Origin of the sequence: Pseudomonas sp. SDI, from assembly GCF_003105155.1 — a bacterium.
Classification (GTDB): domain Bacteria; phylum Pseudomonadota; class Gammaproteobacteria; order Pseudomonadales; family Pseudomonadaceae; genus Aquipseudomonas.
The window spans coordinates 1-41882 of the sequence record NZ_QETK01000040.1 but is presented as its reverse complement, the minus strand read 5'-3'; the positions used below and the strand labels follow the sequence as shown (position 1 = coordinate 41882).

Sequence of the window (41882 nt, the reverse complement as noted above, 5' to 3'; positions counted from 1 at the left end):
TTCAATCTGTACGGTGTAGTACTTCTCATGCGGCCCCTCGTCGGAGACGCGGTAGAAGTTAATGATGCAGTTGACCTTTTCGCGATTGGCCATGGCCATCGCCAGCAGGGGCGAGGCCTTGTCGATGTTCTTGGTGATCTGGATCGGTTCGTGCGTGGCATGTCTGATGTTGCCGATGTTCAACATGCGATGGTTGAACGCCAGCACCATGATTTCGTCGGTGTGGCCGCTCTGGCATTTGTTGCCGATGGAGCTTGGGGTGGAACAGCCTTTACTGATCAGCCCTTGTTCCTTGCCGGTGAGGGTCATGTAGCCGTGACTGGCCATGTGCGTGACTCCTTGTCGAGGGAGTGGGCAGGCTAGTGGCTTACGGTGTGTGGGTATGTAGGGCGGTTCTGAAATTGCGTTTAACGGTGAAGGTGGAAAAGCGAAAGGTCTGACACGCCGCAGCGGCTGGACTTGCTGGCGTTTTGCGCCAGATCGCCGGCAAACCAGCTCCTGCAGTGAGCCGCCGTCCTGCCGGTTTTCAGGCTTTACTCGCCCGTTGACGCTTTCGGCGATTCCCCTGTCGTTTTTGCATCATGGCGACCACGCAGCGAGGCATATGCTGGCCCCAAAGCGCCGGCAGACGATTCGGTGCAGCAAAAGCAAAACAGGGGACAGCCTGATGAGCCCAGCCGAATTACACGCAGACAGCATCGTTATCGACGGGCTGATCATCGCCAAATGGAACCGCGAGCTGTTCGAAGACATGCGCAAAGGCGGCCTCACCGCCGCCAACTGCACCGTGTCGGTCTGGGAAGGCTTCCAGGCCACCGTCAACAATATCGTCGCCAGCCAGAAACTGATCCGCGACAACAGCGACCTGGTGATCCCGGTGAAAACCACCGCCGACATCCGCCGCGCCAAGGAACAAGGCAAAACCGGGATCATCTTCGGCTTCCAGAACGCCCACGCCTTCGAAGACCAGCTCGGCTACGTCGAGGTCTTCAAGCAGCTCGGCGTCGGTGTGGTGCAGATGTGCTACAACACCCAGAACCTGGTCGGTACCGGCTGCTACGAACGCGACGGCGGCCTCTCCGGTTTCGGCCGCGAAGTGGTCGCGGAAATGAACCGCGTCGGCATCATGTGCGACCTGTCCCACGTGGGCTCGAAAACCAGCGAAGAAGTCATCCTCGAATCGAAAAAGCCGGTCTGCTACTCGCACTGCCTGCCGTCCGGCCTCAAGGCACACCCACGCAACAAGTCCGACGAAGAACTGAAGTTCATCGCCGACCACGGCGGTTTCGTCGGCGTGACCATGTTCGCCCCGTTCCTCGCCAAAGGCATCGATTCGACCATCGACGACTACGCCGAAGCCATCGAATACACCATGAACCTGGTCGGCGAAGACGCCATCGGCATCGGCACCGATTTCACCCAGGGCCACGGCCAGGACTTCTTCGAGTGGCTGACCCACGACAAGGGCTACGCCCGTCGCCTCACCAGCTTCGGCAAGATCGTCAACCCGCTGGGCATCCGCACCGTCGGCGAATTCCCCAACCTCACCGAAACGCTGCTCAAGCGCGGCCACCCCGAACGGGTGGTGCGCAAGATCATGGGTGAAAACTGGGTCAACGTCCTGCGCGACGTCTGGGGCGAATAAGCCGCCCGCGCCACGCCTGTTCACCCCTGCAAACGCGCAGGGGTCGCCAACCAAATTCTTCTGGAGTTCAGTTTCCATGGCCAAGATCGCCCCGCAATTGCCTATCGAAGTCGACAGCGAAACCGGTGTCTGGACCAGCGACGCCCTGCCCATGCTCTACGTGCCACGGCATTTCTTCGTCAACAACCACATGGGCATCGAGGAGGTGCTGGGCGCCGACGCTTACGCCGAGATCCTCTATAAGGCCGGCTACAAGTCCGCCTGGCACTGGTGCGAGAAGGAAGCCGAATGCCACGGCCTGGACGGCGTGGCGGTGTTCGAGCACTACATGAAGCGGCTGTCGCAGCGCGGCTGGGGCCTGTTCAAGATCCAGGACATCGACCTCGATAAAGGCACCGCCAGCGTCAAGCTCGAGCATTCGGCGTTCGTCTACGTCTACGGCAAGGTCGGGCGCAAGGTCGACTACATGTTCACCGGCTGGTTCGCCGGGGCCATGGACCAGATCCTGGCCGCCCGCGGCAGCTCCATTCGTACGGTCGCCGAGCAGCTCTACGGCGGTTCGGAAGAAGGCCACGACGACGGCCTGTTCATCGTCAAGCCGTTGTAAGTCGAGGATTGCGCCATGGCATTCGAAGCTATGTTTCAGCCGATCCAGATCGGCAAACTGACCATTCGTAACCGGGTACTGAGCACCGCGCACGCCGAGGTCTACGCCACCGACGGCGGCATGACCACCGAGCGCTACGTGAAGTACTACGAAGAGAAAGCCAAGGGCGGGATCGGCCTGGCGATCTGCGGTGGCTCCTCGGTGGTGGCCATCGACAGCCCGCAGGGCTGGTGGAAATCGGTCAACCTGGCCACCGACCGGATCATCCCGCACTTCCAGAACCTCGCCGACGCCATGCACAAGCACGGCGCCAAGATCATGATCCAGATTACCCACATGGGCCGCCGCTCGCGTTGGGACGGCGAACACTGGCCGACCCTGATGTCGCCCTCGGGCATCCGCGAGCCGGTGCACCGGGCCACCTGCAAAACCATCGAGCCGGAAGAGATCTGGCGGGTGATCGGCAACTACGCCCAGGCCGCGCGCCGGGCCAAAGCCGGCGGCCTGGACGGCGTCGAGCTGTCGGCCGTGCACCAGCACATGATCGACCAGTTCTGGAGCCCCCGGGTCAACAAGCGTACCGACGAGTGGGGCGGCAGCTTCGAAAACCGCATGCGCTTTGGTCTCGAAGTGCTCAAGGCCGTGCGCGCCGAAGTGGGCCCGGATTTCTGCGTGGGCATGCGTATCTGCGGCGACGAATTCCACCCCGATGGCCTCAGCCACGAGGACATGAAGGCGATTGCCCAGTATTACGACGCCACCGGCATGCTCGATTTCTTTGGGGTGATCGGCTCGGGGTGCGACACCCACAACACCCTGGCCAACGTGATCCCGAACATGAGTTATCCACCGGAGCCGTTCCTGCACCTGGCCGCCGGGATCAAGGAAGTGGTCAAGGTGCCGGTGATGCACGCGCAGAATATCAAGGACCCGAACCAGGCCACGCGCATTCTCGAAGGCGGCTACGTAGACATGGTCGGCATGACCCGCGCGCACATCGCCGACCCGCACCTGATCGCCAAGATCAAGATGGGCCAGATCGACCAGATCAAGCAGTGCGTCGGTGCCAACTACTGCATCGACCGCCAATACCAGGGCCTGGATGTACTGTGCATCCAGAACGCCGCGACCTCCCGCGAATACATGGGCGTGCCGCACATCATCGAGAAAACCACTGGGGTCAAGCGCAAGGTGGTGATCGTCGGTGCCGGCCCAGCCGGTATGGAAGCGGCGCGGGTGGCGGCCGAGCGTGGCCACGACGTGACCGTGTTCGAGAAGAAGGCGGCCATCGGCGGGCAGATCAGCATCGCCGCCAAGGCGCCACAGCGCGACCAGATCGCCGGCATCACCCGTTGGTATCAGCTGGAGCTGGCGCGGCTGAAAGTCGATCTGCGCCTGGGCACCGCTGCGGACGCCGAAACCATCATGGACCTGCGCCCGGACATCGTCGTGCTGGCGGTGGGTGGGCACCCGTTCCTGGAGCAGAACGAGCACTGGGGCGCGGCCGAAGGGCTGGTGGTCAGCAGCTGGGACGTGCTCGACGGCAAGGTTGCGCCGGGCAAGACCGCGCTGGTCTACGACACCATTTGCGAGTTCACCGGGATGTCGGTCGCCGACTTCCTTGCCGACAAGGGCAGCCAGGTGGAAATCGTCACCGACGACATCAAGCCAGGCGTGGCGATTGGCGGTACGTCGTTCCCCACCTACTACCGCAGCATGTACCCCAAGGAAGTGATCATGACCGGCGACCTGATGCTGGAAAAGGTCTACCGCGAGGGCGACAAGCTGGTGGCGGTGCTGGAGAACGAATACACCGGGGCCAAGGAGGAGCGGGTGGTCGACCAGGTGGTGATCGAGAACGGCGTGCGCCCAGACGAAGCGTTGTATTACGCGTTGAAGGAAGGTTCGCGGAACAAGGGCCAGATGGACATCGAGGCACTGTTCGCGATCCAGCCGCAGCCGATGCTCGGCGAGCCGGGCGACGGCTACTTGCTGTACCGGATCGGCGACTGCGTGGCGCAGCGCAACACCCACGCGGCGATCTATGACGCCTTGCGCTTGTGCAAGGACTTTTAAGGGTCGGCACTTACTCCAGCTTTACTGTGGGAGCGGGCTTGTCCGGCGATGAAGTCAACGCGGTGTGCCAGATACGCCGCCATCGCGGGACTAGCCCGCTCCCACAGAGGGCAAAGCCCTTCCCCACAGGGGGGCTGCGAGCCGTTGAATCGCCTTTTGGGAGCTTCCCATGCTGAACACCCTGCTTCCCGTCCTCCTGTTCACCGCCCTCGGCCTGGCCGTGCTCGGCGCGGTGCGCCGGCTGCGGATGTGGCGCCAAGGCCGGCCGGCCAAGGTCGACCTGCTCGGCGGCCTGCTGGCCATGCCGCGCCGCTACATGGTCGACCTGCACCATGTGGTGGCCCGCGACAAATACATGGCCAACACCCACGTCGCCACCGCCGGCGGCTTCGTCCTCGCCGCCGTGTTGGCGCTGCTGGTGCATGGCTTCGGCCTGCATAACCGCATCCTCGGCTACGCGCTGCTCGGCGCCACGCTGCTGATGTTCGTTGGCGCGTTGTTCGTCTTCAAACGTCGGCTCAAGCCGCCTGCGCGGCTGTCCAAAGGCCCGTGGATGCGCCTGCCGAAAAGCCTGCTGGTGTTCGCCACTACCTTCTTCATTGCCACCTTGCCGGTGGCCGGGATACTTCCCGCTGGTTTCGGCGGCTGGCTGCTGGTGGGCCTGCTCGGCCTGGGTGTGCTCTGGGGCGTGTCCGAGCTGTTCTTCGGCATGACCTGGGGCGGGCCGATGAAGCACGCCTTTGCCGGCGCCTTGCACCTGGCCTGGCACCGTCGCGCCGAGCGCTTCGGCGGCGGCCGTTCGACCGGCCTCAAGCCGCTCGACCTGGAGGACCCGCGTGCCCCGCTGGGGGTGGAAAAACCCAAGGATTTTACCTGGAACCAATTGCTCGGTTTCGACGCCTGCGTGCAGTGCGGCAAGTGCGAAGCGGCCTGCCCGGCGTTCGCCGCCGGGCAACCACTGAACCCGAAAAAACTGATTCAGGACATGGTCGTCGGCCTGGCCGGCGGCACCGACGCCACCTTCGCCGGCAGCCCGTACCCCGGCAAAGCCATCGGCGAACATGGCGGCAACCCGCACCAGCCGATCGTCAACGGCCTGGTCGATGCCGACACCCTGTGGTCGTGCACTACCTGCCGGGCCTGCGTCGAGGAATGCCCGATGATGATCGAGCACGTCGACGCCATCGTCGACATGCGTCGCCACCTGACCCTGGAAAAAGGTGCCACGCCGAACAAGGGTGCAGAAGTGCTCGACAACCTGATCGCCACCGACAACCCCGGCGGCTTTGCCCCCGGCGGGCGGATGAACTGGGCGGCCGATCTGAACCTCGCCGTCCTCGCCGACAAGCAGAGCACCGAGGTGCTGTTCTGGGTCGGCGACGGTGCCTTCGACATGCGCAACCAGCGCACCCTGCGCGCCTTCGTCAACGTGCTGAAAGCCGCCGCGGTCGACTTTGCCGTGCTTGGCCTGGAAGAGTGCGACAGCGGCGACGTGGCCCGGCGCCTGGGCGACGAGGCGACCTTTCAGCAACTGGCCCGGCGCAATATCCAGACCCTGGGCAAATACCGTTTCCAGCGCATCGTCACCTGCGACCCGCACAGCTTCCATGTGCTGAAGAACGAATACGCCGCGTTCGGTGGCGAGTACCAGGTGCAGCACCACAGCACCTACATCGCCGAACTGATCGCTGCCGGCCGCCTCAACCTCGGCGTGCACAAAGGCAGCAGCGTCACCTACCACGACCCGTGCTACCTCGGCCGCTACAACGGCGAGTACGAGGCGCCGCGGCAGGTGTTGCGCGCCCTCGGGATCGAGGTGAAGGAGATGCAACGTTTCGGTTTCCGCTCGCGCTGCTGTGGCGGTGGCGGCGGCGCGCCGATCACCGACATCCCTGGCAAGCAACGGATCCCCGACATGCGCATGGACGACATCCGCGAAACCGGCGCCGAGCTGGTGGCCGTGGGTTGTCCGCAATGCACGGCGATGCTCGAAGGCGTGGTCGAACCCCGCCCGCTGATCAAGGACCTGGCCGAACTGGTGGCCGACGCCCTGCTGGAAGCCCCGGCGGCGAACAAGCCTTTGCCCGAACGTGAACCTGCGGAGGTGCACTGATGAGCGACATTATCCGCCGCGACCCGCGTGCCGAGTGGATCGCACGTAACCGCCTGCACCCGCTGCATGCGGCGATGCAGGTGCAGCAGAGCAGCTGGATGGGGCCGAACGGGGTTATCCGCAAGAACCCGCATGCAGTCGGTTTCATCGGCCCCAACGGGGTCAAGCGCATCGACCGCAGCGGTGCCCAGCAGGGCGGTGGCAGCAAGCGCAGTGCGGCGGCCGAGGTGGTCTTGCCGTTGCACCAGGTGCCGGCGCCGGCGTTCTACATCGCGGTGGTCCCGGACATGGTCGGCGGCCGCCTCAGCAGCCACGACCGCGACCTGCTCGGCCTCGCCCACAGCCTGGCCGGCAGCGACGGTGCGGTACTCGCCGTAGTGTTCGGCGAGCACAAGGAAAGCAACTTTGCCGGCAACGGTGTCGACCGCCTGTTACTGATCGACGGCGAGGAATACGCCGGTTATGCACCGGAGCAGCTGGTGCAGGGCTTGCGCGCTGTGGATAACCAGTTCAAGCCGCGCCACTGGCTGCTACCGGACAGCCGCAGCGGCGGTGGCGAGCTGGGCCGGCGCTTTGCCGCCGCGTTGGGCGAGCGCCCGGCGACGCGGGTCTGGCAGATCAAGGACGGGCTTTGCTGCGGTCGTGCCGGTGCCGGTCAGCAGGACCTGATTCGCCGTGTGCCGCGGCTGATCCTCGGCGCGGCGGAATGTGCCGAACCGGTCAGCGAAACCCGCCACGAAGCCTTGCCAGTGGTGTTGTCCACAGGCGTGGCGCGCAGCCTGGCGCGTATCGAAGACCTCGGCCCGGTGGCCGTCGACCCGGCGGCGATCGCCATGGCCGAAGCGGAATTCATCATGTCCGGCGGCAACGGGGTCAAGGACTGGGCACTTTTCCACAGGGCCACGGCGGCGCTCGGCGCCACCGAGGGCGCGTCGCGGGTGGCGGTGGACGACGGCTTCATGCCGCGCAACCGCCAGGTCGGCGCGACCGGTACCTGGGTGACTGCGCGGGTGTACGTGGCGGTGGGGATTTCCGGGGCGATCCAGCACCTGCAGGGCATCGGTGCCTGCGACAAGGTGGTGGCGATCAATCTGGATGCCGGCTGCGACATGATCAAGCGCGCCGACCTGTCGGTGATTGGCGACAGTGCGGCGATTCTGCAGGCACTGATCGAGGCTGTGGAAAACTATCGCGGCGACGCCAAGCGCGACGCCGCCTGAGGGCAGGGGACAGACATGAACACGAAGGTCATCAGCCTGGTTTCGATTGGTGCCCACCCCACTTCGGGGCGTACTCGGCGGGCCGAGCAGGACGCCCGTGCGGTGGAACTGGGCTTGCAGCTGGCTGGGGATAACTTGCAGGTGCTGCATGCCGGCGACCCGCAGGAGCCGGCGTTGCGGGCCTACCTGGGCATGGGCCTGGAGCAGCTCGATGTGCTTGAACAGCCGGCTGGCGCCGACGCGCTGGGCGTGCTCGGCGACTACTTGCGTGACGCCGGCGCCCAACTGGTGCTGACTGGCAGTCAGGCGGAAACCGGCGAGGGCTCGGGGATGCTGCCGTTTCTGCTGGCCGAGCGCCTGGGCTGGCCGCTGGTGGTCGGGCTGGCCGAAGTGGAATCTATCCACAACGGTGTGGCCCAGGTGCTGCAAGCCTTGCCGCGTGGCCAGCGGCGGCGGCTGAAGGTGCGCCTGCCGTTGCTGGCGACTGTGGATAACGCCGCAGCGAAGCCGCGCCAGAGTGCTTTCGGCCCGGCGCGACGCGGGGTGTTGGCGGCGCGCCAGGTGCAGGTGCTGGAAGACGCGTTACTCACAGGCGCCGAACTGCAGCCGGCCAAGCCGCGACCCAAGCGCTTGAAGGTGATCAAGGCGAAGAGCGGCGCCGACCGGATGAAGGCGGCGACGGCCAAGGCCAGCGGGGGGGGCGGGCAGGTGTTGAAAGAGCTGTCGCCGGAAGCGGGTGCGCAGGCGATTTTGAAGTTGTTGGTGGAAGAAGGCGTGTTGCGCTAGTTGCACACAAAGTCTGTTAGGCAGTCTGTGGATAACGTGTTTGCCTATGGCTACAGGCCACGTCGTTAGAGGCTTTCAGAAGTATGATCGATTATTGATCAATTGCAGCCACGGATTTTCCGTGGCTTTTTCATGGGCGCGAGGACGGTTTTGTCGGGCTTTGCCCACATTCTCTGTTGGCGTGTCTGTGGATAATCTGTTTGGCTATGGCTGTGAGCCACGGTTTATAAGGGCTGGAGAGAGTTGTTCAATAATTGATCAAATGTGCGGGTAAGCGTCTCCGCGGACCCTGAAAACCTTTGTAATTCGGAGGTTTGGAGGTTTATCCACAATGGTTTTATACGGCTCGGTGAGTTGCACACAAAGTCTGTTGGCCGCTTTGTGGATAAGGTGTTTGCGTAACGCTGTAGGCCACGCCATCAGAGGCTTACAGGGTTTTGGTTGTTTTTTGATCAATGGTTTTCCACATGCCAGAGAGGGGGTTGCCCACAATTGCTGTGGGCCGGGCTGTGGATAAAGTGTTTGCGGAATGCCTGGGGCCAGTGGGGGCGGGGTGTTGCTGGGTTTGATCAAATATTGATCAGTTCCAGTGAGGGCCCCATCGCGGGACGAGCCCGCTCCCACAGGGTGAGATCACACCGACCACTGTGGGAGCGGCCCTACTGCGCCGCCACGCCCTTCAGATACGGCGCTGGCGCCGCGCCAAGGTTGCTCAACATCCGCTCGCTGTACCAATCGACAAAATTCACCACGCCAAACTCATAGGTCTTCGAGTAAGGCCCCGGCTGATACGCCGTCGAGTTGATCCCGCGCTGGTTTTCTTCGGCCAGCCGGCGATCCTGGTCGTTGGTTGCATCCCACACCTCACGCATGCGCTGCGGGTCGTAATCGACACCTTCCACCGCATCCTTGTGCACCAGCCATTTGGTGGTCACCATCGTTTCCTGCGCGCTGATCGGCCACACGGTGAACACGATCATGTGATCGCCCATGCAGTGGTTCCACGAGTGCGGCAGGTGCAGGATGCGCATCGAGCCCAGGTCCGGGTTCTTGATCCGCCCCATCAGCTTCTGGCAGCCCTGCTTGCCATCCAGGGTCATCGACACCGTGCCCTTGAGCAGCGGCATGCGCACGATGCGGTTACGCAGGCCGAAACTGGCATGCGCATACGGAATCTTCTCCGCGTCCCACGCCGCCGCACTGGCGGCGACATGGTCCTTGAACGCCTGGTCGGCGCGCGGGTCGGTGACGTCGTCCCACTCCAGCAGGGTTTTCAACAGTTCCGGGTGCGAACCGGTGCAGTGATAGCACTCGCGGTTGTTCTCCAGCACCAGCTTCCAGTTGGCCTTTTCCATCAAGGTGGTCTGCACCGCCACCTTGGTGTTCTCCATGTCGTACGGTTCCATGTAGTGGCTCAGTGTCGCCAGGAAGTCGTCGATGGCCGGCGGGTTCTGCGCCAGGCTGATGAAGATGTAGCCACCGGCCGTCTTCACGTGCACCGGCTTCAGGCCGTACTGCGTCATGTCGAAGTCGGCGCCCATCTCGCTGCCGGCAAACAGCAGCCGGCCATCCAGCTCGTAGGTCCACTGGTGGTAATGGCAGACCAGCTTGGCCACCTTGCCCTTCTCGCTGGTGCACAACCGCGAACCGCGGTGCCGGCAGACGTTATGGAAGGCATGCACCTGACCCTCGGCACCGCGGATCACGATGATCGGGTTCTTGCCAATTTCCAGGGTGAGGAAGTTGCCCTTTGCCGGGATTTCGCAGGTCATGCCGGCAATCAACCACTCCTTCTGGAAGATCTCCTGCATGTCGATCTGAAACAGGCGCTCGTCGGTATAGAAAGGTTGCGGCAGCGAGAAGGTCCGCTCGCGGGTCTGCAACATATCGGCGGTGGCCTTGCGTGCAGGTTCCAGTGGATCGCCCAGGCTCAGGGTTGCGGTGACGTCCATCGTGTAGGTCCTCAGGGCCAGTCAAGGCCGGCGAAAGTGGCTAATCGTTCTTATGGCATCGCAAGGCGGATAAACAATCAGTTCATTTGCGGTGGAGTGTGCGTTCGCTGGCGCCGGTATCCATGTCCATGGGCGACATGATCGAATCCGTTCCCGACGTGCCAGCCCTTGCAGCCAGTGGCTGGTCGCGATAAGCACGCCGATGTCGCGGGTAGGCATGTACGACGCCCGCCGCTTGCGCATTATCGGCAGCATCTAGCCGTAATCGGCCGTGGAGACGAGCATGTCCAATCCGTTCCTCAATCCGGTGACCACCCAGACCTGGGCCAACGGTCGCCACATCGTCCGTTGCGTCAAGGTGATCCAGGAAACCTGGGACGTGCGCACCTTCTGTTTCATGGCCGATCAGCCGATCCTGTTCTTCTTCAAGCCTGGGCAGTTCGTCACCCTGGAGCTGGAAATCGAAGGCCAGCCGATCATGCGCTCCTACACCATTTCCAGCTCGCCCTCGGTGCCTTACAGCTTCTCGGTGACCATCAAGCGGGTGCCCGGCGGCAAGGTGTCCAACTGGCTGCACGACACCCTGCACGAAGGCCAGGAGCTGGCGGTGCACGGCCCGGTCGGGTTGTTCAACGCCATCGACTTCCCCAGCCCGAAAGTGCTCTACCTCAGCGGCGGCGTCGGCATTACCCCGGTGATGTCGATGGCGCGCTGGTTCTATGACACCAACGGCAATGTCGACATGGTCTTCGTGCACAGCGCACGCTCGCCCAAGGACATCATTTACCACCGCGAGCTGGAGCACATGGCCTCGCGGATCGATAACTTCAGCCTGCACCTCATCTGCGAGAAGCACGGCCTTGGCGAGCCCTGGGCTGGGTATCGCGGCTACCTGAACCAGAAACTGATGGAGCTGATTGCCCCGGATTACCTGGAGCGGGAAATCTTCTGCTGCGGGCCGACGCCGTACATGAACGCGGTCAAACGCATGCTCGAAGGCTCCGGCTATGACATGAGTCGCTATCACGAGGAGTCGTTCGGCGCGACCCCGGCCGAGGTCAAGGCCGACGCCGTCGAACATGCCGAGCAGGCAGCGGAAGCGGCCGAGGTGGCTGTTTCGGATCAGTTCCAGGTCGAGTTTGTCAGCAGCGGCAAGAGTATCCATGTGGTGCCGGGGGAAACCGTGCACGCCGCTGCCGCCAAGGCCGGGCTGATGATTCCCAAGGCCTGCGGCATGGGCATCTGTGGCACCTGCAAGGTGCTCAAGCTGGGCGGCGAAGTGGAGATGGAGCATAACGGCGGGATCACCGACGACGACGTGGCCGAGGGCTACATCCTGTCCTGCTGCAGCGTGCCCAAGGGCGACGTGCGTATCGAGTACTGAGCCTAGCGGTGGAAACTGTCGTGCCGGGCCGGGCTGGCCGGCACGCGCCAGCCCGCGTCCAGGCGCATCAGCGCGGCATAGAGCAGCGCCGACACGGCAAAGCCGACCAGAAAGGCGATATCGGCGCCGTCCAGCACCTCGACCATGGCGCCTTCGTAGAGGCCCAGCGACAGGAACGGCAGCATCCCCAGCCATCCCCCCAGATACGCCAGCAGGCCCGGCCAGGCCCAGTTGCGCTCGGGCGTCGGGCTGTGCCGGCGCAGCAGGTAGAAGTCGGTGAGGTTGATCGCGCTCCACGGGATGAGGAAGTACAGCATCAGCAGCAGGAAGGCGTTGAAGCTGTCCAGGTAGCCGGTGGGCAGCCAGAGGCTGATGCCATAGCTGCACAGCGCGGCCAGGGCGATGCCGACCAGGCGTGCACGCAGGCCGGGTTGCAGCGCAATGAAGCCGCTGAGCGCGCTGATCCCGGCGAGCGCGGCGCCGTAGCAGTTGAGCGCCATGATCCCGACCAGTGCCGGCACCGAGGCGAGCACAGCGAACGAGCCGAAGCCGGGCAGGAAGCGGTTGCCGAGCTGCTGCAGGCTGGCGATGGCGTCGGGGCCATGGATCGCCGAGGCCAGCAGCGCCCCCAGCGACATCAGCCAGCAGGCGGCGCCGGCGGCGCCGAGGAAGGTCCAGACGATAACGCTGCGCGCCGGGGTGCTGGCCGGCAGGTAGCGCGAATAGTCCGACGCGTAGACGGTGTAGCCGAGCTGGTAGCCGGCGGCGGCGGCCAGCTGCACGAAGAAGGCGGGCCAGTAGAACGCAATCGAGCGCTGCGCGGTATCGGCTTCGAGCAGCAGCAGGGCGGCCAGGCTGAGCACGCCGAACACGCCGATCAGCAGGTAGGTGAGCCAGCGTTGTACGCTGAGCAGCAGGTCGTGACCGGCCATCGCCATGAGCATCGCGGCACCCAGCAGCACGGCGAACCAGCGGGCGTCGGGGCCGGGGAGCAGGCTGCTGATGGCGTCGGTGGCAAGCACGGTGTTGAACACGTTCAGGCCCAGGTACACGAAGATCGCGGCGAGTAGCGGCAGGGTGGCCCCGCGACGGCCGAACTGGGTCCGCGACTGAATCATTTGCGGCAGGCCCAGGCGTGGGCCTTGATTGGCGTGCAGGGCCAGGCACAGGGTGCCGAGGCCGACGCCGATGAGGATCGCGATGATCGAGTGCCGCACGCCCAGGCCCATGGCAGGGCCGACGAAGCCGGCGACCAGGGTGGTGAGGACGGAGTTGCCGGTGAACCAGAAAGGTGCCAGGTGCCAGGCCTTGCCATGACGCTCGTCGAGCGGGATCTGCTCGATGCAGCGGGTTTCGATGTGCAGGCCGGGCGGTGGGGTGGGGGCGACCTTGTTGTTCATGAAGTTCCCGAGTCAACAATGGAGAAGGCATTGTTCGGCAGCGATAGTGCGCGGGCAACTGGTAGAACTGCTAGTCCAAGCGGCTGGTTTTTCAGAGGGAAAAGCTATTAGGGGGTGTCAGATATTTCTCTCTTCAGAACAACGCGGTCGCTGTAGGCGCAGGCAAGCCAGCGCCTACAGGAGACCGAGCCGCTCAGTTAGACCCGGAAGCGCGCCACCAACCCGTTCAGGTCTACCGCCAAGCGCGACAATTCGTTACTCGCCGCACTGGTCTGGTGCGCGCCCGTCGCCGACTGTACCGACAGGTCGTTGATGTTCACCAGGTTGCGGTCAACCTCGCGGGCCACCTGCGCCTGCTCTTCGGCAGCACTGGCGATCACCAGGTTGCGCTCGTTGATCTCGGCCACCGCACCGGTAATCGTATCCAGCGCCAGCCCCGCGCCCCGCGCGATATTCAGGGTCGACTCGGCGCGCTCGGTGCTGTTGCGCATCGAGTTCACCGCCTGTTCGGTGCCGCCCTGGATACTGCCGATCATCCGTTCGATCTCGCTGGTCGACTGCTGCGTACGATGCGCCAGCGCCCGTACCTCGTCGGCCACCACGGCAAACCCGCGACCGGCCTCACCGGCCCGCGCCGCTTCAATCGCCGCGTTCAGCGCCAGCAGGTTGGTCTGGTCGGCCAGCCCGCGAATCACATCCAGTACCTTGCCGATATCGCGCGACTCTTCCGCCAGGTTGCCGATCAGCGTCGCCGTACTCTGTACATCGGTGCTCATCCGCTCGATGGCGCTGACCGTCTCCAGCACCAGATCACGGCCATCGCCGGCCGAGCGCGTGGCTTCCTTCGACGCCTCGGAGGTGCTCACCGCATTGCGTGCCACTTCTTCCACGGCACTGGTCATCTCGGTCACGGCGGTCGCGGCCTGCTCGATCTCGTTGTTCTGTTGTTGCAGGCCGCGGGCGCTTTCGTCGGTGACGCTGTTCAGCTCTTCGGCCGCCGAGGCCAGCTGGGTGGCGGAGCCAGCGATCAGTTGCAAGGTGTCGCGCAGCTTGTTCTGCATCTTGGCCATGGCCTGCAGTAGACGCGCCGCTTCATCGCTGCCCTCGACGTAAATCGGCTGGGTCAGGTTGCCCTCGGCGATTTCCTCGGCCGCATGCAGCGCCTCGTCGATCGGCTTGACGATGCTGCGGGTCAGCAGCACGGCACAGAGGAAGGTCAGCGCGGTGGCTGCCAGCAACAGGCCGACCACCAGGGTGAAGGCATTGTCGTACTGCTCGGCGGCCGCCTTGTTGGTCTTGGTGGTCTGCTCGGCATTGATCTTGACCAGGTTGTCCATCACCGCGTTGATCTGGTCGGTATTGGCCAGCAGGTCGCGGTTGATCATGTTACGCAGGCCGTCGAGGTCGTTGCTTTGCGACAGGCTGCGCATCTGCCCTTCGAACTGGCGGTACTGGCTGAGCAGTTGCAGGTACTGGTTATAGGCACCGCGTTCTTCGGCGCCCTCGATCAGTGGCTCATAGGCACGACGGGCCTCGTCGATCTGCGCGTTGCGCTGGTCGAGCAGGCGGAAGGTGTCCTGCTGGGCGCTGGCGTCGCGGTTCATCACCAGACGGTAATGCAGGGTGCGCAGGCGCAGGGTGAGTTGGGTGATCTGGTCGAGGTTGGTGATGCTCGGCACGCTGATCTGCTCGATCGCCTCGCCGGCCTTACGGATCTTGCCCATCTGGTTCAGGGCAAACACACCGAGTGCCAGCATCAGCGCGCCGATCAGTGCGAAGCCGAGGAGCGCGCGCGGCGCAATGTTCATGTTGCGTAGGGACATGGTCGAATCCAGACAGAGGAAGTAGGGACGCGATCCATGCGCACAGAAGGGGGCTATTAGGCCTATCGGACACAAGCGGCAACACTTGAATGGGCTGAAGCGATTTTGTGCGGCGGCTCTCCGTATTTCCGCCGAGTGGTCGGCCGCTGCCGGAACCGGACCGTCATCGCTGGGTCAATGTGCACCGAGCCGAGGTCTCTAACCCGATATCCCTGGCGAGCACGGCGAGTTTTCTTTATCGTGTGCGCCCCCTGAAAAACCGTGAGAAGGCAATCATGTTGGAAACTTCCCTCAGTCAACTGGAACAACTGGTCGGCGACCTGGTGCAGAAGAACCAGGAACTCACCGAGCGCAACGCGCAACTGGGCAGCGAGCTGGCGCTGGCCAAGGACGAAAACGAAAGCCTGCAATTGAGCCTGATGGAGCAGGAAGAAAAGCACGGCGCTACCGCCGCACGTATTCAGGCGCTGGTTGAACGTGCCGGTGGCGGTACCGTTAACGCATGAAAACCACCGCGCAATCGATCAATGTCGTGTCGATCATGGGCAACGACTATTCGATCAAGGCACCCGAAGGTCAGGAACAGACCCTGGCGCACGCGGTGCAGATGCTCAAGGCCTCCCTGGCCGACACCAAGCGCAAGTACCCGTCGCTGATCGGCGACAAGTTACTGGTGCTGGCAGCCCTGAACCTGTGCTCGCAGCAGATCGAACTGCAGCAGGCCCATCAGGAAGCCCTCGACCGTTATCAAGAGCAAGTCAGCGCCACGGTCGACGTGATCGCCCGGACCATCAGCAACACCTGATCGCCGCCGCGTAATCGTTTTTCTCTCTCTTGCCTGCTCGTCGCCCTCAGGGACGGCGAGCGGCTTTGTTGTGGATCACTGGAAATATTGTATTTGTAACTGTATACAATTGGCGCGACAGTTGCAGGACACGCTTTATTTATCAGGGGAAGATCCATGCAGTTCTGGCGGCGCAGTATCCAGTGGCAATTGATCACCAGCATGGGCGCAGCGCTCTTGGTGAGCGTTTTGATCGTGGTGGGCATCTACACGGTGGCGGTCAATCGGCTGACCGAACGTTACCTGGTGGAGTCGGCGCTGCCGGCGAGCATTGAGGCAATTCGTAACGATATCGAGCGGATGATGGTACGTCCGCTCACGGCTGCGGCCGACATCGCCCGCAATACCTTGTTGCGTGACTGGGTGGCAGCTGGCGAAGACAGTGCGCAGGCCGCGCAGTTTGTCGAATACCTGGAGGCGGTGCGGGCGCAGAACCAGGCCTTTACCTCGGTGCTGGCGATTACCGCCACCAACCACTACTACAACGAGAAGGGCCTGGACCGCACCCTGAGCCGCAGCAACCCGGCGGACAAGTGGTTCTATGGCTTCATCGACAGTGGCAAGCCGCGCCTGTTGAACATCGACATTGATGGCAGCACTGGCGAGCTGGCGCTGTTCATCGACTACCGGCTGGAAAAAGACGGCAAGCTGGTGGGGGTTGCCGGGCTTGGTCTGCGTATGACCGAGCTCTCGGAAGTTATCCACAATTTCAGTTTCGGCGAGCGCGGGCGGGTCTTCCTGGTGCGCGCTGACGGCACTATCCAGGTGCATCCGCAAGCCGAATTCAGTGGCAAGCGCCAGCTCGCCGAGCAGATCGGCACGGCGGCGGCGCAAGCCGCCCTGGCCAGCACCGAAGGCCTGCACAGCAGCCGTTTCGAACGTGATGGCGAAGGCTTCCTGGCCCTGAGCATGCCGCTGCGCGACCTGGGCTGGACGCTGGTGGCCGAAGTGCCGGAAGCGCAGATCTATGCCGAAGTACGCGAAACCGTGTGGCTGACCAGCCTGATCGGTGGCTCGGTGGCGCTGCTGTCGTTGCTGCTGGTGGTGTGGCTGGCGCGCGGTATCGTGCGGCCGATTCGCCAGGTCACCGATGCGCTGGTGGCGATTGGCAGTGGCGGTGGCGACCTGACCCGGCGCCTGGACGATTCGCGGGCCGACGAGCTGGGCGACCTGGCGCGCGGCTTCAACCGCTTCCTCGACAGCCAGCGCGACCTGATCGGCGAGGTGCTGCGCACCACCGAGGATCTGCGCCAGTCGGTCACCCAGGTGACCCAGGTGGTGGAGAACACCGCGCAGCGTTCGTCGCGCCAGCAGGAGATGACCGAGATGGTGGCCACTGCAGTGCACCAGATGGGCCTGACCGTGCAGGACATCGCGCAGAACGCCGGGAATGCCGCGCATGCCTCGCAGACGGCGCGGGATGAGGCGATGCAGGCGCGCGAGGTGGTGCAGCGCTCGATTGCACATATCGAGGGCATGTCCGGCGAGATCGGCACGGCGGCTACGGCGGTGAGCGAGCTGGCCGAGGAGGTGGCGTCGATCGACGAGGTGCTGGCGGTGATCCGCAGTATTTCCGAGCAGACCAACCTGCTGGCGCTGAACGCGGCCATCGAGGCGGCGCGGGCCGGCGATATGGGCCGTGGCTTTGCGGTGGTGGCCGATGAGGTGCGGACCCTGGCGCAGCGCACGCAGGTGTCGACCGATGAGATTCAGCAGATGATTCAGCGCCTCAAGCAGGGCACCGGCAATGCGGTGGCGTCGATGCATGCCGGGCAGGCGGCGACCGGTACCGGGGTGGAATCGAGCCAGCGCACCGGGGCGTCGTTGACCACTATTACCGGGCAGGTGGAGCGTATCAGCGACATGAACCTGCAGGTGGCGACGGCGACCGAGGAGCAGTCGGCGGTGACCGAGGAGATCAACCGCAATGTGCAGGGGATTTCCGATCTGGCGCGGCAGACGGCGGGCGAGGTGGAGGCCTGCCGCGAGGATTGCCGGACCTTGAATGGCCTGGCACAGGACCTGGCGCGGCAGATGGGTGGGTTCAGGCTCTAGGCCAGCGGGGGATTCATCGCGGGAGCAGCCTGGTCCCGCGATGGGGCCCTCAGCCAGTCACCACCGCGCGAATATCCGCCGCCAACGCGCGCACCCGCGCCTCTTCGGTGTCCCACGAGCACATGAAGCGCGCACCGCCGCTGCCGATGAAGGTGTAGAAACGCCAGCCCTTTTCACGCAGCTTTTCCAGTGCCGGTTCCGGCATCTGCAGGAACACCCCGTTGGCTTCCACCGGGAACATCAGGCGCACCCCCGGAATGTCCGCCACCAGCCCGCTCAACAGCTGCGCGCACTGGTTGGCGTGCTGGGCATGGCGCAACCAGGCGCCATCTTCCAGCAAGCCGACCCACGGCGCCGAGAGGAAACGCATCTTCGACGCCAGTTGCCCGGCCTGCTTGCAGCGGTAGTCGAAGTCTTCGGCCAGCTTGCGGTTGAAGAACAGGATCGCCTCGCCCACCGCCATGCCGTTCTTGGTGCCGCCAAAGCACAGCACATCGACCCCGGCCTTCCAGGTCAGCTCGGCCGGGCTGCAGCCGAGGAACGCGCAGGCGTTGCTGAACCGCGCGCCGTCCATGTGCAGGTTCAGGCCCAGCTCCTTGCAGGTGGCGCTGATCGCCTTGAGTTCTTCCGGGCGGTACACGCTGCCGACCTCGGTGGCCTGGGTGATGGTGACCACGCGCGGTTTCGGGTAGTGGATGTCCTGGCGCTTGAGCGCCACTTCACGGATCGATTCGGGGGTCAGCTTGCCGTTTTCGCTGCGCGCGGTGAGCAGCTTGGAGCCGTTGGAGAAGAACTCCGGCGCGCCGCATTCGTCGGTCTCGACGTGCGCGGTTTCCGAGCAGATCACGCTGTGATAGCTCTGGCACAGCGACGACAGGGCCAGGGAGTTGGCCGCGGTGCCGTTGAAGGCGAAGAACACTTCGCAGTCGGTCTCGAACAGTTTGCGGAAGTACTCGGAGGCGCGGGCCGTCCATTGGTCGTCGCCGTAGGCGCGGTCGTGGCCGTGGTTGGCCTGCTCCATGGCAGCCCAGGCCTCTGGGCAGATACCGGAATAGTTGTCGCTGGCGAATTGCTGGGTTTGCTCTGTCATGACACTGTCCTGTGAACGACGCAGGGGAGCACTGTAAAGGCGCTGAGGCTGAACCCACAAGGCCCCGAAACGAGGAAGAGACGGGGCTTTTGTGGGCGCGGGCTGGTCCCGCGATGAATTCACTGCGGTGTATCAGTGGCGACGCCATCGCGGGACTAGCCCGCTCCCACAGGGGGGTAGGTCTTAAGCGGTCAATTGTTCCCATAGGCGGCAATGTCGTAAACGCACCTTTGCGTGGCGCCCGTAGGCATTTGAGCCGTCTGGTCCGGTCATACCATCGACTCCAATAGCACACATGCCGCTGCCGGGAGAGATGCGATGTTCAGCAAGCAAGACCAGATCCAGGGTTACGACGATGCACTGCTGGCGGCCATCAACGCCGAAGAGCAACGCCAGGAAGATCACATCGAGCTGATCGCCTCGGAAAACTACACCAGCAAACGTGTCATGCAGGCCCAGGGCAGCGGGCTGACCAACAAGTACGCCGAAGGCTACCCTGGCAAGCGCTACTATGGCGGCTGCGAGCACGTCGACAAGGTCGAGCAACTGGCCATCGACCGCGCCAAGCAACTGTTCGGTGCCGACTACGCCAACGTCCAGCCGCATTCCGGCTCCTCGGCCAACAGCGCCGTGTACCTGGCGCTGATCCAGCCCGGCGATACCCTCCTCGGCATGAGCCTGGCCCACGGCGGCCACCTGACCCACGGCGCCAAGGTGTCGTCCTCGGGCAAGCTGTACAACGCCGTGCAGTACGGCATCGACACCAACACCGGGCTGATCGACTACGACGAGGTGGAGCGCCTGGCCGTCGAAAACAAGCCGAAAATGATCGTCGCCGGCTTCTCGGCCTACTCGAAAACCCTCGATTTCCCACGCTTCCGCGCCATTGCCGACAAGGTCGGCGCGCTGCTGTTCGTCGACATGGCACACGTTGCCGGGCTGGTTGCCGCCGGTCTCTACCCGAACCCGCTGCCCTACGCCGACGTGGTCACCACCACCACCCACAAGACCCTGCGCGGCCCGCGCGGCGGCCTGATCCTGGCGCGGCACAACGAGGAGATCGAGAAGAAGCTCAACGCCTCGGTGTTCCCCGGCGCCCAGGGCGGGCCGCTGATGCACGTGATCGCCGCCAAGGCGGTGTGCTTCAAGGAAGCGCTCGAACCCGGCTTCAAGAGCTACCAGCAACAGGTGATCGACAACGCCCAGGCCATGGCCCGGGTGTTTATCGCGCGGGGCTACGACGTGGTCTCGGGCGGCACCGACAACCACCTGTTCCTGGTCAGCCTGATCCGCCAGGGCCTGACCGGCAAAGACGCCGACGCCGCCCTCGGCCGCGCCCATATCACCGTCAACAAGAACGCTGTGCCCAACGACCCACAGTCGCCGTTCGTCACCTCCGGCCTGCGCATCGGCACCCCGGCGGTGACCAGCCGTGGCTTCAAGGTCGCCCAGTGCGAAGCGCTGGCCGGCTGGATCTGCGACATCCTCGACAACCTCGGCGATGCCGATGTCGAGGCCAATGTGGCGAAGAACGTGTCGGCACTCTGTGCAGATTTCCCGGTTTACCGCTGAGTGGTTGAGGAGTAACTGACTATGCAACGCTACTCGGGCTTCGGCCTTTTCAAGCACTCGCTGAGCCACCACGAGAACTGGCAGCGCATGTGGCGCACGCCGACCCCGAAGAAGGTCTATGACGTGGTCATCGTCGGCGGTGGCGGGCATGGCCTGGCCACCGCCTACTACCTGGCCAAGGAACACGGCATCACCAACGTCGCGGTGGTCGAGAAAGGTTGGCTGGGCGGCGGCAACACCGCGCGCAACACCACCATCGTCCGTTCCAACTACCTCTGGGACGAGTCGGCGCACCTCTACGAGCATGCGATGAAACTCTGGGAAGGGCTGTCGCAGGACATCAACTACAACGTGATGTTCTCCCAGCGCGGCGTCTACAACCTCTGCCACACCTTGCAGGACATGCGCGACTCCGAGCGCCGGGTCAGCGCCAACCGCCTCAATGGCGTCGACGGCGAACTGCTCAACAGCCAGCAGGTGGCGGACGAAATTCCCTACCTGGACTGCTCGAAAAACACCCGTTACCCGATTCTCGGTGCCACTGTGCAACGGCGCGGCGGGGTTGCCCGCCACGATGCCGTGGCCTGGGGCTTCGCGCGTGCCGCCGACGCCCTCGGCGTGGACCTGATCCAGCAGACTGAAGTGATCGGCTTTCGCAAGGAAAACGGCGCGGTAATCGGGGTGGAAACCAACAAGGGTTTCATTGGCGCCAAGCGCGTCGGGGTGGTGACTGCCGGCAACTCCGGGCACATGGCCAAGCTGGCCGGGTTCCGCCTGCCGATCGAATCGCACCCGTTGCAGGCACTGGTGTCCGAGCCGCTCAAGCCGATCATCGATAGCGTGATCATGTCCAACGCTGTGCACGGCTACATCAGCCAGTCGGACAAGGGCGACCTGGTGATTGGTGCCGGGATTGACGGCTGGGTCGGCTACGGCCAACGCGGCTCGTACCCGGTGATTGAGCACACCTTGCAGGCCATCGTCGAAATGTTCCCGATCCTCTCGCGGGTGCGCATGAACCGCCAGTGGGGCGGCATTGTCGACACCACCCCGGACGCCTGCCCGATCATCTCGAAAACTCCGGTGCAGAACCTGTTCTTCAACTGCGGCTGGGGCACTGGCGGCTTCAAGGCCACCCCGGGCTCGGGCAACGTCTTTGCTGCCAGCCTGGCCAAGGGCGAGATGCACGCGCTGGCCAAGCCGTTTTCCATCGACCGTTTCCATAACGGCGCCCTGATCGACGAACACGGCGCTGCCGCTGTCGCCCACTAACAGGAGAAATCCCCATGTTGCACATCTTCTGTCCCCACTGCGGCGAGCTGCGCTCCGAGGAAGAATTCCACGCCGCCGGCCAGGCGCACATTCCGCGCCCGCTGGACCCGAACGCCTGCTCCGACGAGGAGTGGGGCGACTATATGTTTTTCCGCGACAACCCGCGCGGCCTGCACCATGAACTGTGGATTCACGCCGCCGGTTGCCGCCAGTACTTCAACGCCACCCGCGACACGCTGACCTACGAGATTCTCGAAACCTACCCGATCGGTAGCAAGCCGCAGGTCACCGGCAAGGGCACATCCGCGCAGTTGGCTGTCAGTGGTCAGGGAGAAAAGGTATGAGCCAGGTCTATCGCCTGTCCAATGGCGGTCGTATCGACCGCAGCAAGGTATTGAGTTTCACCTTCAACGGCCAGAGCTACCAGGGCTATGCCGGCGACACCCTCGCCGCGGCCCTGCTGGCCAACGGCGTGGACATCGTCGGGCGCAGCTTCAAGTATTCGCGGCCGCGCGGGATCATCGCCGCAGGTGCCGAAGAGCCGAACGCGATCCTGCAGATCGGCGCCAGCGAAGCCACCCAGGTGCCGAACGTGCGCGCTACCCAGCAGGCACTGTATTCCGGCCTGGTGGCCACCAGCACCAACGGCTGGCCGAGCGTGAACACCGACATGATGGGGATTCTCGGCAAGGTCGGCGGCAAGCTGATGCCGCCGGGTTTCTACTACAAGACCTTCATGTACCCGCAGTCGTTCTGGATGACCTACGAGAAGTACATCCGCAAAGCCGCTGGCCTGGGCCGCGCGCCGCTGGAAAACGACCCCGACAGCTATGACTACATGAGCCACCATTGCGATGTGCTGGTGGTCGGCGCCGGCCCGGCCGGGCTGGCGGCGGCACTGGCTGCCGGGCGCAGCGGTGCACGGGTGATCGTCGCCGACGAGCAGGAAGAGTTCGGCGGCAGCCTGCTCGACAGCCGCGAAAGCCTTGATGGCAAGCCGGCCGCCGACTGGGTCGCCGCTGCCGTTGCCGAGCTCAACGCGCTGCCGGAAGTGCTGTTGCTGCCGCGCGCCACGGTCAACGGCTACCACGACCACAACTTCCTGACCATTCACGAGCGCCGCACCGACCACCTCGGCGATCGGGCGCCGATCGGCAGTGTGCGTCAGCGCATGCACCGGGTGCGCGCCAAGCGTGTGGTGCTGGCTACCGGCGCCCATGAGCGGCCGCTGGTGTATGGCAACAACGATGTGCCGGGCAACATGCTGGCTGGCGCCGTGTCCACCTATGTGCGTCGCTACGGCGTGGCACCGGGACGCAAGCTGGTGCTGTCGACCAACAACGACCACGCCTACCGCGTGGCGCTGGACTGGCACGACGCCGGCCTGCAGGTGGTCGCTATCGCCGACGCGCGGCACAACCCGCGTGGTTCGCTGGTGGAAGAAGCGCGGGCCAAGGGTATGCGCATCCTCACCTCCAGCGCGGTGATCGAGAGCCGTGGCAGCAAGCACGTGACGGCCGCGCGGGTCGCGGCCATCGACGTCAAGGCGCACAAGGTCACCAGCCCCGGCGAGTGGCTGGACTGCGACCTGGTGGCCACGTCCGGCGGCTACAGCCCGGTGGTGCACCTGGCTTCGCACCTGGGCGGCAAGCCGATCTGGCGGGAAGACATTCTCGGCTTTGTGCCGGGCGAGGCGCCCCAGAAGCGTGTGTGCGTGGGCGGCATCAATGGTGTGTTCGCCCTCGGCGATGTGTTGGCCGATGGCTTCGAAGGCGGCGTGCGCGCGGCCACCGAGGCCGGCTTCAAGGCAGTCGAAGGCGTGCTGCCCAAGGCTCTGGTGCGCCAGGAAGAAGCCACCCTGGCGCTGTTCCAGGTTCCGCACGACCGCAACACCGCACGGGCGCCGAAACAGTTCGTCGACCAGCAAAACGACGTCACCGCCGCCGCCATCGAGCTGGCGACCCGCGAGGGCTTCGAGTCGGTCGAGCACGTTAAACGCTACACCGCGCTGGGCTTCGGCACCGACCAGGGCAAGCTGGGCAACATCAACGGCTTGGCGATTGCCGCCCGTTCGCTGGGTATCACCATCCCGGAGATGGGGACCACCATGTTCCGCCCCAACTACACGCCGGTCACCTTCGGCGCGGTGGCGGGTCGGCATTGCGGGCACCTGTTCGAGCCGGTGCGCTTCACCGCACTGCATGCCTGGCATGTGAAGAACGGTGCGCTGTTCGAAGACGTCGGCCAGTGGAAACGCCCGTGGTACTTCCCCAAGGCCGGTGAAGACCTCCATGCCGCCGTGGCCCGCGAGTGCCAGGCGGTGCGCGACAGCGTCGGCCTGCTCGACGCCTCGACCCTGGGCAAGATCGATATCCAGGGCCCGGACGCACGCGAGTTCCTCAACCGCATCTACACCAACGCCTGGACCAAGCTCGATGTGGGCAAGGCGCGTTACGGGCTGATGTGCAAGGAAGACGGCATGGTCTTCGACGATGGCGTCACGGCCTGCCTGGGCGACAACCATTTCCTCATGACCACCACCACCGGTGGCGCGGCACGCGTACTGCAGTGGCTGGAGATCTACCAGCAGACCGAATGGCCGGACCTGAAGGTGTACTTCACCTCGGTGACCGACCACTGGGCGACCCTGACCCTGTCCGGCCCGAACAGCCGCAAGCTGCTCGGCGAGGTCACCGACATCGACCTGGACAAGGACGCCTTCCCGTTCATGAGCTGGAAGGAAGGGCTGGTGGGCGGCGTGCCGGCACGGGTGTTCCGGATCTCCTTCACTGGCGAGCTTTCCTACGAGGTGAACATCCAGGCGAACTACGCGATGGGCGTGCTGGAGAAGATCGCCGAGGCCGGCAAGCAGTACAACCTGACCCCGTATGGCACCGAGACCATGCACGTGTTGCGTGCCGAGAAGGGCTTCATCATCGTCGGCCAGGACACTGACGGTTCGATGACCCCGGACGACCTGAACATGGGCTGGTGCGTGGGCCGGAGCAAGCCGTTCTCGTGGATCGGCTGGCGCGGCATGAACCGCGAAGATTGCGTGCGCGACAACCGCAAGCAGTTGGTGGGGCTCAAGCCGCTGGACCCGAGCCAGTGGCTGCCGGAGGGCGCGCAGCTGGTCAACGATCCGAAGCAGGCGATTCCGATGGACATGGTCGGCCACGTCACCTCCAGCTATGCGAGCAACTCGCTGGGGTATTCGTTTGCGCTGGCGGTGGTCAAGGGCGGGCTCAAGCGCATGGGTGAGCGGGTGTACTCGCCGCAGGCCGATGGCAGCGTGATCGAGGCCGAGATTTGCGCTTCGGTGTTCTTCGATCCGAAGGGGGATCGGCAGAACATCTAATGGCTGATGCCAAACCCCTGTGGGCGCAGGCAAGCCAGCGCCTACAGGGGATAGGGCCCCAAGATTTCTGAGTTCAAGGCAGGTAAGAAAATGAGCGCTATCAACGTCTACCAGCAACGCCCCGACAACGCCGCCAAGGCCGAGTCGCCGCTGCACCACGCCGACCTGCCCAGCCTGGTCGGCAAAGGCCGCAAGATCGCTGGGATCAGCCTGCGCGAGAAGGCCTTCCTCGGTCATCTCACCCTGCGCGGCGATGGCCGCGATCCGGCCTTCGCCGGCGCGGTGTTCAAGGCCCTCGGCCTGGAACTGCCGGTGGCCCTGACCGTGGTCGCCAACGGCGACACCTCGCTGCAATGGCTCGGCCCCGACGAATGGTTGCTGATTGTCCCCGGTGGCCAGGAACTGACCGCCGAGCAGAAGCTGCGCGAAGCCTGCGGCGACCTGCACGTGCAGATCGTCAACGTCAGCGGCGGCCAGACCCTGCTTGAACTGCGCGGGGCCAAGGTCCGCGAACTGCTGATGAAGTCCACCAGCTACGACGTGCACCCGAACAACTTCCCGCTCGGCAAGGCTGTCGGCACCACGTTTGCCAAGTCGCAGTTGGTAATCCGCCGCAGCGGCGAGGAGACCTGGGAACTGCTGATCCGGCGCAGCTTCGCCGACTACTGGTGGTTGTGGTTGCAGGATGCCGCCGCCGAATACGGTTTGAGCATCGAGGCCTAGGAGAGTCGCCATGAGCCGTGCCCCGGATACCTGGATTCTCACCGCCGACTGCCCGAGCCTGCTCGGCACCGTCGATGTGGTGACGCGTTACCTGTACGAGCAGCACTGCTACGTCACCGAGCACCATTCGTTCGATGATCGTCTGTCCGGGCGGTTCTTTATCCGGGTGGAATTCCGCCAGCCCTCGGCCTTCGACGAAAGCGCCTTCCGCGCCGGCCTGGCCGAGCGCGGCGAGGCGTTCGGCATGCTCTTCGAGCTGACAGCGCCGAACCATCGACCGAAAGTGGTGATCATGGTCTCGAAGGCCGATCACTGCCTCAACGACCTGCTCTATCGCCAGCGCATCGGCCAGCTGGGCATGGACGTGGTGGCGGTGATTTCCAACCACCCGGACCTGGAACCGCTGGCGCACTGGCACCGGATTCCCTACTACCATTTTGCCCTCGACCCGCTCGACAAGCCGGCGCAGGAGCGCAAGGTGTTGCAGGTGATCGAGGACTCCGGCGCCGAGCTGGTGGTGCTGGCGCGCTACATGCAGGTGCTGTCGCCGGAGCTGTGCCGGCGACTGGATGGCTGGGCAATCAATATCCATCACTCGCTGCTGCCGGGGTTCAAGGGCGCCAAGCCGTATCACCAGGCCTACAACAAGGGCGTGAAACTGGTCGGGGCGACCGCGCACTACATCAACAACGACCTCGACGAAGGGCCGATCATCGCCCAGGGCGTGGAGGCGGTGGACCACAGTCACTACCCTGAAGACCTGATTGCCAAGGGCCGCGATATCGAATGCCTGACGTTGGCGCGGGCGGTGGGCTATCACATCGAGCGGCGGGTGTTTCTTAACGCCAACAGGACGGTGGTGCTCTGACGGGCGATGAGGCCCGCACGGTCAAAACAGATTCCAGTAACAACAGCGCTGCCCCGCGTAGCGCACTTTGCACCGCTACATAACAACAATCTTTAGCGAGGTGAACGCATGTCTGGTAATCGTGGTGTGGTGTATCTCGGCAGCGGCAAGGTCGAAGTACAGAAGATCGACTATCCGAAAATGCAGGACCCGCGCGGTCGCAAGATCGAGCACGGGGTGATCCTGAAAGTGGTCTCCACCAATATCTGCGGCTCCGACCAGCACATGGTCCGCGGTCGCACCACCGCCCAGGTCGGCCTGGTCCTGGGGCACGAAATCACCGGCGAGGTGATCGAAAAAGGCCGCGACGTCGAAAACCTGAAAATCGGCGACCTGGTTTCGGTACCCTTCAACGTCGCCTGCGGTCGCTGCCGCTCCTGCAAGGAACAACACACCGGCGTCTGCCTCACCGTCAACCCGGCCCGTGCCGGCGGTGCCTACGGCTACGTCGACATGGGCGACTGGACCGGTGGCCAGGCCGAATACGTGCTGGTGCCGTATGCCGACTTCAACCTGCTGAAGCTGCCCGACCGCGACAAGGCCATGGAGAAGATCCGCGACCTGACCTGCCTCTCCGACATCCTCCCCACCGGCTACCACGGCGCCGTGACCGCCGGCGTCGGCCCCGGCAGCTCGGTGTACATTGCCGGTGCCGGTCCGGTCGGCCTGGCGGCAGCTGCCTCGGCCCGCCTGCTCGGCGCTGCGGTGGTGATCGTCGGCGACGTCAACCCGGTACGCCTGGCCCACGCCAAGGCCCAGGGCTTCGAGATCGCCGACCTGTCCCAGGACACCCCGCTGCATGAACAGATCGCCAACCTGCTCGGCGAGCCGGAAGTCGATTGCGCGGTCGACGCGGTCGGCTTCGAAGCCCGTGGCCACGGCCATGCCGGGGCCAAGCACGAAGCCCCGGCCACCGTGCTCAACTCGCTGATGGGCGTGGTGCGGGTTGCCGGCAAGATCGGTATCCCCGGCCTGTACGTCACCGAAGACCCGGGTGCGGTCGACGCCGCCGCCAAAATCGGCAGTCTGAGCATCCGCTTCGGCCTCGGCTGGGCTAAATCGCACAGCTTCCATACCGGCCAGACCCCGGTGATGAAGTACAACCGCCAACTGATGCAGGCAATCATGTGGGACCGCATCAACATCGCCGAAGTGGTCGGTGTGCAGGTCATCAGCCTCGACCAGGCCCCCGAAGGCTACGGCGAGTTCGATGCCGGCGTGCCGAAGAAATTCGTCATCGACCCGCATAAGACCTTCAGCGCCGCCTGAGTGGGAGCAATGCCTACCCGGTTTCACGCCCTTGAAACCGGGCAGGCAGACAAATTGCCGTAGCGTAGCCTGTGCTGCGCGCGGGGCTCGTCCGACGACGTGCACGGAACTATCGCCAGCAAAATCCGCTCTAAACCCTCGTTTTCCCTGGCCGTTCCGGCTAACGAGGCCCCTTTCGATGAAACGTTTCGCACTGCTTTCCCTGATGGCCCTGGCCAGTACTTCGGCGTTCGCCTTCAACCTCAGCGATGCGGCCAATGCCGTCTCCGCCATGCAGGGCAACCAAGAGCAGGGCGCTGCCGTCCAGGCGCCGGCGGCCTCGGCCAACCTGCTCAACAGCCTCGGCAGCGAACTCAAGATCACCCCCGAACAGGCCATCGGCGGCACGGGTGCCTTGCTCGGCCTGGCGAAAAACCAGCTGAGCGGTAACGACTACGCGCAACTGAGCAAAGCCGTTCCCGGCCTCGATCTGCTCTCCAGCGACAACGCCCTCGGTGGCCTCAGCGGCCTGGGCAGCCTGCTCGGCAATAGCGGTCAGGCCTCGGCCCTGAGCAACGCCCTGGGCAACGTCAAGGACAGCAACGACCTGAACAATGCCTTCAGCGCCCTGGGCATGGACACCGGCATGATCGGCCAGTTCGCCCCGCTGATTCTGCAGTACCTTGGCCAGCAAGGCGTCGGCGGCTCGCTGTTGCAAAACCTGAGCGGGATCTGGGGTAGCGGCGCCGGGGCCGTGCCTTCGGTATAAATGCCAGCTTCCTTGCGGGAAAGGAGTGCGGTATATAGGCCGCCCATTTTTCGCAAGGAACGCTTCCCCGATGTTCATGGATGCACTGAAAATGTCCCTGGCAGCTGACGCCGTGCTGGGTTTCATGATGTACATGGCCGGCGCCGCCGCGCTGTTCGCCCTCTACGCGCTGATCTACACGCGCCTGACCCCCTACAACGAATTTGCCCTGATCCGTGCCGGCAACAGTGCCGCCGCCATCGCGCTGGGCGGTGCGCTGATTGGCTTCGCGATCCCGCTGGCCAGTGCCATTTCCCACTCCGTCTCCCTGCTCGACTTCCTGCTCTGGGCGCTGATTGCCGGCGTCGTGCAGTTGCTCGCCTTCGTCGTGGTCAGCCTCACCGTGCAAGGCATGGGCGCGCGTATCCAGCGCGAGGAAAACGCCTCGGCAATCCTCATGGCCGCCGTCGCCATCGGTAGCGGCCTGATTAATGCCGCCTGCATGACCCCGGCGACCTGACAGCGGAGAAACCCATGAAACGCAGCACGACCCTGAAGCTGGCGGCCCTCGGCGGCCTGCCGCTGGTGCTCGCCTATTGCCAGACCCGCACCGAACCGACCCGGGTGGTCAGCCGAACCGACCTCTACACCAGCATCGACCAGTGCTATGCCAGCCGCTACGACGTCCAGGCCTGCAGCGACAGTTGGCGTGTCGCCCGCGAGCACCACTTCGCCAACGCCCCGCGCTTCGCCAGCCTGCAGGCCTGCGAGGCGGCGTTCCAGCGCTGCCAGGCCGACGGCAACCAGTTCATGCCGCAGATCGAAGGCTTCGTGATCACCACTGAGCGCCAGGTGTACGACGACAGCGACGGCGCGTCGGGCAACTCGTCGGGCGGTGGCAGTTATGCCACCCACTACGACTATGTGGATACGCCGCCACGTTATTCGAGCGAGGCGATGTATCACGAACGGGACGGGCGCGGCGGCTTCCAGACCAGCACCGTGACCCAGCACGCCGATGTCTTGCCGGCGCGTTTCACCCGCGTGTCACCGGCCTGGCGGGTTGGCCAGCACAGCGGCTTTGCCTCGAACGCACCGGCGCGTGGCGGCTTCGGCTCCTGAGGATTCCTGGATGAAACGCATCAACAGCACCCCGCGCGCAGACTGGAAAGCCAGCGCCGAACGCTACGGCTTCGCCTTCCATACCTTCGGCGACGAGCCATACTGGGACGAATCGGCCTACTACCAATTCAGCCTGCGGCAGATCGAGGACGACCTCGAAGAGCCGACCCGCCAGTTGCATGAGCTGTGCATGGATCTGGTCGAACGGGTGGTCGACAGTGAAGAGCTGCTTGATCGCCTGGCGATCCCGCGCGACTACCGAGACCTGATCCGCCGCTCGTGGCGCGACGGCCACCCGCATTTCTATGGGCGTATGGACCTGTGCTACGACGGCAACGGCCCGGCCAAACTCCTTGAAGCCAACTACGACACGCCCACCTCGCTGTATGAGGCGAGCTTCTTTCAGTACCTCTGGCTCGAAGAGCAGATCAGCCGCGGTCAATTGCCGGCGCGCAGCGACCAGTTCAACAGCCTGGAAGAGAAGCTTGGCCGGGTGTTCCAGGCCAATACGTTCGCCACGCCGTTCTTTTTCGCCTCGGTAAAGGAATCGCTAGAGGATCGTGGCACTGTCGAATACCTACGCGATATAGCGGCCGGTGCCGGGCTGGATGCGCGCTTGGTCGCGCTGGAAGATATTCGCCTGGATGCCCGGCGGCGTTTTACCGACGCCGACGGGACGCTGATCCCCAGCTTGTTCAAGCTGTATCCCTGGGAAGACATCTTCCACGACCCGTTCGGCCCGGCCATTGCCGGCAGCGGCACGCTGTTCGTCGAGCCGCCGTGGAAGGCCCTGCTGTCGAACAAGGGCATGCTGGCGCTGCTCTGGGCGTTTCACCCAGGCCATCCGAACCTGCTGCCGAGCTTCATCGAGCCGTCAGCCGCAGGGTCGTTGCCTCGCGGCTGGGTGCGCAAGCCGTTCTTCTCCCGCGAGGGGGCGAATGTGCAGATTCATACCGACGATGGTCGCCAGGTGGCGCAGGGTGGGCCGTACCTGGACGGGCCGCAGATCCGTCAGCAGTTCCAGGCCTTGCCGCAGTTCGCCGGCAGCCATACGGTGATCGGCAGTTGGGTGATTGGCGATCTGCCGGCCGGCATTGGCATACGCGAGGACAACTCGCTGATCACCAAGGACAGCAGCCGGTTCCTGCCGCATGTGATCCTCGACTGACTCAGCGCAGCTCGGCGCGCAGTTGCTCGATGCGCTGGTCCTTGTCCTGCCACAGCTGGTTGACCCAGTCCTGCACGGTCTGGCGGAAGGCCGGGTCGTTCTCGTAGTCGCCGTGCCACAGCGCCGGGTCGAGTTCGCGCAGCTGGATATCGACGATCACCCGCGGGATGTTGCCGCTGACCAGGTCCCAGAAGCCGGGGGCCGGGTCGCCGGGGTAGACTAGGGTGACGTCGAGCAGGGCGTCGAGCTGTTCGCCCAGCGCCGCCAGCACGAACGCCACGCCGCCGGCCTTGGGCTTGAGCAGGTGGCGGAACGGCGAGCCTTGCGCGGTGCGTTTGGCCTCGGTGAAGCGGGTGCCTTCGAGGTAGTTGACCACGGTGACCGGCTGGCGCTTGAACAGCTCGCAGGCGGCCTTGGTGATTTCCAGGTCCTGGCCCTTGAGGTGCGGGTGCTTGTCGAGGAAGGCCTTGCTGTAGCGCTTCATGAACGGGTAATCCAGCGCCCACCAGGCCAGGCCCAGCAGGGGGACCCAGATCAGTTCCTTTTTCAGGAAGAACTTGAAGAACGGCACGCGGCGGTTGAGCACCTGAATCAGCGCCGGGATATCGACCCAGCTCTGGTGATTGCTGATGGCCAGGTACGAGGTGTCGATCCGCAGGCCTTCGGCGCCGCGAATGTCCCATTGGGTGGGGATGCACAGGGCGAAGATCAGCTTGTCGATCTCGGCCCAGGTTTCGGCGATCCACATCACCGCCCACGAGGCGTAGTCGCGGTAGCGGCCGGGGAGTACCAGCTTGAGCAGCGCGAAGACCATCAGCGGGCCGATCAGCACCAGGGTGTTGAGCAGGAGCAGCGCTGTTACCAGGCTGCCGGTCAGCAGGCGTCGCATAGGAAGACTCTTCATCTCGTGTAGGCGGCCGATAATGATAAGCAGACCATGGGGTTTACGCCAAATGCTGGCGAACCTATCCTGCTTTGGCAGTCTAAGCACTGTCTTAACTCAAGGAAGCCGAACCGGTGAAATCCCTACTTGCATTGCTGTCCCTGCTGGCGTTGCCGGTGATGGCCGCCGAGCCCGAGCTGTATGGCCGTTATGAGTACATCAAGGTGCCGGAGATCGGCGAAACCTTCAAAGCCAAGATGGACACCGGGGCGCTGACCGCGTCGCTGTCGGCCCGCGACATCGAGCGGTTTAGCCGCGACGGCGAGGACTGGGTGCGCTTCAAACTGGCAACCAAGGGCGCCGACGACAAGGTGTATGAGCACAAGCTGGCGCGGATCAGCAAGATCAAGGCGCGTGCCGACGAGGACGAAGACGGCGAGAGCGTCGAGGCGGCGAAGCGGCCGGTGGTCGATCTGGAGCTGTGCCTGGGCGATCAGAAGCGCACGGTGGAGGTGAACCTGACCGACCGCAGCAGCTTCAATTACCCGTTGCTGATTGGCGCCAAGGCCTTGCGCGAATTCGGCGCAGCGGTGAACCCGGCCCGGCGCTTCACTGCGGGCAAACCGGACTGCTGATTTAAGAGCATCGCGGGACGAGCCCGCTCCCACAAGGGTGGTGCAATACCTGTGTGGGAGCGGGCTCGTCCCGCGATGAGGCCTTGCCAGGCGCCGGTTAATCTCCTAAAAGTGCACCTTCCCCCCGGCCAAGCTCGGAAGCCATGCCTCACATCCTCATAGTCGAAGACGAAGCGGCCATCGCCGACACCCTGGTATTCGCCCTGCAAGGCGACGGTCACAGCACCGAATGGGTGACCCTGGGCAACACCGCCCTGGAGCAACAGCGCCAGCGCCCCGCCGACCTGATCATCCTCGATATCGGCCTGCCCGATATCAGCGGTTTCGAAACCTGCCGCCAGCTGCGCCGTTTCAGCGAGGTGCCGGTGATGTTCCTCAGTGCCCGCGATGGCGAAATCGACCGGGTGGTCGGCCTGGAAATCGGTGCCGACGATTACGTGGTCAAACCCTTCAGCCCACGCGAAGTGGCCGCCCGCGTGCGTGCTATCCTCAAACGCATGGCCCCGCGCAGCGAAGCCCCGGCGATGGCCGGACACTTCGTGGTCGACACCTTGCGCATGCAGATCAGCTACCGCAGCCAGTCGCTGGTGCTGACCCGCCACGAATTCCGCCTGCTGCACTGCCTGCTGGAACAACCGCAGCGGGTGTTCAGCCGCGAACAACTGCTCGACGCCGTCGGCGTGCCCAGCGATGCCGGCTACGAGCGCAGCATCGACAGCCACATCAAGAGCTTGCGCGCCAAGCTGCGGCTGATCGCCGCCGAGGCCGAGCCGATCCAGACCCACCGCGGCCTCGGTTACAGCTATAGCCCGGACCACAGCTGATGCGCCTGGGCATTCGGATCTTCCTGGTGTACTTCCTGTTCGTCGGGCTGACGGCGTTTTTCATCCTCAGCACGGTACGCGAAGAAGTCCGCCCGAGCGTGCGCCAGTCCACCGAGGAAACCCTGGTCGACACTGCCAACCTGCTTGCGGAAATCCTTCGCGACCAGGTCAAGGCCGGCACCCTCGGCCAGAGCAACCTGCCGGAGCTGCTCAAGGCCTACGGCCAGCGTCGGCCGAATGCCGATATCTGGGGCCTGGCCAAGACCCAGGTCAACCACCGCATCTATGTCACCGACGCCAACGGCATCGTCTTGCTCGACTCCAGCGGAACCGCCGTCGGCCAGGACTACTCGCGCTGGAACGACGTCTACCTGACCCTGCAGGGCAAATACGGCGCGCGCTCGACCCGCAGCGACCCGGACGACCCGGAGTCGTCGGTGATGCACGTTGCGGCGCCGATCCTCGATGCCGGGACGATCATCGGCGTGGTGACCGTGGCCAAGCCGAACAGTTCGTTGCAGCCGTACGTCGACCGTTCCGAACGACGCCTGATCAACCTCGGCCTGGGCTTGATCGTGCTCGGCCTGCTGGTCGGCGCCGGGCTCTCGTGGTGGCTGGCGCGCTCGTTGCGTCGGCTCACCCGTTACGCCCAGGCGGTCAGCGAAGGCGAGCGGGTGGCCCTGCCGCATTACCGCGGCGGCGAGCTGGCGACCCTGGCCGGGGCGGTGGAGCGGATGCGCACCCAGCTGGAGGGCAAGGCCTACGTCGAGCGCTACGTGCACACCCTGACCCACGAACTGAAAAGCCCGCTGGCGGCCATTCGCGGTGCCAGCGAGCTGTTGCAGGGGCCGATGAGCGATGAGCAGCGCCAGCGCTTTGCCGGCAACATCGAAAGCGAAAGCGCGCGCATGCAGCAGTTGATCGAGCGCCTGCTGCACCTGGCCCAGGTCGAGCAGCGCCACGGTCTGGAGGATCAGCAGTGGGTAGCCTTGGGGGCGTTGGTCGATTCGCTGTTGATGGCGCAGAGTGCGCGCATCGAAGCCGCCGGCCTGCAGATTCGCCAGCGCCTGCCGGCGACGCAGCAGTTGCTTTGCGAGCCGTTCCTGATGCGCCAGGCGATAGCCAACCTGCTGGAAAACGCCCTCGACTTCACCCCGCCCGGTGGCCTGCTGGTGTTCGCGCTGGAGCACGCCGGCGCACGGGTGGCGCTGAGCCTGTACAACCAGGGCGAGGCGATCCCGGCGTATGCGCTGGGCCGCCTCAGCGAGCGCTTCTACTCCCTGCCGCGGCCCGGCAGTGGGCGCAAGAGCACCGGCCTGGGGCTGAACTTCGTCGAGGAAGTGATGCAGTTGCACGGCGGCACCCTGGAGGTGGCCAACGTCGAAGACGGGGTGCGCGTGCGCTTGTGGTTGCCGGCCAGCCGCCTGGGCTGAAACTCCACACAATCTCCACATGCGCTCCCTGTGGGCTCCATATCGGTTACGCAGACTCTGCCCATCGAAACCGGAGCCATGCAGATGAACCGAACCCTCAGCTTCAAACTGGGCGCGATAGCCGCCCTTGTGATTCTCCTGCTGATCCCGCTGCTGATGATCGGCGGCCTGATCAGCGAGCGGCAGGCGCTGCGCGACGAGGTGGTGCGCGGCATCGCCCAGAGTTCCAGCTTCAACCAGCAGCTCAGCGGGCCGATGCTGGTGGTGCCGTACCGCAAGGTGGTGCGCAGTTGGGTGACCCAGGACGGGCACACGTTCCAGGAGGCCCGGGACAACAGCGGCTTCCTTTATTTTTTGCCGGAAACCTTTGAGCTGGATGGCACGGTCAGCACCGAACCGCGTTCGCGCGGCATCTACGAGACGCGCCTGTACCACGCCAACAATCAGATCCGCGGCCAGTTCAAGCTGCCGGCGAACTGGGGCATCAGCAAGGACCTGGACGACTACCGCTTCGATGCGCCGTTCATTGCCGTGGGCGTCAGCGATATCCGTGGCATTCAGAAGGGCCTGACGCTGAAGCTCGGCGAACAGACGCTGAACTTTCAGGCCGGCACCGGCCTGGCCTGGTTGGGCGGCGGCGTGCATGTGCCGTTGCCGAACCTCGACGGCAAGGCCGAGACCCAGCTGGACTATGCGTTCGACCTGGCCCTGCAGGGCACCGGGCAGCTGCATGTACTGCCGGTGGGGCGCAGCAGCACGGTCAACCTCAGCTCGAACTGGCCGCACCCCAGCTTCATTGGCAACTACCTGCCGAATAACCGCGAAGTGCGGGCCGACGGCTTTACGGCGCAGTGGCAGACCTCGTTCTTCTCCACCAACCTCGAAGACGTGCTCAGCCAGTGCGTGAGCAAGGATGACTGCGAGGCGTTTCGTGCACGGACCTTTGGCGTGAGCTTTATCGACCCGGTCGACCAGTACCTCAAGAGCGAGCGGGCGATCAAATATGCGCTGCTGTTCATCGCGCTGACGTTTGCCGGGTTCTTCCTGTTCGAGGTGCTGAAGAACCTCAGCGTGCACCCGATTCAATACGCACTGGTGGGGGTATCGCTGGCGTTCTTCTACCTGTTGCTGCTGTCGCTGTCGGAGCATCTCGGGTTTGGCTTGGCGTACCTGATCTCGGCGGCGGGGTGTGTCGGCTTGATCGGCTTCTACCTGTGCCATGTGTTGCACAGTGCGGCTCGCGGGCTGGGTTTCGCGGCGGGGCTGGCGGTGTTGTACGCGATGCTGTTCGGCCTGTTGAGCGCCGAGGATTACGCACTGCTGATGGGCTCGCTGCTGCTGTTCGCGCTGCTCGGGGCGTTCATGGTGCTGACGCGGCGGCTGGACTGGTATGGGGTGGGGAGGGCGCTATGAGGGGGTTACGAGAAGAGCGGCGGGTGGGGGCGGTGCTGGCGCGGCGGATTGAGCGGTGGCTTCATCGCGGTGTAGGCGCTGGCTCGCCTGCGACCTGCCGCGAAGCTGCAGCAAAGCCTGCCAGCGCGGTTACCCAGTAAGGTCGCGCTAGCAGGTTCTACGACCGCTTCGTCCGAACGCGGCCCGGCTCGAACGCAGGCAAGCCAGCGCCTACAGCTGCGATTCGGCGTGATGAACGGTGGTCAGCCCCGCGCCGGGTCGGTGGCGACCATCGATGCGCGCTGACTGACCTCGGCGTACCAGGCCGCCAACTTTGGCTGGCGTTCGCGCCAGCCAAAATCCGGCATCCTCAAGTCGAGGTAGCCCAAGCCACAGGCCACGCCAATCGCCGCCACATCGAACACCGCGTGCAGCTCGGCAATGTGCTCACGCTCCAGGTTTTCCAGGCCGCGCCGGACCTTGCCCTGTTGCGCCTCCACCCATTCGTCCCAGCGTTTCTCTTGCGGGCGCAGGAAGGTTTCATAGCGGGTCAGCACCGCTGCATCCATGATCGCGTCGGCCAGCGCGGCCAGGGTCAAGCGCCGCCAGCGCGCCGCCCCTTCACGCGGAATCAGCGGGCTACCGACATGCTGCTGATCCAGGTACTCGACAATCACCCGGCTGTCGAACAGCACCGAACCATCGGCCAGGCGCAAGGCCGGGATCTTCCCGGCCGGGTTGTCCGCATTCAGCTCGGCCACCGGGTTCACCGGGGTCAGGTTGATGGTTTTCAACTCGACCCGGTCGACCTGCCCGGTCTCGTGCAACAGCACCAGCACCTTGCGCACGAACGGCGAAGCCGGCGAATGAAACAGCGTCATCGTTGCGATGGACATGGCCAGCCCTCAGTTACCTTGCAGGCTCGGTGGCAGGCACACGCCGGTACCGCCGATGCCGCAGTAGCCTTCGGGGTTCTTCGCCAGGTACTGCTGGTGATACGCCTCGGCAAAGTACACGGTGGGCGCCTGTTCGATCTCGGTGGTGATCTCGCCGAAGCCGGCCTTGCTCAGCTCGGCCTGGTAGACCGCCTTGCTGGCCAGGGCTTCCTCCAGTTGCTGCGGGATGGTGCAGTAGATCACCGAACGGTACTGGGTGCCGATGTCGTTGCCCTGGCGCATGCCCTGGGTCGGGTTGTGCAGTTCCCAGAACTGCTTCAGCAGCTCCTGGTAGCTGACCTTGTCCTTGTCGAACACCACCAGCACCACCTCGGTGTGGCCGGTGAGGCCCGAACAGACTTCTTCGTAGGTCGGGTTGGGGGTGAAGCCGCCGGCATAGCCGACCACGGTGCTGACCACGCCGTCGCGCTGCCAGAAGCGCCGCTCGGCGCCCCAGAAGCACCCCAGGCCAAAGATCGCAAAGTCGACGTTCTCGAAGAACGGGCCGAGCAGCGGGGTGTCTTTGAAGACAAAGTGCTTTTCCGGCAGGGCCATCGGCGTTTCACGGCCAGGCAGCGCCTGTTCAGCGGTAGGCAGTACGTTTTTGTTCACCAGAATCTCCGAGCGCAGGACCATGAGCCATTCCTCTTCAAGGCAGGATGGGTAGGGGATAGACCCGTAGTGTGCCCGAGTGTTTCGTCGCTGTCAGGCGATTGGGCCGCGTGGGTAGCGCTGGAGTTTGGCGATCAGTTCGGCGCCGGGAATCGGCCGGTCGAACAGGTAGCCCTGGCCGACGTCGCAGCGGTGCCGACGGAGGAACGCCAGCTGCGCGGCGGTTTCGATACCTTCGGCAACCACCTTGAGTTTGAGGTTGTGGGCCATGGCCACCACCGCCGAGGTGATTTCCATGTCGTCCTGGTTGTCGGGGATCTCGTGGATGAAGCTGCGATCGATCTTGATGATGTCGATCGGGAATTTCTTCAGGTAGCTCAGCGATGAATAACCGGTGCCGAAGTCGTCCATGGCCAGGGTCAGGCCCAGCTGCTTGAGCTGGTCGAGCTGGCGGTGGGTATCCTCGGTGGCTTCCAGCAGCAGGCCTTCGGTCAGTTCCAGTTCCAGCAGGTGCGGCGGCAGCGCTTCCTCCTTGAGGATGTTGGCAATCGAGGCCACCAGGTCCGGGTCGGAGAACTGCTTGGGCGACAGGTTGATCGCCACTTGCAGGTTGCCCAGGCCCATGGCGCTGAGCTCCTGGCTCATGCGGCAGGCCTGGCGGGCGACCCATTTGCCGATCGGGATGATCAGCCCGGTTTCTTCGGCCACGCTGATGAACTGGTCCGGGCGGATCATCCCGCGTTCCGGGTGGTTCCAGCGCAGCAGCGCCTCCAGCCCGAGCAGGCGACCGCTACGCAGGCACAGCTTGGGCTGGTAGAACACTTCCAGTTCGTTCTGGGTCAGCGCCCGGCGCAGGTTGTTCTCGACGAACAGCTTGTAGCTGGCCTCGGCATTCAAGGCCTCGGTGAACACCTGCACCTGGTGTTTGCCATTGGCTTTGGCCTTGTGCAGGGCCAGGCCGGCATTCTTCATCAGGGTTTGCGGGTCGCGCCCGTGCAGCGGCGCGCAGGCCAGGCCGACGGAACCGGTGACATTGATCAGCTGGTTGTCGACGAACATCGGTTTGTCGAGGGTGCGCAGCAGCAGTTGCGCGGTTTGCTGGCCGCTCTCCAGCGCGGTGTCTTCGAGTAGCACGGCGAATTCGTTACTGGCAAAGCGCGCCAGGCTGCCGCCGGGGCTGAGGCTGTTGCGCAGGCGCCGGGCCAGGCTGATCAGCAGCTTATCGCCGGTCTGGTGGCCAAGGCTGTCGTTGATCCGCTTGAAATTGTCGATGTCCACCAGCAGCAGGCAGATCGGGCTGTCGCTGTCGCGTTCGAAGCGCTCGTCGAGGCTGCGGATGAACGCCGGGCGGTTGCCCAGGCTGGTCAGGTTGTCGGTGTAGGCCAGGCGCTCGATGCGCTGCTGGGCCAGTTTGCTCTGGGTGATGTCTTCGTAGATGCCGATGTAATGCGTCAGCTCGCGGTTGTCGCCGTAGACCTTGGAGATCGACAACTGACCCCAGTAGGGTTCGAGGTTCTTGCGCCGGCTCTTGAATTCGCCCTGCCAGCTGTTGCCCATGGCCAGGCTGGAGGGGGAATCGAACAGCAGTTCGCTGAGGTTTTCCAACGCCGACAGCTCCGACAGGCGGTGGCCGTGGACTTCCTCGGTGCTGTACTGGGTGATCGCGGTAAAGCTGGGGTTGACGTACTCCACCACACCGTCGCGGTTTACCAGCAGGAAGGCGTTGGCGCTCTGTTCCACGGCGCGCTGGAACAGGTGCAGGGCGCTGGTGGCGGTGCGCCGCTTGTGGTTGTTGATGACCTGGGCGAACTGGTCGGCCAGCTCGCCGGCAAAGGCGATTTCGTCGCTTTGCCAGGCGCGCGGGCTGCCCGACTGTTCCAGGCAGAGCACGCCGACCACCTGACCGTCGATGCGGATGCTGGCGTCGAGCATGGCGTTGATGTCGCGCGGGCGCAGGCTCTCGGCCATCTCGCGGGTACGCGGGTCGTGGTTGGCGTTGTGGGCGTCGATGGCCCGGCTGGTGTGCAGCGCTTCGAGGTAATCGGGGAAGCGGCTCGCGTCGATCGGCTCGGGCAGGCAGTGCGCCTGGCTCTCGCGGTAGAACGCGGAAATCGGCTCCAGGCGCTGCTCTTCCAGGTACCAGATGCTCGCGCAGTCGATCCGGTAGATCTCGCAGGCGCTGCGGGTGATCAGCTCGGCGGCTTCCTGCAGGGAGTTCTCGGCGCTGTAGCGCTGGCGGGCCAGGCGCAGGATCAGGTCTTGCTGGGCGCGAACCCGTTCGAGGTGTTCGAGCTGTTCCTGCTGGGCCTGCTGGTTCAGTTGCAGGGCGATCTGCAGACGGTTGTTGCGGGTTTCCAGCTCGCTTGGCGAGAGGTCGGCGGCTTCGCCGGGCTGGGTGCCGAGCACCAGCAGGTAGCCGCGCAGGAGCTGGCGGGTGTGCTGCTTGTAGGCTTCGCCGAGCTCCAGCAGGTTCAGCGGGCCCTGGCTGCTGTGCAGGGTGTAGCGCACCAGGTAGTACGGGCGCTCGGCCAGTTGGGCCTGGATCGCGTCGTGCAGCTTGTAGCGGGCTTCGGGTTCCATGAGGCTGGCGTAGGGCGAGCCGACCAGGGCGCAGAGCTCGACGGCCGCGAGGCCGAACTGGCGTTCGCAGCCCGGATCGAGGAACAGCATGGCCCAGCTGGCCTCGTTCAGCCGCTCGAAACGCAGCATACCGAGCCGCGAGGGCACCGGTAACTGCGTCACTACCTCGGCCACCGAACGGCTGGTGGCATCAGGTTGGCTTTTCATGGAGAGCTCGCTTCAAGAGGGCTGTTTGCGCGGGCTGGGCACTGTGCTGCTACGCGATTGGGCAAGGTTGCATCATGTGCTTGAGGCTGACAAGCGATACAGCGGCGCGCCGTAGCCTTTGTGTCGGCATGCGCTGGGAAATCTTCAATAAAAACCAATGCCCGTGGTATTGCGCCTACAGGGACCGCGCAGCAACGACTAATTGATAGGCAAAAAAAAGCCCCGCCAAAACTGACGGGGTTGAGGTACGAGCGTGGCAGCTCGAAAGGGGTAACTGTCTCCCCCGGCAGGGGGAGACAGTGAACAGCATTACAGCAGCAGGGTGCGGATGTCGCTCAGCAGGTCGCCCAGACGCTTGGTGAAGCGCGCAGCCGCAGCACCGTTGATCACGCGGTGATCGTAGGACAGCGACAGCGGCAGCATCAGCTTAGGCTGGAAGGCTTTGCCGTCCCAGACTGGCTGGATGGTGGCTTTCGACACACCCAGGATCGCCACTTCCGGCGCGTTGACGATCGGCGTGAAGCCGGTGCCGCCAATGTGGCCAAGGCTGGAGATGGTGAAGCAGGCACCCTGCATGTCGTCGGCCGACAGCTTCTTGGTACGCGCTTTCTCTGCCAGGGCCGCCGCTTCGGCAGCCAGTTGCAGCAGGCTCTTCTGGTCGACGTTCTTGATCACCGGTACCAGCAGGCCATCCGGGGTGTCCACGGCAAAGCCGATGTTCACGTACTTCTTGCGGATGATCGCTTTGCCGCTAGGCGCCAGCGAGCTATTGAAGTCCGGCAGTTCCTTGAGCAGGTGCGCACAGGCCTTGAGCAGCAGTGGCAGTACGGTCAGCTTGACCCCGGCTTTCTCGGCAACGGCTTTCTGCGCAACGCGGAAGGCTTCCAGCTCGGTGATGTCGGCCGAGTCGAACTGGGTGACGTGTGGCACGTTCAGCCAGCTGCGATGCAGGTTGGTCGCACCCACTTGCATCAGACGGGTCATGGCGACTTCTTCGATCTCGCCGAAACGGCTGAAATCGACTTCCGGGATTGGCGGAATGCCAGCGCCACCGCTCGCACCGGCTGCCGGTGCCTGCTTGGCTTTCTGCATCATCGCCTTGACGTAAACCTGCACGTCTTCCTTGAGGATGCGGCCGTGCGGGCCCGTTGCGGCCACGGCGTTCAGCTCGACGCCGAACTCGCGGGCCAGCTGACGCACGGCTGGGCCGGCGTGCACCTTGGCACCGTTGGCGGCGGCAGGCGCCGCCACCGGTGCTTCGGCCTTGG

The 41882-nt window shown here is 64.3% G+C and carries 35 protein-coding genes and 1 pseudogene; 26 read left to right on the top strand and 10 right to left on the bottom strand.

Going from position 1 to position 41882, the window contains the following annotated elements; genetic code table 11:
* A partial coding sequence (tssD, locus tag DCO48_RS20770; protein WP_116552482.1) for a type VI secretion system tube protein TssD occupies positions 1-327 on the bottom strand: 327 nt, incomplete at its 3' end.
* Between the two features lie 340 nt (positions 328-667).
* Here tssD and DCO48_RS20765 point away from each other — a divergent pair.
* The 6 genes from DCO48_RS20765 (at position 668) to DCO48_RS20740 (ending at position 8447) form a co-directional block, all read left to right on the top strand.
* Positions 668-1645 carry a dipeptidase gene (locus tag DCO48_RS20765; RefSeq protein WP_116552486.1) on the top strand — a complete coding sequence of 326 codons (978 nt, stop codon included), beginning with the start codon at positions 668-670 and terminating at the stop codon, positions 1643-1645.
* Positions 1646-1721: 76 nt separating this feature from the next.
* A complete protein-coding gene (locus DCO48_RS20760) occupies positions 1722-2252 on the top strand; it encodes a DUF5943 domain-containing protein (protein ID WP_116552481.1) in 531 nt (176 codons plus the stop codon).
* Between the two features lie 15 nt (positions 2253-2267).
* On the top strand, positions 2268-4328 hold the full coding sequence (gene dgcA, locus DCO48_RS20755; RefSeq protein ID WP_116552480.1) for a dimethylglycine demethylation protein DgcA: 2061 nt from the start codon (positions 2268-2270) through the stop codon (positions 4326-4328).
* Between the two features lie 169 nt (positions 4329-4497).
* Entirely contained in the window at positions 4498-6441 is a 1944-nt protein-coding gene (dgcB, locus tag DCO48_RS20750) for a dimethylglycine demethylation protein DgcB (RefSeq protein ID WP_116552479.1), read from the top strand.
* On the top strand, positions 6441-7661 hold the full coding sequence (locus tag DCO48_RS20745) for an electron transfer flavoprotein subunit alpha/FixB family protein (RefSeq protein ID WP_116552478.1): 1221 nt from the start codon (positions 6441-6443) through the stop codon (positions 7659-7661). Before dgcB ends, DCO48_RS20745 begins: the two co-directional genes overlap by 1 nt.
* Before the next feature lie 15 nt (positions 7662-7676).
* Positions 7677-8447 carry an electron transfer flavoprotein subunit beta gene (locus DCO48_RS20740; protein WP_116552477.1) on the top strand — a complete coding sequence of 257 codons (771 nt, stop codon included), beginning with the start codon at positions 7677-7679 and terminating at the stop codon, positions 8445-8447.
* Between the two features lie 659 nt (positions 8448-9106).
* On the opposite strand, the gene gbcA is transcribed toward DCO48_RS20740, so the two are convergent.
* Positions 9107-10399 carry a glycine-betaine demethylase subunit GbcA gene (gene gbcA / locus DCO48_RS20735; RefSeq protein ID WP_116552476.1) on the bottom strand — a complete coding sequence of 431 codons (1293 nt, stop codon included), beginning with the start codon at positions 10397-10399 and terminating at the stop codon, positions 9107-9109.
* 283 nt (positions 10400-10682) lie between these two features.
* Here gbcA and gbcB point away from each other — a divergent pair, with 283 nt between their 5' ends.
* Positions 10683-11783, top strand: a complete 1101-nt coding sequence (gbcB, locus tag DCO48_RS20725) for a glycine-betaine demethylase subunit GbcB (RefSeq protein WP_116552475.1) — start codon at positions 10683-10685, stop codon at positions 11781-11783.
* 2 nt (positions 11784-11785) lie between these two features.
* Here the strand turns inward: gbcB and DCO48_RS20720 are convergent, their stop codons facing one another.
* Both DCO48_RS20720 and DCO48_RS20715 read right to left on the bottom strand, forming a co-directional pair.
* Positions 11786-13183 (bottom strand): cytosine permease, encoded by a 1398-nt coding sequence (locus DCO48_RS20720; RefSeq protein ID WP_116552474.1) that lies wholly within the window; start codon positions 13181-13183, stop codon positions 11786-11788.
* Between the two features lie 197 nt (positions 13184-13380).
* Positions 13381-14940, bottom strand: a complete 1560-nt coding sequence (locus DCO48_RS20715) for a methyl-accepting chemotaxis protein (RefSeq protein ID WP_371919534.1) — start codon at positions 14938-14940, stop codon at positions 13381-13383.
* A 341-nt stretch (positions 14941-15281) separates the two neighbouring features.
* Between DCO48_RS20715 and DCO48_RS20710 the strand changes: the two genes are divergently transcribed.
* The 4 genes and pseudogenes from DCO48_RS20710 (at position 15282) to DCO48_RS23350 (ending at position 17905) form a co-directional block, all read left to right on the top strand.
* A complete protein-coding gene (locus tag DCO48_RS20710; RefSeq protein WP_116552472.1) occupies positions 15282-15512 on the top strand; it encodes a hypothetical protein in 231 nt (76 codons plus the stop codon).
* Positions 15509-15811, top strand: a complete 303-nt coding sequence (locus tag DCO48_RS20705; RefSeq protein WP_116552471.1) for a cell division protein ZapA — start codon at positions 15509-15511, stop codon at positions 15809-15811. The genes DCO48_RS20710 and DCO48_RS20705 overlap by 4 nt, the downstream gene beginning before the upstream one ends.
* Positions 15812-15967: 156 nt before the next feature.
* A pseudogene (locus tag DCO48_RS23355) lies at positions 15968-17044 on the top strand (cache domain-containing protein); the annotation flags it as partial.
* A gap of 123 nt (positions 17045-17167) precedes the next feature.
* Positions 17168-17905, top strand: a complete 738-nt coding sequence (locus DCO48_RS23350; protein ID WP_371919533.1) for a methyl-accepting chemotaxis protein — start codon at positions 17168-17170, stop codon at positions 17903-17905.
* Positions 17906-17954: 49 nt separating this feature from the next.
* Here DCO48_RS23350 and DCO48_RS20695 read toward each other — a convergent pair whose 3' ends face one another.
* The gene (locus DCO48_RS20695; RefSeq protein WP_116552469.1) at positions 17955-18995 is read right to left on the bottom strand and encodes a low specificity L-threonine aldolase; all 1041 of its coding nucleotides are present in this window, start codon (positions 18993-18995) and stop codon (positions 17955-17957) included.
* Positions 18996-19313: 318 nt separating this feature from the next.
* Here DCO48_RS20695 and glyA point away from each other — a divergent pair, with 318 nt between their 5' ends.
* From glyA to DCO48_RS20640, 11 genes are all read left to right on the top strand, one after another.
* Positions 19314-20567 carry a serine hydroxymethyltransferase gene (gene glyA / locus DCO48_RS20690; RefSeq protein WP_116552468.1) on the top strand — a complete coding sequence of 418 codons (1254 nt, stop codon included), beginning with the start codon at positions 19314-19316 and terminating at the stop codon, positions 20565-20567.
* Between the two features lie 21 nt (positions 20568-20588).
* Positions 20589-21839 (top strand): sarcosine oxidase subunit beta family protein, encoded by a 1251-nt coding sequence (locus DCO48_RS20685; RefSeq protein ID WP_116552467.1) that lies wholly within the window; start codon positions 20589-20591, stop codon positions 21837-21839.
* A 14-nt stretch (positions 21840-21853) separates the two neighbouring features.
* Positions 21854-22183 carry a sarcosine oxidase subunit delta gene (locus DCO48_RS20680; protein ID WP_116552466.1) on the top strand — a complete coding sequence of 110 codons (330 nt, stop codon included), beginning with the start codon at positions 21854-21856 and terminating at the stop codon, positions 22181-22183.
* The gene (locus DCO48_RS20675) at positions 22180-25197 is read left to right on the top strand and encodes a sarcosine oxidase subunit alpha (protein ID WP_116552465.1); all 3018 of its coding nucleotides are present in this window, start codon (positions 22180-22182) and stop codon (positions 25195-25197) included. Before DCO48_RS20680 ends, DCO48_RS20675 begins: the two co-directional genes overlap by 4 nt.
* A 90-nt stretch (positions 25198-25287) precedes the next feature.
* A complete protein-coding gene (locus DCO48_RS20670; protein WP_116552464.1) occupies positions 25288-25920 on the top strand; it encodes a sarcosine oxidase subunit gamma in 633 nt (210 codons plus the stop codon).
* Between the two features lie 10 nt (positions 25921-25930).
* Complete coding sequence (gene purU, locus DCO48_RS20665; RefSeq protein WP_116552463.1) at positions 25931-26788, top strand: formyltetrahydrofolate deformylase; 858 nt, start codon at positions 25931-25933, stop codon at positions 26786-26788.
* Positions 26789-26896: 108 nt separating this feature from the next.
* Entirely contained in the window at positions 26897-28096 is a 1200-nt protein-coding gene (gene fdhA / locus DCO48_RS20660; protein WP_116552462.1) for a formaldehyde dehydrogenase, glutathione-independent, read from the top strand.
* Positions 28097-28274: 178 nt separating this feature from the next.
* Positions 28275-28844, top strand: coding sequence for a DUF2780 domain-containing protein (locus DCO48_RS20655; RefSeq protein WP_116552461.1), 570 nt, complete (start codon positions 28275-28277; stop codon positions 28842-28844).
* A 70-nt stretch (positions 28845-28914) separates the two neighbouring features.
* A complete protein-coding gene (locus DCO48_RS20650; protein ID WP_116552460.1) occupies positions 28915-29343 on the top strand; it encodes a DUF350 domain-containing protein in 429 nt (142 codons plus the stop codon).
* A 14-nt stretch (positions 29344-29357) separates the two neighbouring features.
* Positions 29358-29945 (top strand): DUF1190 domain-containing protein, encoded by a 588-nt coding sequence (locus DCO48_RS20645; RefSeq protein WP_116552459.1) that lies wholly within the window; start codon positions 29358-29360, stop codon positions 29943-29945.
* A gap of 10 nt (positions 29946-29955) precedes the next feature.
* Positions 29956-31113: a glutathionylspermidine synthase family protein gene (locus DCO48_RS20640; protein WP_116552458.1), complete on the top strand. Its 1158-nt coding sequence runs from the start codon at positions 29956-29958 to the stop codon at positions 31111-31113.
* Position 31114: 1 nt separating this feature from the next.
* Here the strand turns inward: DCO48_RS20640 and DCO48_RS20635 are convergent, their stop codons facing one another.
* Positions 31115-32002: an acyltransferase gene (locus DCO48_RS20635; protein WP_116552457.1), complete on the bottom strand. Its 888-nt coding sequence runs from the start codon at positions 32000-32002 to the stop codon at positions 31115-31117.
* Positions 32003-32130: 128 nt separating this feature from the next.
* Between DCO48_RS20635 and DCO48_RS20630 the strand changes: the two genes are divergently transcribed.
* From DCO48_RS20630 to creD, 4 genes are all read left to right on the top strand, one after another.
* On the top strand, positions 32131-32631 hold the full coding sequence (locus tag DCO48_RS20630; protein ID WP_116552456.1) for an ATP-dependent zinc protease: 501 nt from the start codon (positions 32131-32133) through the stop codon (positions 32629-32631).
* Between the two features lie 143 nt (positions 32632-32774).
* Positions 32775-33455, top strand: coding sequence for a two-component system response regulator CreB (creB, locus tag DCO48_RS20625; RefSeq protein ID WP_116552455.1), 681 nt, complete (start codon positions 32775-32777; stop codon positions 33453-33455).
* A complete protein-coding gene (creC, locus tag DCO48_RS20620; RefSeq protein WP_116552454.1) occupies positions 33455-34888 on the top strand; it encodes a two-component system sensor histidine kinase CreC in 1434 nt (477 codons plus the stop codon). The genes creB and creC overlap by 1 nt, the downstream gene beginning before the upstream one ends.
* A gap of 84 nt (positions 34889-34972) precedes the next feature.
* Complete coding sequence (creD, locus tag DCO48_RS20615) at positions 34973-36301, top strand: cell envelope integrity protein CreD (RefSeq protein WP_116552484.1); 1329 nt, start codon at positions 34973-34975, stop codon at positions 36299-36301.
* 242 nt (positions 36302-36543) lie between these two features.
* Here creD and DCO48_RS20610 read toward each other — a convergent pair whose 3' ends face one another.
* The 4 genes from DCO48_RS20610 to DCO48_RS20595 form a co-directional block, all read right to left on the bottom strand.
* Positions 36544-37170, bottom strand: a complete 627-nt coding sequence (locus DCO48_RS20610; protein WP_116552483.1) for a glutathione S-transferase — start codon at positions 37168-37170, stop codon at positions 36544-36546.
* A 15-nt stretch (positions 37171-37185) separates the two neighbouring features.
* Positions 37186-37851, bottom strand: a complete 666-nt coding sequence (gene msrA, locus DCO48_RS20605; RefSeq protein WP_116552453.1) for a peptide-methionine (S)-S-oxide reductase MsrA — start codon at positions 37849-37851, stop codon at positions 37186-37188.
* A 69-nt stretch (positions 37852-37920) separates the two neighbouring features.
* Entirely contained in the window at positions 37921-40614 is a 2694-nt protein-coding gene (locus DCO48_RS20600; RefSeq protein ID WP_116552452.1) for a GGDEF and EAL domain-containing protein, read from the bottom strand.
* A 309-nt stretch (positions 40615-40923) separates the two neighbouring features.
* On the bottom strand, positions 40924-41882 hold a 959-nt coding region (locus DCO48_RS20595), incomplete at its 5' end, for a 2-oxo acid dehydrogenase subunit E2 (RefSeq protein ID WP_177410629.1).

Bases quoted from the DNA above. Each gene is read 5' to 3' on its own strand.
- creD (WP_116552484.1), top strand. From the start codon at position 34,973: ATGAACCGAACCCTCAGCTTCAAACTGGGCGCGATAGCCGCCCTTGTG.
- gbcA (WP_116552476.1), bottom strand. From the start codon at position 10,399: ATGGACGTCACCGCAACCCTGAGCCTGGGCGATCCACTGGAACCTGCA.
- glyA (WP_116552468.1), top strand. From the start codon at position 19,314: ATGTTCAGCAAGCAAGACCAGATCCAGGGTTACGACGATGCACTGCTG.
- DCO48_RS20740 (WP_116552477.1), top strand. From the start codon at position 7,677: ATGAACACGAAGGTCATCAGCCTGGTTTCGATTGGTGCCCACCCCACT.
- DCO48_RS20680 (WP_116552466.1), top strand. From the start codon at position 21,854: ATGTTGCACATCTTCTGTCCCCACTGCGGCGAGCTGCGCTCCGAGGAA.
- fdhA (WP_116552462.1), top strand. From the start codon at position 26,897: ATGTCTGGTAATCGTGGTGTGGTGTATCTCGGCAGCGGCAAGGTCGAA.
- DCO48_RS20765 (WP_116552486.1), top strand. From the start codon at position 668: ATGAGCCCAGCCGAATTACACGCAGACAGCATCGTTATCGACGGGCTG.
- DCO48_RS20640 (WP_116552458.1), top strand. From the start codon at position 29,956: ATGAAACGCATCAACAGCACCCCGCGCGCAGACTGGAAAGCCAGCGCC.
- DCO48_RS20720 (WP_116552474.1), bottom strand. From the start codon at position 13,183: ATGAACAACAAGGTCGCCCCCACCCCACCGCCCGGCCTGCACATCGAA.
- DCO48_RS20645 (WP_116552459.1), top strand. From the start codon at position 29,358: ATGAAACGCAGCACGACCCTGAAGCTGGCGGCCCTCGGCGGCCTGCCG.
- purU (WP_116552463.1), top strand. From the start codon at position 25,931: ATGAGCCGTGCCCCGGATACCTGGATTCTCACCGCCGACTGCCCGAGC.
- DCO48_RS20600 (WP_116552452.1), bottom strand. From the start codon at position 40,614: ATGAAAAGCCAACCTGATGCCACCAGCCGTTCGGTGGCCGAGGTAGTG.
- DCO48_RS20675 (WP_116552465.1), top strand. From the start codon at position 22,180: ATGAGCCAGGTCTATCGCCTGTCCAATGGCGGTCGTATCGACCGCAGC.
- dgcB (WP_116552479.1), top strand. From the start codon at position 4,498: ATGCTGAACACCCTGCTTCCCGTCCTCCTGTTCACCGCCCTCGGCCTG.
- DCO48_RS20695 (WP_116552469.1), bottom strand. From the start codon at position 18,995: ATGACAGAGCAAACCCAGCAATTCGCCAGCGACAACTATTCCGGTATC.
- DCO48_RS20685 (WP_116552467.1), top strand. From the start codon at position 20,589: ATGCAACGCTACTCGGGCTTCGGCCTTTTCAAGCACTCGCTGAGCCAC.
- DCO48_RS23350 (WP_371919533.1), top strand. From the start codon at position 17,168: ATGACCGAGATGGTGGCCACTGCAGTGCACCAGATGGGCCTGACCGTG.
- DCO48_RS20715 (WP_371919534.1), bottom strand. From the start codon at position 14,940: ATGCTGGCACTCGGTGTGTTTGCCCTGAACCAGATGGGCAAGATCCGT.
- DCO48_RS20635 (WP_116552457.1), bottom strand. From the start codon at position 32,002: ATGCGACGCCTGCTGACCGGCAGCCTGGTAACAGCGCTGCTCCTGCTC.
- msrA (WP_116552453.1), bottom strand. From the start codon at position 37,851: ATGGTCCTGCGCTCGGAGATTCTGGTGAACAAAAACGTACTGCCTACC.
- DCO48_RS20670 (WP_116552464.1), top strand. From the start codon at position 25,288: ATGAGCGCTATCAACGTCTACCAGCAACGCCCCGACAACGCCGCCAAG.
- DCO48_RS20710 (WP_116552472.1), top strand. From the start codon at position 15,282: ATGTTGGAAACTTCCCTCAGTCAACTGGAACAACTGGTCGGCGACCTG.
- DCO48_RS20760 (WP_116552481.1), top strand. From the start codon at position 1,722: ATGGCCAAGATCGCCCCGCAATTGCCTATCGAAGTCGACAGCGAAACC.
- dgcA (WP_116552480.1), top strand. From the start codon at position 2,268: ATGGCATTCGAAGCTATGTTTCAGCCGATCCAGATCGGCAAACTGACC.
- gbcB (WP_116552475.1), top strand. From the start codon at position 10,683: ATGTCCAATCCGTTCCTCAATCCGGTGACCACCCAGACCTGGGCCAAC.
- creB (WP_116552455.1), top strand. From the start codon at position 32,775: ATGCCTCACATCCTCATAGTCGAAGACGAAGCGGCCATCGCCGACACC.
- DCO48_RS20745 (WP_116552478.1), top strand. From the start codon at position 6,441: ATGAGCGACATTATCCGCCGCGACCCGCGTGCCGAGTGGATCGCACGT.
- DCO48_RS20650 (WP_116552460.1), top strand. From the start codon at position 28,915: ATGTTCATGGATGCACTGAAAATGTCCCTGGCAGCTGACGCCGTGCTG.
- DCO48_RS20655 (WP_116552461.1), top strand. From the start codon at position 28,275: ATGAAACGTTTCGCACTGCTTTCCCTGATGGCCCTGGCCAGTACTTCG.
- creC (WP_116552454.1), top strand. From the start codon at position 33,455: ATGCGCCTGGGCATTCGGATCTTCCTGGTGTACTTCCTGTTCGTCGGG.
- DCO48_RS20705 (WP_116552471.1), top strand. From the start codon at position 15,509: ATGAAAACCACCGCGCAATCGATCAATGTCGTGTCGATCATGGGCAAC.